At 57.1% G+C, this 57,671-nt stretch carries 54 protein-coding genes (1 of these 54 running past the window's edge); 16 read left to right on the top strand and 38 right to left on the bottom strand.

Annotated features, from left to right (window positions below; translation table 11 throughout):
- Positions 1-1,278, top strand: partial view of a TrkH family potassium uptake protein gene (locus COA55_RS09100; protein WP_063520359.1) — the 3' portion only. 174 nt of this gene lie to the left of the window's left edge; 1,278 of the gene's 1,452 nt are visible here — the last part of the coding sequence; the start codon falls outside the window, past its left edge; the stop codon is at positions 1,276-1,278.
- Between the two features lie 192 nt (positions 1,279-1,470).
- On the opposite strand, the gene COA55_RS09095 is transcribed toward COA55_RS09100, so the two are convergent.
- Positions 1,471-2,619 carry an alkane 1-monooxygenase gene (locus tag COA55_RS09095; RefSeq protein ID WP_290501675.1) on the bottom strand — a complete coding sequence of 383 codons (1,149 nt, stop codon included), beginning with the start codon at positions 2,617-2,619 and terminating at the stop codon, positions 1,471-1,473.
- Positions 2,620-2,780: 161 nt separating this feature from the next.
- On the opposite strand from COA55_RS09095, the gene COA55_RS09090 reads away from it, so the two are divergent.
- The 3 genes from COA55_RS09090 (at position 2,781) to COA55_RS09080 (ending at position 6,262) form a co-directional block, all read left to right on the top strand.
- Positions 2,781-3,449 carry a GntR family transcriptional regulator gene (locus COA55_RS09090; RefSeq protein WP_290501673.1) on the top strand — a complete coding sequence of 223 codons (669 nt, stop codon included), beginning with the start codon at positions 2,781-2,783 and terminating at the stop codon, positions 3,447-3,449.
- A 259-nt stretch (positions 3,450-3,708) separates the two neighbouring features.
- Positions 3,709-5,682, top strand: coding sequence for a marine proteobacterial sortase target protein (locus COA55_RS09085; RefSeq protein ID WP_290501671.1), 1,974 nt, complete (start codon positions 3,709-3,711; stop codon positions 5,680-5,682).
- A complete protein-coding gene (locus COA55_RS09080) occupies positions 5,669-6,262 on the top strand; it encodes a class GN sortase (RefSeq protein WP_290501669.1) in 594 nt (197 codons plus the stop codon). The genes COA55_RS09085 and COA55_RS09080 overlap by 14 nt, the downstream gene beginning before the upstream one ends.
- 73 nt (positions 6,263-6,335) lie before the next feature.
- Here COA55_RS09080 and COA55_RS09075 read toward each other — a convergent pair whose 3' ends face one another.
- From COA55_RS09075 to COA55_RS09000, 16 genes are all read right to left on the bottom strand, one after another.
- Positions 6,336-6,665: a YnfA family protein gene (locus COA55_RS09075; RefSeq protein ID WP_290501690.1), complete on the bottom strand. Its 330-nt coding sequence runs from the start codon at positions 6,663-6,665 to the stop codon at positions 6,336-6,338.
- A gap of 48 nt (positions 6,666-6,713) precedes the next feature.
- Positions 6,714-7,136 carry a hypothetical protein gene (locus COA55_RS09070; RefSeq protein ID WP_290501667.1) on the bottom strand — a complete coding sequence of 141 codons (423 nt, stop codon included), beginning with the start codon at positions 7,134-7,136 and terminating at the stop codon, positions 6,714-6,716.
- A 54-nt stretch (positions 7,137-7,190) separates the two neighbouring features.
- Positions 7,191-7,610 (bottom strand): SRPBCC family protein, encoded by a 420-nt coding sequence (locus tag COA55_RS09065; RefSeq protein WP_290501665.1) that lies wholly within the window; start codon positions 7,608-7,610, stop codon positions 7,191-7,193.
- 218 nt (positions 7,611-7,828) lie between these two features.
- Positions 7,829-8,158 carry a hypothetical protein gene (locus COA55_RS09060; protein WP_273632755.1) on the bottom strand — a complete coding sequence of 110 codons (330 nt, stop codon included), beginning with the start codon at positions 8,156-8,158 and terminating at the stop codon, positions 7,829-7,831.
- Between the two features lie 28 nt (positions 8,159-8,186).
- Positions 8,187-8,609 carry a DUF4259 domain-containing protein gene (locus tag COA55_RS09055; RefSeq protein ID WP_273632753.1) on the bottom strand — a complete coding sequence of 141 codons (423 nt, stop codon included), beginning with the start codon at positions 8,607-8,609 and terminating at the stop codon, positions 8,187-8,189.
- A 77-nt stretch (positions 8,610-8,686) separates the two neighbouring features.
- Positions 8,687-9,169, bottom strand: a complete 483-nt coding sequence (locus COA55_RS09050; RefSeq protein WP_290501661.1) for a hypothetical protein — start codon at positions 9,167-9,169, stop codon at positions 8,687-8,689.
- Positions 9,170-9,289: 120 nt separating this feature from the next.
- Positions 9,290-9,751 carry a hypothetical protein gene (locus COA55_RS09045; protein WP_290501659.1) on the bottom strand — a complete coding sequence of 154 codons (462 nt, stop codon included), beginning with the start codon at positions 9,749-9,751 and terminating at the stop codon, positions 9,290-9,292.
- Between the two features lie 63 nt (positions 9,752-9,814).
- Positions 9,815-10,099, bottom strand: a complete 285-nt coding sequence (locus COA55_RS09040) for a hypothetical protein (protein WP_290501658.1) — start codon at positions 10,097-10,099, stop codon at positions 9,815-9,817.
- Between the two features lie 175 nt (positions 10,100-10,274).
- Positions 10,275-11,972 (bottom strand): hypothetical protein, encoded by a 1,698-nt coding sequence (locus COA55_RS09035; RefSeq protein ID WP_290501656.1) that lies wholly within the window; start codon positions 11,970-11,972, stop codon positions 10,275-10,277.
- A complete protein-coding gene (locus COA55_RS09030) occupies positions 11,969-13,693 on the bottom strand; it encodes a hypothetical protein (RefSeq protein ID WP_290501654.1) in 1,725 nt (574 codons plus the stop codon). The genes COA55_RS09035 and COA55_RS09030 overlap by 4 nt, the downstream gene beginning before the upstream one ends.
- A gap of 113 nt (positions 13,694-13,806) precedes the next feature.
- Entirely contained in the window at positions 13,807-14,946 is a 1,140-nt protein-coding gene (locus COA55_RS09025; RefSeq protein ID WP_290501652.1) for a YaaC family protein, read from the bottom strand.
- A gap of 403 nt (positions 14,947-15,349) precedes the next feature.
- Positions 15,350-16,489, bottom strand: coding sequence for an acyl-CoA dehydrogenase family protein (locus COA55_RS09020; RefSeq protein WP_007150363.1), 1,140 nt, complete (start codon positions 16,487-16,489; stop codon positions 15,350-15,352).
- A gap of 256 nt (positions 16,490-16,745) precedes the next feature.
- Positions 16,746-17,195: an OsmC family protein gene (locus tag COA55_RS09015; protein ID WP_290501650.1), complete on the bottom strand. Its 450-nt coding sequence runs from the start codon at positions 17,193-17,195 to the stop codon at positions 16,746-16,748.
- Between the two features lie 84 nt (positions 17,196-17,279).
- A complete protein-coding gene (locus COA55_RS09010) occupies positions 17,280-18,134 on the bottom strand; it encodes an alpha/beta fold hydrolase (RefSeq protein WP_007148664.1) in 855 nt (284 codons plus the stop codon).
- Positions 18,135-18,249: 115 nt separating this feature from the next.
- On the bottom strand, positions 18,250-19,425 hold the full coding sequence (locus COA55_RS09005) for an alpha/beta fold hydrolase (RefSeq protein WP_290501649.1): 1,176 nt from the start codon (positions 19,423-19,425) through the stop codon (positions 18,250-18,252).
- Positions 19,422-20,078: a VOC family protein gene (locus COA55_RS09000; protein ID WP_290501647.1), complete on the bottom strand. Its 657-nt coding sequence runs from the start codon at positions 20,076-20,078 to the stop codon at positions 19,422-19,424. Before COA55_RS09000 ends, COA55_RS09005 begins: the two co-directional genes overlap by 4 nt.
- Positions 20,079-20,301: 223 nt before the next feature.
- Here COA55_RS09000 and COA55_RS08995 point away from each other — a divergent pair, with 223 nt between their 5' ends.
- The gene (locus tag COA55_RS08995) at positions 20,302-21,237 is read left to right on the top strand and encodes a hydroxymethylglutaryl-CoA lyase (RefSeq protein WP_290501645.1); all 936 of its coding nucleotides are present in this window, start codon (positions 20,302-20,304) and stop codon (positions 21,235-21,237) included.
- A gap of 428 nt (positions 21,238-21,665) precedes the next feature.
- Here the strand turns inward: COA55_RS08995 and COA55_RS08990 are convergent, their stop codons facing one another.
- Both COA55_RS08990 and COA55_RS08985 read right to left on the bottom strand, forming a co-directional pair.
- Entirely contained in the window at positions 21,666-24,200 is a 2,535-nt protein-coding gene (locus tag COA55_RS08990) for a hypothetical protein (protein WP_290501644.1), read from the bottom strand.
- Between the two features lie 113 nt (positions 24,201-24,313).
- Positions 24,314-24,958: a response regulator transcription factor gene (locus tag COA55_RS08985; RefSeq protein WP_082872546.1), complete on the bottom strand. Its 645-nt coding sequence runs from the start codon at positions 24,956-24,958 to the stop codon at positions 24,314-24,316.
- A 176-nt stretch (positions 24,959-25,134) separates the two neighbouring features.
- On the opposite strand from COA55_RS08985, the gene COA55_RS08980 reads away from it, so the two are divergent.
- The gene (locus tag COA55_RS08980) at positions 25,135-27,228 is read left to right on the top strand and encodes an ATP-binding protein (protein WP_290501641.1); all 2,094 of its coding nucleotides are present in this window, start codon (positions 25,135-25,137) and stop codon (positions 27,226-27,228) included.
- A gap of 57 nt (positions 27,229-27,285) precedes the next feature.
- Here COA55_RS08980 and COA55_RS08975 read toward each other — a convergent pair whose 3' ends face one another.
- The 6 genes from COA55_RS08975 to COA55_RS08950 form a co-directional block, all read right to left on the bottom strand.
- Complete coding sequence (locus tag COA55_RS08975; RefSeq protein WP_290501639.1) at positions 27,286-28,422, bottom strand: hypothetical protein; 1,137 nt, start codon at positions 28,420-28,422, stop codon at positions 27,286-27,288.
- 374 nt (positions 28,423-28,796) lie between these two features.
- Positions 28,797-29,234 carry a PaaI family thioesterase gene (locus tag COA55_RS08970; protein WP_290501637.1) on the bottom strand — a complete coding sequence of 146 codons (438 nt, stop codon included), beginning with the start codon at positions 29,232-29,234 and terminating at the stop codon, positions 28,797-28,799.
- 136 nt (positions 29,235-29,370) lie between these two features.
- Complete coding sequence (locus COA55_RS08965; protein ID WP_290501635.1) at positions 29,371-30,834, bottom strand: diguanylate cyclase; 1,464 nt, start codon at positions 30,832-30,834, stop codon at positions 29,371-29,373.
- A gap of 182 nt (positions 30,835-31,016) precedes the next feature.
- Positions 31,017-31,565 carry a YggT family protein gene (locus COA55_RS08960; protein WP_063537726.1) on the bottom strand — a complete coding sequence of 183 codons (549 nt, stop codon included), beginning with the start codon at positions 31,563-31,565 and terminating at the stop codon, positions 31,017-31,019.
- Positions 31,566-31,747: 182 nt separating this feature from the next.
- Positions 31,748-32,557, bottom strand: a complete 810-nt coding sequence (proC, locus tag COA55_RS08955; RefSeq protein ID WP_290501632.1) for a pyrroline-5-carboxylate reductase — start codon at positions 32,555-32,557, stop codon at positions 31,748-31,750.
- A gap of 19 nt (positions 32,558-32,576) precedes the next feature.
- Positions 32,577-33,266 (bottom strand): YggS family pyridoxal phosphate-dependent enzyme, encoded by a 690-nt coding sequence (locus COA55_RS08950; protein ID WP_290501630.1) that lies wholly within the window; start codon positions 33,264-33,266, stop codon positions 32,577-32,579.
- A gap of 137 nt (positions 33,267-33,403) precedes the next feature.
- On the opposite strand from COA55_RS08950, the gene COA55_RS08945 reads away from it, so the two are divergent.
- The 3 genes from COA55_RS08945 to COA55_RS08935 all read left to right on the top strand — a co-directional run bounded on the left by COA55_RS08945 (position 33,404) and on the right by COA55_RS08935 (position 36,246).
- On the top strand, positions 33,404-34,438 hold the full coding sequence (locus COA55_RS08945) for a type IV pilus twitching motility protein PilT (RefSeq protein WP_063518985.1): 1,035 nt from the start codon (positions 33,404-33,406) through the stop codon (positions 34,436-34,438).
- A gap of 66 nt (positions 34,439-34,504) precedes the next feature.
- Complete coding sequence (locus COA55_RS08940; RefSeq protein ID WP_063518986.1) at positions 34,505-35,626, top strand: PilT/PilU family type 4a pilus ATPase; 1,122 nt, start codon at positions 34,505-34,507, stop codon at positions 35,624-35,626.
- 194 nt (positions 35,627-35,820) lie between these two features.
- Positions 35,821-36,246, top strand: coding sequence for a TM2 domain-containing protein (locus COA55_RS08935; protein ID WP_290501628.1), 426 nt, complete (start codon positions 35,821-35,823; stop codon positions 36,244-36,246).
- Between the two features lie 276 nt (positions 36,247-36,522).
- Here the strand turns inward: COA55_RS08935 and COA55_RS08930 are convergent, their stop codons facing one another.
- A complete protein-coding gene (locus COA55_RS08930; protein ID WP_290501626.1) occupies positions 36,523-36,729 on the bottom strand; it encodes a SlyX family protein in 207 nt (68 codons plus the stop codon).
- Positions 36,730-37,049: 320 nt separating this feature from the next.
- On the opposite strand from COA55_RS08930, the gene COA55_RS08925 reads away from it, so the two are divergent.
- The 3 genes from COA55_RS08925 to COA55_RS08915 all read left to right on the top strand — a co-directional run bounded on the left by COA55_RS08925 (position 37,050) and on the right by COA55_RS08915 (position 39,618).
- The gene (locus tag COA55_RS08925) at positions 37,050-37,601 is read left to right on the top strand and encodes a TMEM165/GDT1 family protein (RefSeq protein ID WP_363970133.1); all 552 of its coding nucleotides are present in this window, start codon (positions 37,050-37,052) and stop codon (positions 37,599-37,601) included.
- A gap of 153 nt (positions 37,602-37,754) precedes the next feature.
- Positions 37,755-38,306 carry a YaeQ family protein gene (locus COA55_RS08920; protein ID WP_290501622.1) on the top strand — a complete coding sequence of 184 codons (552 nt, stop codon included), beginning with the start codon at positions 37,755-37,757 and terminating at the stop codon, positions 38,304-38,306.
- A 127-nt stretch (positions 38,307-38,433) separates the two neighbouring features.
- Complete coding sequence (locus COA55_RS08915; protein WP_290501621.1) at positions 38,434-39,618, top strand: hypothetical protein; 1,185 nt, start codon at positions 38,434-38,436, stop codon at positions 39,616-39,618.
- Between the two features lie 60 nt (positions 39,619-39,678).
- Here the strand turns inward: COA55_RS08915 and arsH are convergent, their stop codons facing one another.
- From arsH to COA55_RS08870, 9 genes are all read right to left on the bottom strand, one after another.
- Positions 39,679-40,389 (bottom strand): arsenical resistance protein ArsH, encoded by a 711-nt coding sequence (gene arsH, locus COA55_RS08910; RefSeq protein ID WP_290501620.1) that lies wholly within the window; start codon positions 40,387-40,389, stop codon positions 39,679-39,681.
- 171 nt (positions 40,390-40,560) lie between these two features.
- Positions 40,561-41,580, bottom strand: a complete 1,020-nt coding sequence (arsB, locus tag COA55_RS08905; protein ID WP_290501618.1) for an ACR3 family arsenite efflux transporter — start codon at positions 41,578-41,580, stop codon at positions 40,561-40,563.
- On the bottom strand, positions 41,580-42,077 hold the full coding sequence (locus COA55_RS08900) for an arsenate reductase ArsC (protein ID WP_290501617.1): 498 nt from the start codon (positions 42,075-42,077) through the stop codon (positions 41,580-41,582). Before COA55_RS08900 ends, arsB begins: the two co-directional genes overlap by 1 nt.
- 13 nt (positions 42,078-42,090) lie before the next feature.
- A complete protein-coding gene (locus COA55_RS08895; protein ID WP_290501615.1) occupies positions 42,091-42,408 on the bottom strand; it encodes a metalloregulator ArsR/SmtB family transcription factor in 318 nt (105 codons plus the stop codon).
- Positions 42,409-42,614: 206 nt separating this feature from the next.
- Entirely contained in the window at positions 42,615-43,328 is a 714-nt protein-coding gene (gene phoU, locus COA55_RS08890; protein ID WP_063519543.1) for a phosphate signaling complex protein PhoU, read from the bottom strand.
- A gap of 24 nt (positions 43,329-43,352) precedes the next feature.
- Positions 43,353-44,246 carry a phosphate ABC transporter ATP-binding protein PstB gene (pstB, locus tag COA55_RS08885; protein WP_290492739.1) on the bottom strand — a complete coding sequence of 298 codons (894 nt, stop codon included), beginning with the start codon at positions 44,244-44,246 and terminating at the stop codon, positions 43,353-43,355.
- Between the two features lie 25 nt (positions 44,247-44,271).
- Positions 44,272-45,540, bottom strand: a complete 1,269-nt coding sequence (pstA, locus tag COA55_RS08880; protein WP_290501612.1) for a phosphate ABC transporter permease PstA — start codon at positions 45,538-45,540, stop codon at positions 44,272-44,274.
- A gap of 16 nt (positions 45,541-45,556) precedes the next feature.
- Complete coding sequence (gene pstC, locus COA55_RS08875; protein ID WP_063519540.1) at positions 45,557-46,945, bottom strand: phosphate ABC transporter permease subunit PstC; 1,389 nt, start codon at positions 46,943-46,945, stop codon at positions 45,557-45,559.
- A 139-nt stretch (positions 46,946-47,084) separates the two neighbouring features.
- On the bottom strand, positions 47,085-48,131 hold the full coding sequence (locus COA55_RS08870; RefSeq protein ID WP_290501611.1) for a substrate-binding domain-containing protein: 1,047 nt from the start codon (positions 48,129-48,131) through the stop codon (positions 47,085-47,087).
- A gap of 272 nt (positions 48,132-48,403) precedes the next feature.
- Here COA55_RS08870 and COA55_RS08865 point away from each other — a divergent pair, with 272 nt between their 5' ends.
- Genes COA55_RS08865 through COA55_RS08855 form a run of 3 tightly spaced genes read left to right on the top strand, consistent with a single transcriptional unit; the run spans position 48,404 to position 50,734 of the window.
- Positions 48,404-48,964: a TRAP transporter small permease subunit gene (locus COA55_RS08865; RefSeq protein ID WP_290501610.1), complete on the top strand. Its 561-nt coding sequence runs from the start codon at positions 48,404-48,406 to the stop codon at positions 48,962-48,964.
- Positions 48,964-50,334: a TRAP transporter large permease subunit gene (locus COA55_RS08860; protein ID WP_290501688.1), complete on the top strand. Its 1,371-nt coding sequence runs from the start codon at positions 48,964-48,966 to the stop codon at positions 50,332-50,334. The genes COA55_RS08865 and COA55_RS08860 overlap by 1 nt, the downstream gene beginning before the upstream one ends.
- Before the next feature lie 4 nt (positions 50,335-50,338).
- The gene (locus COA55_RS08855; RefSeq protein ID WP_063519537.1) at positions 50,339-50,734 is read left to right on the top strand and encodes an acyl-CoA thioesterase; all 396 of its coding nucleotides are present in this window, start codon (positions 50,339-50,341) and stop codon (positions 50,732-50,734) included.
- A 200-nt stretch (positions 50,735-50,934) separates the two neighbouring features.
- Here the strand turns inward: COA55_RS08855 and COA55_RS08850 are convergent, their stop codons facing one another.
- Together COA55_RS08850 and uvrD are read right to left on the bottom strand one after the other, a co-directional pair.
- On the bottom strand, positions 50,935-52,083 hold the full coding sequence (locus COA55_RS08850) for a TRAP transporter substrate-binding protein (RefSeq protein ID WP_290501608.1): 1,149 nt from the start codon (positions 52,081-52,083) through the stop codon (positions 50,935-50,937).
- Positions 52,084-52,238: 155 nt separating this feature from the next.
- On the bottom strand, positions 52,239-54,401 hold the full coding sequence (gene uvrD, locus COA55_RS08845; RefSeq protein WP_290501686.1) for a DNA helicase II: 2,163 nt from the start codon (positions 54,399-54,401) through the stop codon (positions 52,239-52,241).
- Between the two features lie 174 nt (positions 54,402-54,575).
- Here uvrD and COA55_RS08840 point away from each other — a divergent pair, with 174 nt between their 5' ends.
- Positions 54,576-57,461, top strand: a complete 2,886-nt coding sequence (locus tag COA55_RS08840) for a GGDEF domain-containing phosphodiesterase (RefSeq protein WP_290501607.1) — start codon at positions 54,576-54,578, stop codon at positions 57,459-57,461.
- Between the two features lie 10 nt (positions 57,462-57,471).
- Here the strand turns inward: COA55_RS08840 and COA55_RS08835 are convergent.
- On the bottom strand, positions 57,472-57,671 hold a 200-nt coding region (locus COA55_RS08835; protein WP_290501606.1), incomplete at its 5' end, for a hypothetical protein.

Below are 57,671 nucleotides of genomic sequence, written 5' to 3'. Positions count from 1 at the left end.
CGCAACAAAACCGAACTGCAAACCCGTGACGGCTTTCTGGTAGTCACCCTGTTCTGGTCCGTGCTCGGCGTTATCGGCGCGCTGCCACTGATCATCAGTGACGACGTCCCCGTGGGCTTCACCGATGCGGTGTTCGAATCCGTCTCCGGGCTTACCACCACCGGCGCTACCATTTTATCCGGCATCGATTTTCTGCCCAAATCGGTGCTCTTCTACCGCCAGCAACTGCAGTGGCTGGGCGGCATGGGTGTAGTGGTACTGGCCGTGGCTATCCTGCCCATGCTCGGCATCGGTGGCATGCAGCTCTACAAGGCGGAAATTCCCGGCCCCATGAAAGACGCCAAGCTCACCCCACGCATTGCGGAAACCGCCAAGGCCCTGTGGTTTATCTACCTGTTCATTACCATTGCTTGCGCCTTACTCTACTGGGCATTTGGCATGACCATGTTCGATGCCATCTGCCACAGCTTCAGCACCGTATCCACCGGCGGCTTTTCCACCCATGACGCTTCCATGGCTTACTGGGACAACCCCCTGATCGACTGGACCGCCACCGCCTTTATCTTGATCGGCGGGCTCAACTTTGCCCTGCACTTTGCCATGTGGCGTGGCCGCTCACTGTTTGCCTACCTGCGGGATCCGGAATTTCGTTTCTTCATCGGTCTTTTCCTGATCTATACCGCCATCATCACCGCCGGCTTGCTGTTCTTTCATTATGACTTTACCTTCGATGACGCCCTTCGCCACTCTGCGTTTCAGGTTGCCTCATTCAGCACCGGCACCGGGCTGACCAGCACCAATGCCGCCGCCTTCCCGGGGTTTATTCCGTTTCTGCTGGTCTTTACCAGCTTTATCGGCGGCTGCGCCGGCTCCACCGGCGGCGGCATGAAAGCCGTGCGCGCCGCACTGGTTTTCCACCACAGCATTCGCGAACTGCGCCGCTTGATTTACCCCAACGGTGTATTCGCCCTGCGTTTTGGCCGCCAGTCCATTCCTGACCGGGTACTACAAGCCGTGTGGGGGTTCGTCGGTGTTTACATCACCATTTCGGTGATCTTTACCCTGCTTTTCACCATGACCGGCATGGACCTGGCCACCGCCGTCAGCGCCGTTGCGGCCAGCCTTAACAATCTGGGGGTTGGGATCGGCCAGGTGGGCGGCGGCTTCGCCAACATCACCGACAGCGCCAAGTGGATGATGACTATCCTGATGGTCGCAGGCCGCCTGGAAATCTTTACCTTGCTGGTACTGTTCACGCCGATGTTCTGGAAACAGTGAAGTAAAGGAGTAGCGCGAGGAGGGGAGAATCTGTCATGCCTTACCGCCCCGTGCTTCGCACGGTTCGCACCCTGAACGGTGCTCCTACAGCGACTTCGTTGAAAGCGTGCTAGCGACCATAAAAAAGCCCCGGCAATGCCGGGGCTTTCTTGTTCTAGCTGTTAACTTTTAATTATTAACTGTTAACTGCTTTTACGCGATATTGTTCACTCGCTTGCTGTCACGGAACAGCTGGTCCAGTTCGCCTTCGTAGTAGGCTTCCACCCGCGGGTTCATCACTTTTTTCCACAGCGGCGGGATCAGGGCCAGCACATACATGGTGGCGTAGCCTGCCGGTAGCTGGGGACTTTCCTCGTAGTGACGCAGCACCTGATAACGACGCTTGGCGTAGGCGTGGTGATCACTGTGACGCTGCAGCTGGAACAAGGCCAGATTGGTCAGCAGGTAGTTGGAGTTCCAGCTGTGCGCCGGGGTTACCCGCTCGAAGCGACCTTTTTCATTCACTCGACGGTGCAAGCCGTAGTGCTCGATATAGTTGATGATTTCCAGTGCCAGCGCCGCAAAGAAGCTCTGCCCCAGGAAGAACACCACACCCTGCCAGCCCCACAACAGCCCGAAGGTCACCGCGAACAAGGCAGAAATGCTGTACCACCAGATAAGCTCATTGTAGATGCTGATATTTTTCTTGCCCTTACGCTCCAGGTATTTCTTTTCCAGGCTCCAGGCATTGATGAAGTTATGCACGAACGCCTTGGGAAGGAAGTTGTACAGGCTCTGATTGTAACGGCTTGAAGAAGCGTCATCCGGAGTAGACACGTGCACATGGTGACCGCGTACGTGCTCCACCTTGAAACCCGCATAAGTCACGGTAGACAGCAGCAAACCACCCATCCAGTTTTCAACTTTCGGGTCTTTGTGGATCAGCTCATGGCCCAGGTTAATAGCGATGATGCCACCCACCGTGCCGATGGACACGATCCAACCAATCTTGCCCAACAACCCATAGTCATTGGTCATAAAGATATGGCCGGCGTAGAACAGCACCGCAATCCACACAAAGCCCATGGCAATCGCCGACACCCGGTAAAAGAGCTCTTCACTCATGGTGGGGACCTGCACATCTTCACTGGGGTTGGTCGGGTCTTTGCCCACCAGATAATCCAGTACCGGGATAATCCCGAAAATGAAGGCATACATGAACCAGGCCCAGTAATCCTGGGTGCCACTTTCCACGCCCACAAAGGCGGAAAAAGGCACCAGCGGCACCATGATCGCCCAGAAAGCCAGGTACCCGTATTTTTTCATTTTTAGCATTACATCGGCATTCATATTCTCGAACATGGCTTACACCTCGCTAGTTCAAGCCAAACAGTAACAGTCATCAATGTGAAGATCACATTATCCATGATTTCCTGAATTGTCAAACAACTCAATTAATGACATATTTATCCAGATCGCGGATAATGGCCGCACACCACACTCGCCTTATCAAGGACTCCAGCATGTCGCTACAAGCGGTCAGCCTCAGCGAGCAAATCGCCCGACACCTAGGTGAGCAAATCATTACCGGCGAGCTCGCCCCCGGCAGCCGCCTGCCGGAAAACGAACTGGCCAAACAGCTTGATGTAAGCACTAACTCACTCCGTGAGGCCTTCAGACTGCTGGAAAAGCAACACATGATTGAGCTTCAGCCGCGCAAGGGCGCGCGCGTCTGCGAGGTCACCGACGAGCAGGTACGCGACCTGTACGAGTTCCTGTTCTTGCTGTTGTCACGGCTGGCCGGCCAGGCCGCTGCCCGCTGGCAACCCGGCGATATTGAAGACCTGGTGGAGATGCTGCCCCAGCTGGAACAGCACTTTGTGAATGACGACCTGCGCGCCGCGCACCAGCTGGCGTTCCGCTTTGTGGAAATCGCCACCGTGCGTTTCGCCCACAACCGCTACCTGGCCACCGATATTCAGGACCTGATCCCCCTGCTCAAGCGCTATTCGTTTATCGCCCTGCAGGAAGACACCTCGGAATTCGACGTCTCGCTACAGATCTTCAAGCGCCTGCTGGTCAACGTCGTCGGCCGCAACGTGGCCGACGCAGAAGCGGACATCCGCGAATACGGCGACAACCAGTGCCAGATCGTCCTGCGCGCCATCGCCAAACGCCGCAACGCGGCGTAAAAGGCAGTTACGAGTTGAAAGTTCAAAGTTGAAAAGGGTAACAAAGCGGCATTTCAGACGGGCTTGCCAGAAACCACCCAGGTCAGACACTTCAACCTTCGGCATCACGGCGCGGGCGCCAACGATCGAATCCACCGCCTGACCCTATCCGCGCTTCAACTTTGAACTTTAAACTTTCAACTCTCTTCTCCCCCCACACAATCCCCATAAAGCGCCCTTATCCCCTTGCCATGCTGGCCCTCATCACAAGGAGGCCACCATGAAACTGACGCTTTTCTTCTCACTACTGCTACTGACGTTCACCGCCCAGGCAAACGGGCAACCCTGGCAGGACGAGGTTGCCACCGGCGCCTTGCTGCTGGTCGATGAACAGGGGCAGATTCAGCCCGCCACCCTGCTGGACACCGACGCCCATATCACCGTCAGCGGCCCGCTGGCAGAGGTCACACTGACCCAGCGTTTTCACAATCCCAGCCAGCAGTTTCGCGAAGGGCGCTACCTGTTTCCGCTGCCGGAAAACGCCGCCGTGGACGGCATGGTGCTGACCATCGGAGACAGGCGCATCGTCGGCCGCATCGACAGGAAGGCCGAAGCAGAAAAGACCTACCGACAGGCCCGCGCCAGTGGCAAGAAGGCCAGCCTGGTCAGCCAGCAACGCCCCAACCTGTTTACCACCGCCGTGGCCAACATCGCCCCCGGCGAAACGGTGCAAGTGGAGCTGCATTACCAACAGACCCTGAATGTGGATGGCCACCGCTTCCAACTGCGCCTGCCCCTCACCCTGACGCCGCGCTTCACTCCGCCCACGGAGGCACCCCACACACTGGATTCCCTGCTACGCAACACCGTAGCGGCCCCCGGCGGTACCGCCGATGCCGGCACCGCGTCCGTCCATATCGATCTGGACGCCGGTGCGCGGCTGGCCACGCTGGGCAGCCCCAGCCACGCCATCCACTACCAGCGGCACGGGCGGCGCTACACCATCACCCCAAAAGCCGGCGCCATCGCCATGGATCGGGATCTGCTGCTCAACTGGGAACTGGAAGACACCGGCGAACCACTGGTTACCCGCTTTCACGAAGAAATCGACGGCGAGCACTATGCCCTGCTGATGGTGGTTCCGCCGGAAACCGGCCAAGTGACAGCGCTGCCGCGGGAAACCCTGTTCATCATCGACAGCTCTGGCTCCATGGGCGGCGCGCCCATGCGCCAGGCCAAGGCCAGCCTGCACTTGGCCCTGCAGCGCCTGAAGCCCGGCGACCGTTTCAACATCACCGACTTCGACAGCCAGCACACCCTGCTGTTTGAAACGCCGGTCACGGTCAGCGATAACAGCCGCCAACAGGCGCAAGATTTCGTGGATGGCCTGCAAGCCAGCGGCGGCACTCACATGCTGCCCGCCCTCAGCGCCACCCTGAGTCAGCCCGTCAGCGACGGCTACCTGCGCCAGGTGATCTTTATTACCGATGGCGCCGTGGGTAACGAGAACGGCATCTTCCGTGCCTTGCAGCAACAGCTCGGTGAAGCCCGCCTGTTTACCGTGGGTATCGGCTCCGCCCCCAACAGCCATTTCATGACCCGCGCCGCCCAGTTCGGGCGCGGCAGCTTTACCTACATCAACGACCAAAACCAGGTGCAACAAGGCATGGACACCCTGTTTCGCCGCCTGGAATCGCCGCTGATGCGCAACCTGCAGGTGCAACTCCCGGACGGCATCGTCGCCGAGCGTTGGCCGCAAAAGCTGCCAGACCTGTATGCCGGTGAGCCCCTGTTGGTAGCCATGAAGCTGTCCGCGCCGCCGGAGCACATTACCGTCAGCGGCTACAGCACCCAACACTGGCAACAACCGGTCACCCTGCCCACCAACAACAACCATCCGGGCACCGCCAGCCTGTGGGCCCGGCGCAAAATCGCTGACCTGATGGACCGCATCACCCTGGGTGCTGCGGAAACGGATATCGCCCCGCTGATCACCGACGTGGCCCTGCGCCATCAACTGGTCAGCCGCTACACCAGCTTTATCGCCGTGGAAGAAACCGTCTCCCGGCCCGCCCATGAACCCCTGCTGCACGACACCATTCGCAACCAGACACCGCACGGTACGCAACACTCTGCGGCCTGGCCGGGCACGGCTACACCGGCACCGCTGTTGTGGCGGCTGGCTGGCGTGCTGCTGATGGTCTGCCTGCTGCTCTGGCTTCGTCAGCGGAGTCTGAACCATGGCGCGGCTTGAACGCGGGGTGCTGACACTCAGTCTGGCGGGGCTTCTGGGGTTGGCAGGCTGGGCCAGCTGGCTGGACGGCAAAGCCTGGCTGGCCCAGCACCTGATCGCCCACGCCTGGCAAACCACCCTGGAACAGGGCGAGCCCCAGCGACCCTGGCCCTGGGCGGACACCTGGCCGGTGGCACAGCTCACCACCCCCGCCGGGAAAACCCTCTATGTACTGGAAAGCACCAGCGGCGAAGCCCTGGCTTTCGGCCCCGGCCGACTGGCCGGCGGCATCGGCAGCGACCAGGCCCTCACCCTGGCCGGCCACCGCGACACCCACTTCGCCTTTCTGGAAACCCTGAACCCTGGCCAGCCCCTCGCCGTGCAATTGGCCGACGGTTCACAGCAGCATTTTCAGATCAGCAGGCAGCAAGTCATCAATAGCCAACAGCACCCCCTACACATCCCCCGGGACAACCAACAGCTGATAATGATCACCTGTTACCCCTTCGGCGCCCTCACTCCCGGTGGCCCACTGCGCTACGTGGTCACCGCCACATCGGCACCCACCAGCAACACGGTAAATAACCAGGCGGAACAATAAACAGGCCGGGAAAAGGCAGAAAGGAAAAAGGAGAAAGGAACAGGCCGAATGGCCAGCAAGGAGAAGGTATCGGTCAGGCGCGAGGCGCAAACATGATGATGGCCATCCCTAACAGGGCCACACCGGAACCCAGCAAATCCCAGGCCGTCGGACGGATACCATCCACCACCCACAACCAGAAAATCGCCATAAAAATATAAACGCCCCCGTAAGCGGCGTACACCCGGCCCGCTGCAGTGGGGTGCAAGGAAAGCAACCAGGCAAACAACGCCAGGCTTAGCGCCGCTGGCACCAGCAACCAGACCGACTTGCCTTCACGCAACCACAGGTACGGCAAGTAACAGCCCACGATCTCGGCGAGCGCCGTAATCACAAACAACGCAAACGTCTTTATTTCCGGCACAGCCCAGCCCTGTCTCTGATCATCCATTCACCCGGGGCATAGGCCACGTCATGACGCATTCCGGCAAACAGCCAGCGTCGCCTGCGCAAGGTAATCACAGAACGCAGCCACATCCGGATTACTAAACTGGCTGGAAATGAACTCACCCGGAATCAGCCCTTCATCCCAGCGCGTCGTCACCAACAGAGGATTTCCCCCATCATCGCCCGGGAAAATCTCCACCACTGCATGGGTCTGGTGAATATAGATATCACGGAGATCTTTGCGGCAGCGAAAATCCTCCGTATCAGAAGCCGACCTGCACTGGTAGCCCGCGTCAGTGAAAAACGCATTAGCGCTGGAGAACAACGCCGCGCGGTCGAGAGGGGCGGACGACACCGGACTCAAGGTTCTGGTGACATCACCGGCCACATTGGTACAGCCGGAAACGACCAATGTGGCCAGCAGCAATAGTCCATTCGATATTTTCATTTGCATTGAAGCCTTATCTCAGCCAAGAAAAGGGGCGCAAAGCGCCCCTTCGCTCTATTGTACGTTGCACTTACTTTCAACGTGCTTCTTGAAATTCCTCAAAATGCCTAACCAGCCTTGCCTTTGCTTCTCGGCGGAGTTTTCGTCCTCAGCGACAAACGTTTCAACAACCTTAATGCCGTTTTTGACTTCCATGAAGCAAACCTCAACCTCACGATCATCCCCAAGCCTGTAACGAATCAATTTGAATGGCGCTATTTCAGTAAACTCCCCTTCAAAATCGAAGCCAGCGGAACCATCATTGGCTTCCATCCGATAATTAAATTTACCGCCAACCTGAAAATCCAGCTCTGCGCGAGGGCAACACCACTCATCAACAGCAAAATTCCATTGAACAATATCTTCTGGCGCTACCCAGACATCCCAAACCGCGCCCAAGGGCGCCTTCACTTCCATTTCTATAACAATCTTCATACTGACTCCTAGCCGAGGTTATTCATTCATCAAAAGAGGCCGGGGGTTATGCCTCAATAGATTGTCGAATAGGAAGAAAGGAAATAGACAACACTGTGTGTATTATTTTCGATGGGGAGGAAGTAATAACGCCGCGGAAACGCGCTTTTCGCGTGATCCGCCTGGGCTAAGCCGCCGGGACGGAGCGCTGCGGAGTACTGGTCGGCTTGAGCCCCTTGTTACATGACAATGTCCGGGTCATACCAGACATCCTCATGATCTCCTGCCACCAAGAACCTAAAACCCGGCGGTAGTGCCAGATAGCGCTCTATTTCTGGCAGATATTCTCGGATGTGAGAAACATGGAGTGGCTTGAAGAAATCGGATTCTTCAGACATGCCTTCACCACACCAGATATACCATCCACAGGTGCCATTTTCAGGTTTGTGCCTGAGACCGTTAATTGGGAGTTTGCCAATGGTCTCCCGCGCGATCCCAAGCTTTTCTTCACCACCGCAGGGCAAAGGTTCTGCGCTGAATCTCTTACAAACTTCTGTTTGACTCGGCATAGACTTCCCTATCTCGTGTCACGCCTTGTTATGCATTTTCGAGCCTTGAAATAAGCTTGTTTTGTACCGCGCGCCACGTGCCATTCTCTCCGCCTTCCTCCCAGAGCTCCTGCAGTTCAGAGCCAGCGAGGATTTTCTTGACCGCCGCTAGCGCCTTCATGGCGTGAGTTGCGTCTATTTGAGGCCTCTTTCCAAACAGAACGCCCTGCTTCTTTTCGAGCCAAACCCCAAGCTCTTTGGGGATGAAGGATGTGTCACCTGACACCGATGCAGCGATAACTTCCGCAGCGGCAAGAGCCTCAGCACAATCGGGAGACTCCAAATACGCCTCTTCACTCAGCACTCGATTTATCGGGTTCATTAGCACATCCAAACCTTTGGACTTCTCGAGCTCAAAAACCCAATCACCAGCATCGTCATTCCCGAAATTATCTTCACTCCACGCACCCACTAAATCTCTCCTTTGTGTGCACAACACCTTGCGCAGCCGCAGCGCGAACATTGAGGGTCAGGTCTTGTTAGATTTCTTCAATTTGAAAAATGGAAGGCAGGAGCCTCCTTGCTGTGACAATCACCGTAGTATTGAATATCGACGCCACCACCATTTGGGAGTTGTGTCATTACAACGGCAAGGCCCGATTTCTTATCGGTGCGCTCCGATAGTGGATCATTAAATACCCAAACCTCATAAAACGTAGGAACCTCGTGCTTCACTATACGCGTTTCAGCCAATGCAGAAGATTGAAGATCACAATTCCTCATTATGGCACCAAATATGTCCTGCCTTACCTGAGGGGCCCGCTCAGATATGCTTTGCCCGGGAACCCCTGCCCACTCAACATTCGCTATTGATCCCCCGCTGTCAGATGGCGTCGACACATATCGCAAGGGTGAAAATTGATTTTCTAAAGCCTGGTTGGCCGATCGCAGAGCTGCGTCACTAGCTGGATTTCCAGCGCAGCCGGAAAAAATCATGGAAGAAAGTATTATTGTTAATAAATATCTGTTCATAAAATAACTCATCTTTAGTTTGAACGTAGGACTATCGGAGCTAGACCTTGCCTTTTTCCATTGAAGCATGGGGGAAAATCCTGATCCCGAAACCTTGACGCGCAGAGGTGATTCGCGGGCTTACTTGGCATTGATTAATTTCACCGTAGGGGGCCATTCAGAAACAATATCTATCACTTGGTTTAAGCAATAAAATCCGTAGTGAACAAAGGGACCAGGATACTCTTCAGTGGCGACTGTGCCTTGGCTAATATAGTTTAAAAACGCTGACTTAGAATAAATTCGTGCAGACCCGCCTTCGAACGTTTCCTCTATACCTCCAGCATAGCTTTCATCCGTTACTGCATAGGCTATGTATTTATCGAATACAATTTCATAGCTAGCACCGCTGTCGGTTACTTCTATGGAATTGCTCTCGTCCAACATCTCACGTAGCGCATCATTGGGCTCTTCTTCTGGTGACATGTCCGAATAGGAATCAGATACTCTAGCCTCAGCTATTACTATCCTTAAGCAATCTTTATGGGTTTCTTGTATCTCAACCATATCGAGATACTTATGCTGGTTCATGACACTAAACATAGATGAGACATCTCACTCCTGCCATAACGGGGTAGCTTGCAGAACACATGGCTGTCGCCTCTACTAATGACCCAAATACGGCAATACAACAAACGGAAGAAAAACACCAAACACCATGGCCAATCCCGTTTTCTTTATGATTCCCTTCGGCCAATCGACAATCAAAAAAACAACCCACAGCCAGGCAACTGAAGCAGATAAAATTCCTTCTGCTTTATAAATTCCAGAGACATACATGCCGTAGAAGACAATCAAAGGCGTCAATTTCAGCATACGTAGAAGCTGACGCTCTTCTTCGGCACTCTCTTTTTTGATGGACTCCAAGTGAGTTTGTCTTCGATTTTCCAAGCAGACTCTCCGGTTTTTAACACTCGAACGCCTTGCTCACCGGTAAATTAGGATCTCAACGAGTAATTTATCCGAGTTCAGCAACTTGTTATGCATTTTTATTTAACCTATGCAGCCAGAAATCTTCTGATGTTACCAAGCATTAAAACAGGTCAATTAAAATTGTGAATTTTTCCTACGCACGCAGAAACCAAAAACTTGGAGGGATAGGTAATCGGTAGTGCCTACAAGCAGTCAAGAACATGGGAATCAGGCCAGCCTTAACTGCGCTAATTTCAGTTATCGCCGTGCAAGCCTCTATGGATTTGTTTAATGTATCCACCAATGCTTCATGCCCATTATGAGGCGATAAATCGGTCACACATATCCCATGATATGTCTCACCACACCAAATAAGATCATCGGAATCTTCATCTGGAAACCATGCCTGATGAGTGCAGTTCGGTATCTTTTTCATTAGCCGTCCTGTGAACTCCGCCGTATCTTTCTCATTGGCCATGTACTGCATCCAAAAATAGACATAGGGATATAAAATACTCCCCACACATGCTTCATCAAGGTACGATTGTTCTGGACTTTCTGGATGTGCTAATAGGTCAGCATAGTCGCTCAAACATGTCGGATACTGGGAATTGGTAATAAGAGCGAAAGTTGTTCTATGGGAAATGGATTTCAGCCAAGGCAGGAAGCGAGACTCAGACTGCGTTAGCTGAGAAAGATACATGACTAACGCAATTTCAATCATGTGATCATCTCGAATCGGCGAACTGAGTGTGGGATTAGAATTGATAACGGAAACCATCGTATCCAGTGAGCGATTTGTGCTTTCTTCCAAGGACTTCAAGAAATGCGGATCGGCATCTGGTAACCCCCTTGAAAAAAGATCGGTCCAAATTCCACGTATTGCCAATCTTCCTAAGAGTTCAAACATCGCAAGATTAACATCAACAGGCTCCCGTGATCGTACAGCTACAGAGAGGGCGTGCGGCGTATCACCGTATGCATATGCTGTTTTTTCAAAGTACATCTCCGATGCCATGAGATACAGTTTCAGGAACTGATCCAAAATAAACATTAAAGAATTGTCATGTTTAGTTGGCCTTTTCTTTTGCTCTCGCTTTCGAATTGTATTCCAGCAAAACAGCATGCCAATCTCGGAAACCTTGTAAGCGCTCTCTAAATTTTTAGCCTCAATCGCCCAAGCTATCACTGCGTGCAAACAGATAAAGGATTGGCGCAATTTAAGAAGCTGATCTTTCTTGGATTCATGCTCTTCTCGTAGTAGGTTTCCGAGAAAGGCGCGCGTGTACTCGTAACAAGCATTAGGCTCATTGACCATTGCCACAGCCTTTTGGAAGTTCCTCCGTGGCTCCTCTTCCAAAAGTTCACGGGCTAAGAGACATCGCATCATGAGATCAGCCAGTCGATCTCCATTCCACTCTTCGTAGCTTATTTTCTCCGTCGTGTACTGATCAGTGTATCCCGCCCAATTCATAAGAGCAGTTTCCTCTAGCTCTCCTCCGCAGCACAGACAGATTTTAATCGGAAGGTCTGCGTACTCTCGCGCTATGTTGCTCCTCAGATAAACATCTCTAATCTCATCCAGTTCTGGACGTACAGCCTGAATCCCCGTCGACCAATCGCTACGCGAAATGTTTCCCGCTTTGATGCAGAATAGATATAGATATCTATGCTTATCCGCGCCTTTGACCTTTCCAACCGCTGCTATATCTACCCCATTCTGCCTCGTCCCTATCATTGGTGTATTCAGCACGCGCAGCCCAATCTCAGATAGCAGGTTTGGCAAAACAGATTTATCTAAATCGCCACGCTCCTTAAGCGACGCAAGGTACTCTTTCAAAATTATCTTCATAGCGAAACCTTTTGCTCAATTCTAAAAACCGTGAGCATTTCGTTAAAACCCACAGGGTCAATTACAGAGAGCCTGGGGAGTTCGGCACTATAAGAAAACTCTGATAATGGCATTATGCTGGGGATCTTCTTTCCTCCTTCTCCATGAATTACGGAAAAGGTTTTCTTTCCGTAAAGAAGCGTTTGGTGAGAAACCATCTGGGAGAATATTGAATTTCTATGCGCTTGTTTTTGGATGCCCTTATTGCGCTCACGTTCCTTCATCGCTGCGGCACGGCGTTGCGCAATCGTGGGAAGAAATTCGACCAATTGTTCTGTTTTTTCAAGACCTGCAAGGTAAGCGTCATGATGCTTTATAAGGTGCCCAATGCAGTCGGAGAGGCGCCGTGATGGATTTTTAGCCTGTTCCTCAAGGAAATCACGAAGATCACCGCTGTAGCTAAGCAATAATGGATCATACAACAGCTTCTCTGCCTCTTCTCGCGCCTCCTTTTTCCCATTTTTGACGATACTCAATAAAATAGACGCGGCAGTAACCTCATGACACCATAGAAAACCAACGCACTTTCGTGCCATGAAGATCTGATCGACCAATTCATTCGGTAAAATAGCCCTAGAAATATCAACAATCGTGTTTTTCTTTCCGCCTTCTCCAGCCATGCTTGCGAGAAATTTACATAGTTCAAACTGACCACTAGTAAGCCAACTCGAAAATAGCTGAGCCGAATTGCCTGGATCTCCCCAAATCCATTGACAAAAATTGTAAAGGTTACTCGGCTCAATTGAGGCCTCCAACCTCGGGATTTGCGCGGCGAGGACATCTATCACTTTATCGAGATCGAAATTTTCTTCATTGGAATGTAAGGCATGATCTAACCAATGAAGGATTGCTTGGGGATTTGAAACCTCTCCAGCTAAAGCCCCCAAAATCTGATCAATACTCTCTGCCGCCAAGCCTTTTGGGTGATAAAACAGAGCAGCTGACATCTGAACTATCTCATCACCTTCATTTGCATTGATAACCGCTTCAAGGAACTTTTTTTGCCGGTATGGTTCCGACGGACCAAGCTTTTCCCATATTTTGAAAGCGGTTTGGATAGCGGAAGACCTGACGTCTTTACCGTAATCCATCTCGACGGCTCGGCAACACTCATCCATGACGCGCTTAGCAACTGCTTCATTGTCTATATCAAGCCTCCCAAGAGCGCGCAGCCCCACCGCGACAACGCCTTTGTCTGGGTGTTTTAGCAACTCGAACGCAAGCTTTGTGCTCCCAAGTCCTTGGATCGCAAATACACAATGTGAAAGGCACAGTGTATCGAGAGATTTAGCCTCCTCGAAGATCAGTTGAGCCTTTTCAGGATTAGCTTTACACCATTTAACCAGAGACATATTTGGCATGCCTGCTGCACCGTCTGATCCAGCCTTACTGACAAGAGTGTGGACTAACCTCAGTACGTCTCGATATGAACAATTTAGTTCGGGGATCGCTTGGTCCAAAGAATGTATAACCGACCAAAAATCGTTGTGAGCAAGGAGCTCAATGGCGGCTAGATTATCATCTGAAACCAGTGAGATTTTCCCTGAATTATGAAGTTGACATAGCAAGGAGCCATATTCCTGCCTACGAATACGACTCTCATGCGAAAGAAGAAAAGGGATCAACTCACCACGACGATCAGCGTCTTCCAGCAGCTTGTGAATAGGCGGTAGGCTTTTCACTATATATTCCCTTAGACGTCTATGATTCGTGGGGCCTTATTGCATAACGCCCGGCTCACGCGCCGGTTTGGAGCCGCGAAGCGGCGGAAAGTCGGTCGCTGTGCAGCCGATTGTTATACGATGGGTGCATGGGCCACCTCCCGTCCGGCGAACTCACTCGCAATTAGAAAAAGAAATTGCTGTGGCACATTAGATATTAGCTCTTCTATATGAGCACCGTCTGGACGATTAAGTAGATCGTCAAAAAAATAGGGGCGATAACGAGTAACAGAGCCCAAATAATATACAAATGCATAGATCGACAAAATTTGTGGCAATCTGTGCGCTTGCTCAATGTCCGGTGATAAATAGACGTAATTCTTTCGGTAGGGGGGCATCCTCAGAACAGCGGACCAAATTTCATTTTTGATTGGGCTAATCAGATCTTCAAGCCTGTCACTTGGGCGACCGGTGTACTCAAGGGGTTGCGACTGCTCAAATTTAAGGAGGAGACGGTCATCTTTCACTTCGCTAGATTTAACGTTGTGAAAAGCACCAGCTAAACCTCCTTCCTCCAAAAGTCGCTTCCTGCTGATCCCAAAGCGAGTCAAATCATCTGCGTAAAAATTGAGCACCAGCCAAATCTGATTCTCACCAGCATCCTGCATGAAGTCAATTCTCTCAATTTCGACAAACCGCTCTTGGCACGAATGAGCGGACGCCCATAGGCGATGGCCTTGTAGAATTTGAGGATGAATATTTTTTAAATCGAAAACTTTCTCTCTATTTGGAAGCCCAGCACCCATAAAAGCTGTTTTGAAATCATCGAAAATATTTACCTGATTTCCTCTAGACCGAAACGCCTTCAAGAATGAGTCATCAAACTCTTGTCCATTCGGATGAACACCTTCCTGTATACCGTGCTGCGCTTTTCCGTATTCAAACCTTACCTCTTTGAAAAGCACAAATGCCTTCACTAGATTCAGTAATGCGTAATAGACAAGAAGAGGCTTTGATGAAACTTCATGTGCAGACTGATAAGCCCGATAAAAGTCTTCCGCCTGCTCGACAAACGAGTTGGCTTGATGTTTGGCATTGTCGTCCTCTATCTCTGTTAAGGCACCCCGAATAACAGACCATGGGTTGGTAGCAAATACTCTTGTCTGGAGACCAAAACGTCTTTCACCTTTGACTACTGGGTGACGAGTGTACGAGATGGGCCTTTGTTTTACTTGAAGTATATGTCCGTCTCGCTGGGGTCTAACGTTAGACATTCAGTCCTCTTTCCTTCGTATAACAGCGTATTCAGTCGAACGGTTCGACATATCTTTTTTCGACATAATTCTTAGCGAGGCAACAGCCACTGAGCCAAATAATTCAATGGCCACAATGATCTGGAGCACCGTCGAGAATTGATATCATCTGACAAAAGTCGAAGTAGCGGGTTATTTCCTGCGCTTCCTTGACCCTCTCCCCTAGTGAAACCCACTTTATATCAACCGTTTAGCTTTTTATGTAAGCCATATCCTACAAATAAGCCGGGTTTTCTGTTGAGCATGGACTAGTCAGAATTGACTGCACTAAGGTTCGCACCTCAAGTGGTGCTCCTACAGAAAGAGGAGGCATAAAAAAACGCGGCCGATGGCCGCGTTTTTTTATTCGGAAAAATGAAGCAACTTACCGCCCGATAATCTCCCGGGAGATGATTTCCTTCATGATTTCGCTGGTGCCGCCGTAGATGCGCTGGATGCGTGCATCCACGTAGTCGCGGGAGATGGGGTATTCCTGCATGTAGCCGTAACCGCCGAACAGTTGCAGACATTTATCCGCGACCACACCCTGCAGCTCGGTGGTAGTGAGCTTGGCGATGGAGGCGTTGGTGGCGGTGAGCTCGCTGCGATCGTACTGGTCGATGCACTGCTCACCGTAGGCGCGGTTGACGACGACCTGGGCGTGCAGGTCCGCCAGCACGAAGCGGGTGTTTTGCAGGCTGGAGATCGGCTTGCCAAACGCCATGCGCTCTTTGGTGTATTCGATGGTGCGCTCGATCATGCCTTCGCAGGCGGCGATGGCGCCCAGGGCCAGGATCAGGCGTTCGCGGGGCAGTTCGTTCATCAGGTTGGCGAAGCCTTTGCCTTCACCGCCGAGAATCTGGTCGGCGCCCACTTTCACGTTTTCGAAGAACAGCTCGGAGGTATCCGCCGCGTGGTGGCCCATTTTTTCCAGGTTGCGGCCACGGGCAAAGCCGTCCAGTGCGCAATCCACGGTGAACAGGGTCATGCCTTTGGAGCCGGCATTCGGGTCGGTCTTGGTGGCGAGCACGATCACGTCGCAGTGCTGGCCGTTGGTGATGAAGGTTTTCTGGCCGCTGATGCTGTAGCCATCGCCATCCTTGTCGGCCCGGGTTTTCATACCCTGCAGGTCGGAGCCGGCACCGGGTTCGGTCATGCCGATGGCGCCTACGGCTTCACCGGTCACCATTTTCGGCAACCAGGCTTGCTTCTGCTCTTCGTTGCCCAGGTGCAGGATGTAGGGAGCAACGATGTCGGAGTGCACGGAGATGTTGGACGCCAGCGCACCGAAGCCGGCGCGGGACGCTTCTTCCACGATCACTGCGGACAGGCGGAAGTTGGCGCCGAAGCCGCCGTATTCTTCCGGGACGTCAACACACAGCAGGCCATTTTCGCCCATCTTGTTCCACAGCTCGCGGGGGAACATTTCGGCTTTTTCCCACTGGTCATAGTGAGGAGCGACTTCGTTTTCGAGGAATTTTTTGACGTTATCGCGAAACAGTTCGATTTCGTTCTGGTCAAGCATGTTGGCTAGTCCTGTTGGTCAACGGCGGCGGCCCACCCTGGGTGTGCCGATTAACGATGGCCAACATTCTAGCGTTAAGGCGTGACGGCCACATCAATGCCGGGTGACTGTCCGGTCCCGACGGGTGAGGCGAATCAACGCCTTTGGCGTGCGCCGGCAAATCTGGAGTTTGGGTGTTTACGATTGGCGTGCGGGGGTTCGCGCCCTGGAAGGGCGCTCCTACAGAATCCGTCGGGCTTGAGGGAAGCCCGATGGGCTAGGCTGGCTCTATACGCACATCCGCATTCAAAGAATTGGCCACGAAGCAGTTGCGATGGGCGCTGTCGTGGAGTTTTTCCAGGGCTGCGCCATCCGGCTCCTCGCCGTCGAAGACGACTCGGGGGCGCAGCACGATCCGGGTAATTGCCATGCGGCCTTCCGGGTTCTTTTCTACCGTGCCTACCGGCTGGTCAATATAGCTGAGGACGTTGAGGCCACGCTTGGCGGCGATGGACAGGAAGGTCAGCATATGACAGCTGGCCGTGGCGGCAATGACGGCTTCGTCCGGGTTCACCCGGTTGGCGCAGCCGTAAAACTCCGGGGAGCCGGAGGCCTGCACCACTTCGCCGCCGGCGAAGGTCCACTCGTGGTCCCGATTGAAGTGTTCATAATCGAATTCAGTGCCCCGCTGCAGGTGCCAGGCCACTGTTGCGCCGTATTCACTCATGGTCAAACTCCCTCTCTCGCGTGATCACTTTCACCATGATCCGGCAAGAGAGGAAAGGCAACCATGTTTCAGATCAATGTCTGATCAGCTGTCCTTCACCGGGGCCAGAAGGCAACGCTCCACCTGATCCATCACCCGCGTGCTGTACAACAAGGCACAATGGCCCAGATACGGGACATGGATATTTTCTTCTGCGCCGTGCAACACCGCCGTGGATACCGGCAGCACAAAATTATCCATGTTGGAAAAGATGGAAAAGTACCGCGCGCCACCCGGGCAGGTTGTTTCAGTGGCCAGCTCCCGGATAAAAGGGCTCTGGTAGCGCAGCTGGGCGGCAGCACCCAATGGCGGAAACAGGCCGGCGACCCGCGAACCATAGTGCGGGCTGCCCAGGGTGATCACCCGATCCACCTTGCCGGCCAGGCCCAGGTTTTTCAGGGCGTACCGGGTCAGCGGGCCGCCCATGGAGTGGCAAACCAGGTGGGCTTTTTCCGCGCCCGTGGCCGCCAGGATACGCTCCACATGATCCACCACCTGCTGGGACAGCTTGCGGGCATTGATGTGTGGCGGGGTATAGCTCACGGAATAGACGTTGGACCAGCCCCGCCACTTCAGTCGCCACTGCATAAACAAAAAGTTGGCGCTGTTACCGCCATAGCCGTGGACCAGAATCACCGGTGGCTCACCGTGATGGCGGCTGCGCGCCGGCGAGGTATCGTGGATCAACCGCAACGGATAACTGAACACCAAAACCGTCAGCGCGGCGGCTTCCTTGGCCATGCCCAACATGGCGGGCACCAGCCGTAGTGGCTGCTCACCGGGCAGCTCGGCCTGTTGCGGAAAACTGCGGCGATCATAGTACCAGCACAGGTAGAACAGCAGGGTGATGGACACCGTGGCAAGCACCGCCAGTGCCAACAGAAAAATTATCAAACCCATCCCGTGATTACTCCGTTGTTGTTTTTACTGACGCTAGGCCAGTGCCGGGGAGGATGAAGCCGGGCTGGTATGACTGTCGGACAAGGCGTGAAGAGAATTCACAATTGCCCCCCCATCATTCCACACCTGCCTGGTGCAGCCCCTGCTCGTGCAGCCAGCGGGTGCAGTGCGCCACCGCTTCAGCCAGTTTGTCGTTCTGGCCAAAGTAATAGTGATTGGCACCGGCCACTTCTCTCAAGGTGGCTTGCCCTGATTGGAAGCCATCGAAGAGCCGTTGGGTATGGCTGGGAGTACAGGCATTGTCGGCAGTGTTGCCGATCACCAGGGCCGGCACCGTGATACGCGCGGCGCAGGCCGGGCCATTGGCGCGGGAATCATCAAAGCTCCACTGGCTCAACCAGCCGCGCAGAGTGTTGAAGCGCGCCAGCGCCACCGGGCCGTTGTTCACCGTTTGCGGGTCACCGAGATAACAGGTGCCGGGGGCACGGTCATTGCTGTCCTGTTGTGGGTCCAGCCAGCGCACATCGCACATGGTGCGGTGCACGATGAAGCCGTACTCCTCCGTGTGCAGACCCTGGCTGCGAAAATCGTCCAGCTTGCTCTTTACCCAGGCGGTAATGCGGCGGTTGCGGTCGATCTGCGCCTGACGGAAACGGGCCACGAACGCAGCACTGTAGGGCGGCTGGTTGGGGCAATCCGGGTGGTAGATATCCAGCTCCCGATCCCGATCGTCCGGGTTGGTTTCGTCCTTCACGGAGGGGTCCAGCCATTCGGTCATGGTGATGGCCCGGGATACATGGGCCGCCAGCAACATGATGCCGTCCGCCGGGATCAGCTTTTGCGCGGTGAGGTCATAAGGATCTCCCGCCGGGGTGTGGGTGATCTGCGGGTCTTCCGCTTCGGCCTGATACAGCAGGCTCAGGGAGCCACCACCGGACCAACCCGCCAGCACCACTTTTTCAAAACCCAGCCGTTCTTTGGCATCGCGCACGCAGGCGCCCAGATCCGCCACCACTTTTTCCATCAGCAACGCGCTGTCGGCCCCGCGGTAACGGCTGTTGCAATAGATGACGGAGAGCCCCGCTTTCGCCAGCGCCGAGACCATGGGCAGGTAAGCCCCGCCGCCCACCGGGTGCATAAAGATCACCACGGTCTTGCCCGGGCCGCTTTTCGGGGTAAGCAGGTGGGATTCCAGCGCCACCAGGTCCATGGGGCCGGCGTAGGTGTCCTTGAAGCTGGATTGCTCCGTAAAGGTCACCAGATACGGGGTACGATCGTAATGCTTGCTCATTGCGGGGCGTCCTTTTGTTCTGCTTTTTGTTTGCCCTTCTGCTGGTCCATGGCGCCCTTCACTTTCGAGAAGTCAGTCTTGCTCATGTCCAGGCCACGCATATCCAGGGCCGCGGCACCAAAATTGTCTTCCTTAAGCGCGCGGGTCTTTTCGGTCCATGCCTTCAGCACCCCGTGGGCGTTGGCAGCATCCTCTGCCACCACCGCCTCGTAGCAGGCATCCTTGATGGTGATCTCCAGTGGAATGCCGTTGGGGTCGAAGAAATAGATGGAGTGAATGAAGTCGTGGTCGATGGGCCCAAAGCAGGGGCGGCCGGCCTTGTTGATTCGGCGGCGCCAGTCCTTCAGCTCGTCCAGGGTGTCCACTTCAAAGGCCAGGTGCAGATCAAAGGCACTGCGCGGGCGGAACATTTTTTCATCGGCCCCCTCCGGGGCGTCGAAGAAGGCAATGAAATTGTCATCGCCCATCTTGAAGAACAGATGCATGTAGTCGATCTTGCGCCCGGTGCCCGGCTCTTCATCGAACACCATGGCCAGGGTGAGGGGCAGGCCCAGCACCTCTTCGTAAAACCAGCGGGTCTGCTCTGCATCGCGGCAGCGGTAGGCGCTGTGATGCACGTGCTTGAGCATGGCGCAGGGGGGCAGGCTGCTCATGGTTGGCTCCTGTTATTGCCTTTGGTTATTGGTGTTGGCGCTGTGGCAGCAATGAGGCTCTTTGCCCAAGATTGCCGCAGACGCCGCCGCCAAGGAAAACCGAAACCACCAAGAACCTGTCAGTTCTGGCCACCTGCAAAACCCACCGTCTGTCCGGCCAGGGTGCACAACGCCAGCGGCGATGGCACACTTGCGGGCCCCTTTCGGCACGACGGCAAGCACCATGGCAGATCAGGCAATCATCAACGAAGTGGGGCTGCGCGACGGCCTTCAGAATCAACCGGTAACCGTGGACACGGCCACCAAGGCAAAACTGGCCCAGTTACTGGTCGATGCGGGCATGCGCTACCTGGAACCAGTGAGCTTTGTGAGCCCCAAGGCGATACCGCAGATGGCCGATGCCGCCGCCCTGACGCCGCTGCTGCCGCAAGGTGACGCGCTGCACATCCCTCTGCACTACACGGCCCTGGTCCCCAATCTGAAGGGCTACCAGCTGGCGCGGCATGCGGGCTACCCCACGGTGGCGCTGGTGCTGTCCACCACCGATTCCTTCAACGAGCGCAACCTGCGCATGAGCCTGGAGCAAGCCGCGCAAAGCTGTGAAGCCATCATTGCGGCGGCCAAAGCGGACGGCATTGCCACCCGCACCTATATCTCCGGGGCCTTTGCCTGCCCCTACGACGGCCCGGTGCCAGTGACATTGCCCCAGCAACTCAGCGAGCGCATGTTTGCTGCAGGCTCCGACGAGGTAGCCATTGCCGACACCATTGGCGCCGGCAATCCGCAGCAGATGAAGGACATCATGGCGCCGCTGATCCGCGAATTCGGGGCGGAGAAATTCTACGTGCACCTGCACGACACCCGCGGGCTGGCCGCCGCCATGGCCTGGGCCGCTGCGGATCTGGGGGTGCGCCGTTTCGATGCCTCGGTGGGCGGTCTGGGCGGCTGCCCGTTTGCCCCCGGCGCCACCGGCAACATGGCCACTGAAGATATGGTCTACCTGCTGGAAAGTGCCGGCCTGAAGACCGGTATTGATGTGGAAAAACTACGCGCCGCCGTGGCGCTGGCACAGGAGGCCACCCAGCGCCCACTGGGCGGGCGCATCCTCAGCTGGATGGAATCCCAGGAAAAACAGGGCAAGACGCCCTGTCTGTGGTAATCAATCGCCCAGCAAAAGGTTCATCGTGGATGAGCGGGAATCGTCTACAGAAAAGCCCTCTTCCGTAGGAGCGTCGCTGGCGGCGCGATAACCCACGTCGTTTAAGACTGATTTACCGCTGGGGGTACAGGGTTCACAGAGGAAAACCACCTTCCTCTGTGAACCCTGTGCCCTCTGTAGTGAAAATGCTTTTATTCCTGGTCTGGGATCACGCCGCCACCGAGCGTAACGAAGAAACGCCCGCAGGACGGCCCGAAGAGCGAAGCGAATAACCGACGCTCTTACAGCACGGGAGGGGATTAAATTGAGCTTTTCCCGGAAACCCGCAATGAACCACAAAAAAGCCAACCCCCACCATCAAAGACGCCGGGCAACCTCATTGCCCGGCGTTTCATTGTATGGCGTCTTATTGCTTGTCTATCCCGTTATCAGGGTGTGTAGGGATAACGGAACTCGCCAGACAAGGAAATGGCGTCATCATTGTTGGGCAGGACCGGCCCCATATTCCTCGCCACCAGGGTTGCGATATAAGTCCCTTCTACCACGCCATCGCTTACGCTGGTCACATTGATGGTACAGGAGGCGCCTTCAGACAGGTTTTGTGTGCCTGACTGGGTGTAGGTCGCGCTGTAGGGAATGTCGGCCGGCGTTGACAGTGACATGGTCGGTTTCAGGCCACCCACATCCGTGTTGCAGGTAAAGCTGCCGACCTGCATGGGAATATTGGACCACACCATCCGCATCAGGTTATTGGGCGATTCCAGATCACTTAACACCTTGGAGAAGTAACCGTTACTGCCGTTGGAGGAATACTCCGAGGCCAGCTGAAAGCGCTCCCCCTGGGTGAAATGCGTGTTGCCATCATCAATGGTCATGGAAATCCCCTGGGTTTCCTCACCCAGGGCGCCTTCATCACCGCCGTTGTCAGCATGGAAGGTCTGCGTGGTGAAGTTACGGAACTTGCCATGCACGACCAGGGTTCGCTCGGCAGCGGGCAATTCAATATCGCCTGTCCCCAACCCTGAGCCAAAGGCGGCACCGCCCCCATTACTCGGCCCCATCAAGGTAGCCGTATACGTGCCCACATATTTACGGCCAGCATTCTGTTCGACGGTAACCGTACAACTGCCCCCGTTGGCACTCTGGAACTTGAACAGCGGGTCACTGACCGTCACCCACCCCATCTTCAGAGTCACTTCCGTGTCACCATCCTCGCAGCTGTATTCGCCTGCCGCGGGGTTGTTGTTGCTGCCGGCCTGGATCTCGAATTTCAGCGTGTGGTCAGGATGTGAGCCATCCAGCAATGGCCTGCCACCCAGAAAATGGCCAGAGCGCATTTCGCGAGTACCGCTATCAATGGTCATGTCCCAACGGATTTCATCTGCCAGCGCCGGCGCCTCACCCTCTGTGCCAGTGTGAATGAAAATACGGAACTGGCCACCGCTCAGGGTGATTTGTTCATCATCCTTGTCGTTGCTTAGCGTGGCGCTGATGATGCGGCCTTCCGTGGCGCCGTTGCTGAAGTGGTAATCCACGTACAACTCGCACTCTGTAGCCGTCCAGGTTTTCTGCACCACTGGGCTGGCAGCGTAGTCTACCGTCAGCAGGGAGACACCCGTACTCTGGCCACACAGCTGAGTACCCAGATTGCCGTGGGCCACGTTCACCTGAGCCCAGGCCAGATCATCGCCATTAAACGGCGTCGTATTAATGGTGTTGTAATCACTGTCATAGTTATGGGCACGAATCTGGCGCTTGGCCGTGGTGGCCATGAACGATTCGATAAACGGTTGCTCCAGGGCCCAGACCTTGCCATCGTGCACAACTGCGACACCATTGCGCATCTCCAGCAACTCCGCACCGGGCTCTGGTTCCGGGTCTGTGCTGTCTTCCTGAATCAGGGCACGCGTGGTTACACCAGCCCCGTCATCATGAATGATTTCCATGACCTCCAGGTCTGCGTTGAGATACACCCGTACGCGCTCGTCGCTATCAGACTGGCCATAATTCACCGCGACACGACGGTCGGTGGCCACATTGGTGCGGTCATAAATTTCAACAATGTCGGCAACGGTAAAACCGATGTCGGTGTCAAAATCGATATCACCCTGTGCCGAAATGATAACGGTGCCACGGGCATGGTTACGGGTGGCACTTCCACAACTCGCGCAGTAACCCGGGTCACCCTCGCCGTTACCGATCACCGTGTAAGTACCGGCGTAATTCGTGAGTACGTTGAGGTTCGCGGGTAATTCCGGGTCAACCGGTTCTTCGTCTTCCGGCGCGTCCGGGAACTGGTTCAGGTTGCCGTCTTTCACCAGATTCAGCAGTGCGTTGTAATCAGCGATAGAGGGGTCGTCATCAATGGCTTCCTGGATCGCATCCAGCACCTGGTCCCAGGCATCGCCAACCGCCAGCGCGGTGCTGAACGGGTCGCCGCCGGGCAGGGTAAAACCGGCATTGGTCATGGCCGTAAGCAGCTCGGTTTTCTTGCTGGCAATGGTGCTGGCATCGGGCCAGTTGGCCGGGGTCGCACTCCAGCTGCCGTCGGCAAGGCCGGTAGCGAGGGCCAGCACCATGTCGGTGATCGGGGTGATATTGATCGTTCCTGCCTGGCTGGCATAGCTGCGCAAGGTTACCGAGGGCGTGCCGCCGGTTACCGTCAACACACACGGCAAGGCAGTGCTGGTGATGTCGCCACTCCAGACCCCATCGGCATTGGTGGTAACGGTGGACGTGAAGCCACTGCCATCGGCACATTCTGCGGTAACGGTGCCGGTCTGGATGGCGGCACCGACGGCTGCAGTACCAGAAAGGCTTGACGCGGCAGGCGCAGACGGCCCGCCGCCTCCGCCATTACCGCTCGAACTATCGCGACTGCTGTCGCCGCCACAACCTGCCACGGCCAGGATGACCCCCAGCAGTCCGGCACGAAACACGAACTTCCCTATTGTTGGCTGCATACCCGATCCCCACGCTGCCTGATTAAAATGGATACTGGCAGCATAGGAGTGGTGGGGAAATTTCAGCACCCCCTAAACAGGGGGGAGGAAACCGGTAAGCACGGGGGGCTCGTTCAGGAGGGATTTACCAGCCCCATATGGATCGCTTTCAGGGTCGCTTCCGCACGGGTATTGACCTGCAGCTTGGCATAGACGTCTTTCATGTAACCGGCCGCCGTATAATGGGAAATACCCAGTTTCTGAGCTGCATGCTTCACGCTCAATCCCTTAGCGATCAAGGTCAGCATATCCTTTTCTCTCCCGGTCAGGGTCGCTTCCTTTTCGCCAAAGACGGGATGAAACTGCTCAAGTACGCACCGGGCAATGGAGGCTGACAACGGAGGGCGACCAGCAAGGATGCCGGACAACTGATTACTGAATTCGGCCTCGGTATCATCTTTCAACAAGTATCCATCCGCCCCGGACCGCAAGGAACCAAAAAGATGCTCGGCATCATCAAAGATGGTGGTGACCACACACATCGCCTGGCGATTGGCTTCCTTGAAGGGTCGAATCAGTCCAACACCATTCCCATCGGGCAAGCCCAGATCAATCAACGCCAGATCATAGGCGTGCGCATCGATTTTATCCCGGGCTTGCGCCAGCGTTCCCGCCTGGTCTATCTGTGTCGGCGACAGCAGGCTGGCCACCTGTCCGTGCAGCCACTGAGCCACATCAGGCAGATCTTCCACAATCAATACCTGCCTGATTGCATCCATGCTTGCACTCCAAATCCGCGAAAATAAAAATGTGAACCGAATCACGCAAATAATATATTCTTCAATCGTCCAAAAACAGATTGTTCTAATCACCGTAGTAGTAATCGGTGGCAACCCCATGGATCAACCCCCGAAAAACGGGGGTGAGGTAATGTCATTGCACATAGGGAACATGCATGCTTTCGCTGAAAACACGAATTATTACCGGGCTTTTTCTGGTGGCACTGTATGGCCTGATGGCTATCGCAACGGCACTCACCCTGCCCACTAGTGACATCACCTTCCAACAGAAGGCCGAGCAGCTTGTCGCGGATATTCCTGGCACGGGCGAGATTCTTCTCACGGCGTTCAGCAATGGCCGATCCTCACGTCCTGCCGCCCCCTTCCTGCTACTGGAAGAGCCTGATGTTCTGCCTCACTACACCGAGCTCAATGTGTTTTTCGAAACTCACCGCGAGCTATCCCAATGGCTTTCCGATGGCCAGCTGATGCTGGTGGATGATGCGGGCAACACTTATCCCGTACAGTTACAGCAACGGCACCTGACCCAACTCCCCGGCCTTTTCTGGTTACAGCTGGTCTGCGGATTGGCTGGCATGGTGATTTGCATTCTTGTCTGGGTACCAGCAAAACACGAGGTGGCCATTACCTCATTTGCGGTAACAGGCCTGAGTTATGTGCTTTTTTCCTCGGCTGCCGCCATTTACAGCACTCGCGATTTCTTCATCTCCGGCACGTTGTTCGCCTGGCTTTCAGGGCTTAACCATCTAGGCGCCTTGTTGTTTTCTGCCTCTCTCGCCGCCTTCTTGTGGAACTACCCGCGCCGGTTCCCTTCACGTTGGCTCACCACAGGGTTTTATCTGGCATTTTGCGTAGCCATTGTCATCGATCAAACTCAACAGGTGGCCAGCCCTGTTGACGGTTTCCATTCCTGGGTAATGGCAATCTTTCTGGCAGGACTGCTGGGGTCAATCTGGCAGTGGCGGCAGACAAGACAGCAACCGGGTGACCGCTCCGCATTACGTTGGGTCGTCATTTCCATTGTTGCGGGTACCGCTTTTTTTGCCGGCGGCATGATCCTTCCTGCGATGCTTCAGATCGCGCAACCAGCGTCACAGGGGCTGCTTTTCACGACCTTCCTGCTGATGTATCTGGGCATGGCACTGGGCGTGGTAAGGCATCGGCTTTTCGCACTCGAACCGTGGTGGTTTTCGTTATGGTCCTGGTTGCTGGGCGGCCTCTTTATCATGCTCACGGATCTGTTGCTGGCCATGATGCTCAGCCTGTCCGGGCCGGTCACGCTGACCCTGTCCGTAGCCTTTATTGGCTGGCTTTACTTTCCTCTACGCCAGTATCTGTGGAGAAGAATGTTTCTCCGCCAGCGCCAGGAGCTGGATGAATGGCTGGCCCAGGCGCTGCCCGCCATGCTAGCCCAACAGGAAACCCAAACCGAATCCGGCATGGAGCAAGCACTGAGAGCGGTATTCCAACCCCTTTCCATAGAAGCGCTTGCTACAGTCAATGCACACATCAGCATCCCTGACAAAGGGCAAACCCTGATCGTTCCAGCTCCCCTGGAGCAACGCACCTGGAAGCTGCAGCACGCCCAACAGGGTGGCCGCATCTTCAATCGACAGGACATCCATATTGCCGGCCTTGTATTGTCTCTGCATCAGCTGGTCACCCAAGCCAGGATTGCCCATGCCAAAGGAGCCAAAGAGGAACGACTGCGGATACGCCGGGATATGCATGATGATCTGGGCGCAAAGCTGTTGCAGTTGTTGCATCGCTCCTCCGACACTACCAAGCCGCTGGTGCGCGAAGCTATTCATGACTTGCGTGATCTTCTTAAAGACATGGAGGGCGAATCACTCTCCCTGGAAGCGGCCATACTTCAATGGCATGAAGAAACCCAGCAGCGCTGTGAAGACCACGGTGCCCAACTGGTATGGCAGGCCCGACCCAACGCCACTGTCCTTGGTGCCAGCGAGTTCAGTGAGCTGACACGCATTCTGCGCGAAGCAGTGACAAATGCACTCAAGCATGCCTCAACCACCGTTCTGTCTGTCACCGTGGATAGCCCAGGCTCTACCCTGACGCTGGTGGTTGAGAATGACGGACTGCTCGCTGAGCCCCCCGAGGGGACCGTCCGGGGCCTGGATATCATGGATGGCCGGGCACGCAAGCTGGGCGGGTGGTGCCAATACAGCAAGTCCGATGATCGCTGGCAAGTGACGCTGGAGGTTCCGCTTTCCAGCACCATGGCATAATACGACCGTCGCAAAATAACGGGCCGTAATGCGGCCCGTTATTTCTTCCCCCCAAGATCAGCGAGAGGCTGCCGCTTTCACGGCAACCATGCCGACCAGCCCTTGCGACAAACTCTGTGTTTCTGCGTCATAGGAAGCAGGAATCAGATTAACCTGGTAGCGGGTAATATCCCTGGCCGTTGAATTGGAGGTGCCGCTCATCGCGCTCAACAGACCCAACCCCTTGCTGATACCGGAGGTGACTTTGTCGCTTGTGGTGGTGACATCTTCAATGCTGCTATAGAACGGGTTAGGCGTCGCCAACGCATTGCTGGTGCTGAATACCGGCATATGGTTTGTCTTGATCATGCACTCTTCCTTGCCAAAACGGCTCCAGCATTTTTGTTGTGCAACCGGCTGGAAACGAACATCCCCCCGCGCCGTCAGCTGAACGGTGGCATCCACCTTGGCGGAATCCTTGCTGGCCAAGCCGGCAAAACTTTTGTGCCCATCTGACTCGAGTTTGGCGAAATCAATCAGAATGTTGATGTTTACACCGGTCAGCCCAAGATCCTTGATCAAGCGCCCTTCATGTTGCTGGGCCGAACTGCCCGCTGCGGCCTTGAAGGCTTGTCCAAAGCCGCTTGCCGTACCGATATAGCGAGGGTCAGAAATGGTTTCTCCCTCGCGGCCCATGACCAGATAACGGGTGCCGCCTGCCCCCTTGTATTCGAAGGGGCTTTCCCGGCCTTCAGCATGCATTGCCTGGTAGTGAGAATTCGCCTTCAGGATTTGGTGGGGAACTACCTGAAATCCGGCATCACCCAGTTGCTGCTCTGCGTTATCACAGGCTTGATTGGCAAGACGCTGCATTTCTGTCTCATCGACGCCCTTGGCAGCGTAGGTCACCGTCACCTTCACATCCGAGCGACGGGTTGTACCAGTGGCACGCATGGCATCCGAACGGAAACCTCCACTGGTAGAAGCAGACGCCGCACTATTGACACCAAACATCACGTTGCATGATAGCACCCCGATTTTTTCGACGCCCTTCATGTACTTTTCATTCTCCGCCGCGATAAAGGTGCCTGCCTGGCTCGCGGCAGAGCCATTGGCATCATACGCCGGCGCCTCGCTACCGGTTGTGGCACAACCCGATACCAGCGCGGCTAGCGCCATTGCCGGAACCACCTTGCTCCCTGATGTCTTTTTCATTGTTTTTCCCTATGGATTTTGATCTTTTCTGTTGCCCAAACAAAGATGCAAAACACGAGCATGGGCAATCCAGCCAGCTGGCGTGCATCCGTTCCTGACAACGGCATTAAGCGTTCTCGCTTGGAAAAGCTGGCCAAAAAAGAGCCTGGCGTTTCGGGAGGGTAACTATGGCGGGCAACTTCCGCAGAGAGCAGAACTGGCATCCTTGCCGGCCAGGTGCACGACCAACACATCCCTTGCCATGACCAACTTCCCAGTTATGAGAAATCAGTCACATCCTACGGTGCTGTGGGAGGGGCGTGACCCCCCTGAACAGGGGGGCACAGAAGAACAACCGTTTTTAATCGCGGCAGGGCCAATGCCCCGCCTCACGCTTATCGCGGCGCGATAATCATGCAAGTACAGGTGGCGTGGGCGTAGAGTTTGCCTTCGTCATCGACGATGCGCCCTTCCGAGATCACCAGGCTGCGCCCCCGGTTAATCACTTTCCCTTCCGCCCGGTAGGCCTTGTCGAAGGTCAGCGGCCGGCACATCTTGATGTTCAGGTCCGTGGTGCCGTAGCTCTCGCCGGCAGCCAGCACCGTATGGGTGGCACAGCCAGTGACGGAATCGAGCACGGTGGCAGCGAACCCGCCGTGCACTCCGCCCAGCGGGTTGGTGTGACGTTTGTCCGGGGTCGCGATAAAGACCACACGGCCTTCTTCCACGGTATCCGGGTCCATGGGGATGGTTTCAGCAATAGGAGCACGGGGAATCTTGCCGGCAGCGAAAGCCTGCATGATTTCCAGGCCGGTCATGGTAGCAGGGTTCATGGTCATTCTCAGGGTAATGGCGTTGCCGGCATTATAGGTTCCTATTTGGAACTTACAACTTTAATGCAATGCCCCTTATAGCCGAGCCCCCTGAGCGCCCCGGGAAACACGCTCAACAATCCAGATTTACTGCGATTCAGAGCAAAGCCGTGCGCACGCGGTTGCGGCCAGCCTCCTTGGCCGCATACAAAGCCTGATCCGCCACACTCAATAGCGCCTCCGGGTCTGCGCCGGCGGTGGCGTTTCCGCAGGGCATGAATGTGGCCACGCCAACACTCAGGCTCACCTCCTTGTTCAGGGTGGTAATGCCCGCCACCGCACGGCGGCAGCGCTCCGCCACACCCTCTGCCGCCTGCACATTAGCGGTGGGTAACAAGGCGACGAACTCTTCACCCCCATAACGCGCCAGCACATCGGTATCCCGGATCATCGGACGCAGCGCCGCCGCCACGGCCTGTAGCGCTACATCTCCTTCCATGTGGCCGTAGGTATCGTTGTAGTGCTTGAAGTAATCCACATCCATGAACACCACGGAAATCGGCTCACGGCTGCGTTCACAACGGCGGAATTCCTGGCGCAGGCTTTCCAGCAGCACCAGCCGGTTATGCAGCCCGGTAAGCGGGTCGGTGCGTGCCATGTCCGCCAGTTCCTGGTTGAGCTGCTGCAGTTCGTCCTGCTTCTGTCGCAACGCCCGTTCGGCGGTGACCTGGGCGGACACATCCTCAATCTGGGAGAGAAAATACCGGGGCGTGCCATCCGCGTTACGCACAATGGACACTGCCAGCAAGACCCAGACAATATGCCCATCCTGGTGAAAATACCGTTTCTTCATCCAGTAACTGTTGCGCTTTCCTGCCAACAGCGCCTGCACCTGGTGCAGGTCCTTTTCCAGGTCATCCGGGTGGGTAATGGTCTGAAAGTCACTGTCCAGCAAGGTCTGTTCGTCATAGCCCAGAATGTTGCACAGTGCCGGGTTCACCCGCATCCAGCCCCCTTGCGGGGAGACGATGGCCATGCCAATGGCCGCGTGCCGGAACGCGCCCTCGAACAGGGCCATGTTCTCTTCCATCTTGTTAACGGCCAATTGCCGCTGCTGATTCAGGTAGTCCTGCTCCAGCGCCTGACCGAGGGATTTGCCCATCAACTCCAGAAACTCCATTTCTTCGATGCTGAAGGGCTCGTTCCGGGGTGCCGGATCGCTGAAATTGAGGGTGCCAAAAATCTCGCCCTGCACATAAAGCGGCACGGCCATGTAGGATTCCAGCTGCATGCCCACATACACCGGATGCGAGCGCATCTCTGCCAGTTCGCCCACATGGTGCAACGCCACCGACCCCTGTTTGCTGACCACGGTGGAACAGTAGGTATCACCCAGCGGGAAATGATCCCCGGTACTGATACCCCCGTCGCCGGGCTGCACCGCGAGCACTTCGTAGTCACCGTCTTCAATGCGGCTGACAATGCCAATGGAGAGGCCCAGCAGACGGCACCCCACGTCCAGGTACGCGGCATACAGTTGCGCAAAATCACCGCCAGGCAGCAGTGACAGCTGGTGTAACTCTCTCAGGCCGATCAGACTGAAATCTGCACGGTCTTCCATCTCTCTTCCCCGCGATAGATCCACAACGCATCAATGCGCCGCTGTTATTGCTACGTTGTAACCAAAGGCGCAGCGCAAGTAAAAACGCTTGCACTGATTTGCACTATGGCAGCCTGACGCTTTTCATGCCGCTGAAACAGAAAAAGGCGCCGTGTGGCGCCTTTTTCCTGTCTGCCGCTGCGTTAATGCAGCCTGAAGAGGATCTGTAATAGCTGAATGCCCAGCAGCACAATCAGCGGGCTCAGATCGAACCCGCCCATGGGCGGCAGCATCTTGCGAACCGGCGCCATGATCGGCTCGGTGACCTGCACAATCACCCGGACCACCGGGTTATACGGATCCGGCGCTACCCAGCTGAGAATCACCCGAATCAGCACCGCCCAGAACACATAGTTGAGGATCAGGCTGGCCAGCTCCTGCAGGCTGTAGATCACCAGTTGCCCGCCAATACCCGACGGAAAGCCGCCCACCTGGATGCCGAGGATCAGCACCGCCTTGAGCATGATCAGCACCACCACCAGCACCAGGGACGCCACATCCAGCCCACCGTAACCAGGAATGATCCGGCGTAGAGGCTTGAGCAGCGGATTGGTGGCCTTGAGCACAAACTGGGAGATCGGATTATAAAAATCCGCCCGGGCCAGTTGCAGCACGAAGCGGGTCAGTACGATGAAAATGTAAGCGCTGAAGGCAAAATCCAGCAAAAAAACCAGGGCACCCTGCGGGTTCATGGATCACTCCGTTGCGATGTCTTGACCGGCGTTTAGCCAGAAGCTGGGACAGAGTTTGGGGCAAAGGGGGCAAATTTCAAAGGGTGGACAAAAAACAGTAACGAGAAGCGAGTGACGAGTTGCGAAAATCAAGACCACCTTCGGGGTTCACTTCTCGCAACTCGAAACTCGTTACTCGCCTTTTACCCCGCCAGCTCTTCGGACCGCTCCCGGGCAGCGGCGACGGCCGCCTGCACCTGTTCGCGGAAACCCGCTTCTTCGAACACATTCAGCGCGGCAGCGGTGGTGCCACCGGGGCTGGTGACCTGCTGGCGCAGTACATCCGGGCCCACTTCGCTGGTAATGGCCAGCTGAGCGGCGCCCCAGGCGGTTTGCAGCACCATCTGCCGGGCGGTCCCCGCATCCAGCCCCTGGGCCTTGGCCGCTTCGATCAACGATTCCATCAGCAGGAAGAAGTAGGCCGGGCCGGAACCGGACACCGCGGTGACCGCATCCAGTTCTTTCTCTTCGTCGAACCAGAAAGCAATGCCCACGGAGCCCAGGATCTCCCTGGCCATGGCTTTTTGTGCATCGCTCACGTCATCGGCGGCATACAGGCCAGTGGCCCCTGCCTGGACCAGTGAAGGCGTATTGGGCATGCAACGCACAATCGGGGTGCTACCCAACCAGTTGCGCAGGTTGCCTACGGTGACGCCGGCCGCGATGGAGATCACCAGCGGCTGACGCTCAGCAATCAGGTCGCGCAGATCGGTGCACACCTGCTCCATCATCTGCGGCTTTACCGCCAGCACCAGCACGTCGACGCGACTGGCCACGTCGCGGTTTTCCGTGCTCACGTGCACCCGGTGCAGCTGGGCGACTTCGTCCAGGCGCTCTTTGGAGGGATCGCTCATCCAGATACGGGCCGGGCGAATTCCTTTCGCCACCATGCCACCGGCCAGGCTGGTTGCCATGTTGCCGGCGCCGATAAATCCGATTAGTTGTTGTGCCATAACTGCGCAGTCCTTGTTGTCAGGCCTTGGGCGGGCGCGGGCCGAACAGGGCGGTGCCCAGCCGGATCAGGGTGGCCCCTTCTTCAATGGCCACCGCATAGTCCGCGCTCATACCCATGGAGAGCGTATCGAGGGCGGGCATTGTATTGCGCAATTGTGACAGTGTCATGGCGAGCTGTCGGAAGGCGGCACGATTACCGTCATCATTGTCCGCCCGGGGAATCGCCATCAGCCCCCGCAAACGCAGGTTGGGCAGTGATTCCACCGCAGCGGCCAGCTCGGCCACGCCCGCCAGCGGCACCCCGCTCTTGCTGGCCTCATCATCCACATTCACCTGTATACACACATTCAGCGGTGGCAGATCCGGCCCGCGCTGTTCGCTCAGGCGACGAGCCACCTTGAGGCGATCCACTGAATGGACCCAATCAAAGTGGGCGGCAATATCACGGGTCTTGTTGGACTGAATCGGCCCGATGAAGTGCCACACCAGCCCCCGCCCCTGCAGCGCAACAATCTTGTCCAATGCCTCCTGCAGGTAGTTTTCCCCGAAATGGCGCTGCCCCTGGTCTGCCAGTTGGGCCAGTTCGTCTGCGGTGCGGGTCTTGCTGACCGCCAGAAGCTGCACACTGTGCGGATCGCGGCCTGAGCGCGCGCATAATGCATTTATTTGCTTATCAATGTGCAGCAGTGGTGATTTGACGTCAGTCATTATTGAACGGCTCAAGAGGTCGGGTTACTTTAGGCATGCGACGAATTTCTGAGTAAGCCGAGATCCGGCTGCCTACATAATAACAAAAGGGTGCTTATGGGCGTCCTTTCCAATACCTGACAACGCAAGTATAAATCATGGATATTACCGAGCTGCTCGCTTTCAGCGCCAAAAACGGCGCCTCTGACCTTCACTTGTCCGCCGGCCTGCCCCCGATGATCCGGGTGGATGGCGACGTGCGCCGCATCAACCTGCCGGCCATGGAGCACAAGGAAGTCCATTCATTGATCTATGACATCATGAATGACAAGCAGCGCAAGGATTTCGAGGAATTCTACGAAACCGATTTCTCCTTCGAGGTGCCCGGCGTGGCCCGTTTCCGGGTGAACGCCTTTAACCACAACCGTGGTGCCGGTGCGGTATTCCGGACCATTCCCTCGAAAGTGCTAACCATGGAAGACCTGGGCATGGGCAAGGTGTTCCAGAAGATCTCCGAAATGCCCCGGGGCATCGTACTGGTCACCGGGCCCACCGGTTCCGGTAAGTCCACCACCCTGGCGGCGATGATCGATTACATCAACGATTCCCGCTACGAGCACATCCTCACCATCGAAGATCCCATCGAATTCGTGCACGAATCGAAAAAGTGCCTGGTCAACCAGCGGGAAGTGCACCGCGACACTCTGGGTTTCTCCGAAGCGCTGCGCTCGGCCCTGCGGGAAGATCCGGACATCATCCTGGTGGGTGAGCTGCGGGATCTGGAAACCATCCGCCTGGCGTTGACGGCGGCAGAAACCGGCCACCTGGTGTTCGGCACCCTGCACACCACCTCTGCGGCCAAGACCATTGACCGGGTCATCGACGTATTCCCCGCGGAAGAAAAATCCATGATTCGCTCGATGCTGTCGGAATCCTTGCAGGCGGTGGTATCGCAAACGCTGCTGAAGAAAAACGGCGGCGGCCGGGTGGCAGCCCACGAAATCATGATGGGCACTCCGGCCATCCGGAACCTGATCCGTGAAGACAAGGTGGCGCAGATGTACTCTGCCATCCAGACCGGCGGCGCCCTGGGCATGCAGACTCTCGATCAGTGCCTGCAAGGGCTGGTGCAGAAAGGCCTGATCGCCCGTGACGTGGCCCGCGAAAAAGCCAAGAGCCCGGACTCAATCTAACCCCGAACGCACGGCACCGGTGCCCACTGAGGGCGCCGGCGGAATCAGCACAGGCAGGCCATAAGCATGGAATTCGAAGAGCTTCTCAAATTAATGGTACAGAAAGGCGGGTCAGACCTGTTTATCACCGCCGGCGTCCCCCCGAGCATGAAGGTGAACGGCAAGATCCTGCCGGTGACCAAGAGCGCGCTGACCCCGGACATGACCCGGGACATCGTGTTCGGCGTCATGACCGAACAACAGCGCAAGGAATTCGTCGCCAACCACGAGTGCAACTTTGCCATCTCCGCCCGTGGCGTGGGCCGTTTCCGGGTCTCCGCGTTCTACCAGCGCAACCTGGTGGGCATGGTGCTGCGTCGCATTGAAACCAAGATTCCCAACGTGGACGATCTGCGCCTGCCGCCGGTGATCAAGGAACTGGCCATGACCAAGCGTGGCCTGGTGATTTTCGTGGGCGCCACCGGTACCGGTAAGTCCACCTCGCTGGCGTCCATGATTGGCCACCGCAACAAGAACTCCAAGGGGCATATCATCACCATCGAAGACCCCATCGAATTTATCCACCAGCACCAGGGCTGCATCGTCACCCAGCGTGAAGTGGGCATTGATACCGAGTCCTTCGACGTGGCGCTGAAGAACACCCTGCGCCAGGCGCCGGACGTGATTCTGATCGGTGAGATCCGCACCCCGGAAACCATGGACAAGGCCATCGCTTTCGCGGAAACCGGGCACCTGTGTCTGGCTACCCTGCACGCCAACAACGCCAACCAGGCGCTGGACCGGATCATTCACTTCTTCCCGGCAGACCGCCACGGCCAGCTGTGGATGGACTTGTCCCTGAACCTGAAAGGCATCGTCGCCCAGCAATTGATCCCCACCCCGGACGGCAAGGGCCGCCGCGCGGCCATCGAAGTGCTGCTGGGCACGCCGTTGGTCCAGGACCATATCCGCAAGGGCGAAGTGCACCAGCTCAAGGCGCTGATGAGCAAATCCCGCGAGCAGGGCATGCAGACCTTCGACCAGGCCCTCTACGACCTGTATTCCGCCGGTGAAATCACCTACGAAGACGCCATGCTCCACGCGGACTCCCCCAACGACCTGCGCCTGATGATCAAACTGGGCAACGAAACCGACGCCTCCAGCCTGGACGTGGCCACACGGGGGCTGAGCATCGAGGATACGGAGTAGGAGACGCTGCAGGCGGCACGCTTCACGCAACAACCCGGATGAAGCCACCTGCGCCCTGAAAAAAAGAGGCCGCGCCCATCCACCGGGCGCGGCTTACTCATTTCAGAGAACCGCCCGCGTTGCCGCTTTGCGCTTACCACTGAATCCCGCGATAACAAGGACGCTTTTTACTTTACCAACGGAGGGGGAAACCCATGCAACAAGAAAAGGAAACACACCTAACACCCATCGGCTACCTGCTATGGTTTTTTGGCGGCCTGTTTGGTTATCACCGGTTTTACTATGGTCGTCAGCTCACCGGCTTGCTGTGGATGTTTACCCTGGGCGTCTTTTTCATCGGCTGGGTCGTGGACGCATTCTTGATCCCCAGCATGAATCAGGATGCCAATAATCAGTTCAAAAGCGGCGACACCGACTACAGCGTAGCCTGGGTATTGATGCTGTTTCTGGGCGTATTTGGCGCACACCGTTTCTACATGGGCAAGATGGGCACGGGCATTCTCTACCTGCTGACCTTCGGCCTACTGGGTTTCGGCGTACTCTACGACCTGTTCACGCTTAATGGCCAGGTTTCCGAGCGCAATGGCGAAGCGGCCCGGGGCGAGCCCGTGCCAGCTTGAAAAAGGGCAGGCCACAAGCTGCAAAGCAAACTGGCCTCTTTGTGGAACGAAACAGGCCGCGCCCATCCTTTGGGCGCGGCCTGTTTCATTCTAGCTTCTAGCTTCTAGCTTCTAGCTTCTAGCTTCTAGCTTCTAGCTTCTAGCTTCTAGCTTCTAGCTTCTAGCTTCTAGCTTCTAGCTTCTAGCTTTCAGGAGGATGGCTCACTTCCGGGATCATGCAAGCCTGAACGAATAGCGACGGTTTTTCTTCGCTGGAAGCTCGTTGCTCGCAGCTGATCAATAATGCGGCGGCGGGGCGTCTTCGACCTGGGTGGCCTCGAACGCCTCTGACAGATCCATCAGCCTATCCGCCATCTTCCGGCAGGTTTTTTCCAGCGCATCGATTTGGCGCTGCTGGTCACTGACCACCTTGTTCAGTGACTCCACCAGATCCTCCTGGTAGGCCAGCTTGGTTTCGATATCAAGAAAACGCTCGTCACTCATTGGGTCTGCTCTACGGTATAGCTTTTGTGGGAAGCGATGCTCGCATCGCGAACGGACTGCACCATTGTACTGGCCCTTTACCCATAATTCCGCTATGGTTTTCCCCGTCTTGGGGGAGTAGTCGCTCGATCGCTTTTACGCAAAGCCCCTTGGCGGTCATCAACATAGTTGCGCCTCATGCGCATGGTGGCTGCGTCCGCATCCGGGGAGTCTTGACTCCCCCAGGATTGACGAGACCTGAGACATCGCAGGCATTCCGCAGGGGCGGGATTGGCCGGTGATGTCTCTTGTCGTGCAATCCCGCCCCACTGGAACTGTTCATGGAAGCCCTGCTCAGCTCGTTTCTGTTGGTTGCCCTTGGTGAAATTGGCGACAAGACCCAGCTGCTGTCCCTCGCGCTGATTCTCAAATTCCGCAAACCCTGGCCTATCCTCGCCGGCGTAGTCATCGCCACCCTGCTTAACCACGGCGCCTCCGTCTGGTTTGGCGACTGGCTGGCCGATGCCATCCCGATGGAATGGCTGCGCTGGATTCTCGGCATCAGCTTTATCGGCCTGGGCCTGTGGATGTTGATTCCAGACGGCGATGAAGACGTGGATGACAACCCGCGCTTCGGCCCCTTTCTTACCGCGCTGGTGCTGTTCTTTATTGCCGAGATTGGCGACAAGACCCAGCTGGCCACTATCGCCCTGGCCGTTCAGTTCAAGGACCAGTTCTGGCCGGTACTGAGTGGCTCCACCCTGGGCATGGTGGCCGCCAACCTGCCGGTGATCTGGCTGGCGCACCAGTTCGGCAGCAAGCGCTTTGAAACCTGGGCCCACCGCATCAGCGCGGCGCTGTTTGTCGGTTTCGGGGTCTGGGCGTTGGTGTAGGAACAACTGACGCCTGACGCCTGACGCCTGACGCCTGACGCCTGACGCCTGACGCCAAAAAGCGTATGCTCACGCGCTATCCCTGCAACCTTGGTCGCGCTGCAAGGCGTCAACGTCTGGCGTCCGGCATCTGGCCTCTAGCGGAACTCATTCATGGCCCTCACCGCCACCATCTACAAAGCCGAGCTCACCGTCTCCGATATGGACCGGGATTATTACGCAACCCATAACCTGACGGTGGCGTTGCACCCTTCAGAAACCGAATCGCGAATGATGTTGCGGCTGCTGGCCTTTGCCCTGAATGCCCATGAAGATCTGACGTTCTCGCGGGGCCTGTCCAACCCTGAAGAACCGGACCTGTGGCAACGGCACCCCAACGACACCCTGGCACACTGGATCGAACTGGGCATGCCCGACGAGAAGCGGCTGCGCAAAGCCTGCGGGCTGGCCGAGCACGTGACCATTTACTGTTACGGTCCACGCGCTCCACAAGTGTGGTGGGACAGCATGAAGAACAAGGTGCGCCGCTTCGATAACCTGACCATTGTCCATGTGGACGCGGACAGCGAAGCAGCACTGGCCACCTGTGCCCAGCGGGCCATGCAGTTGCAGGCCATGATCCAGGACGGGCAGGTCTGGTTGGGCACCACCGACAATAACGTGGAGGTTGCCCTGGAAACCTGGTACCCAAACAACGCCCACTGATGGGGACTCTTTGTTTCCACCGCGTAGCCCGGGCTGTGCACCCGGAGACCCTTGTCTGCATCGCCGAAACGGAGTTCGCCATGCCCGCCTCACCGTCACAGCCAACAAAACGTAAAGAGCCGGAATAATGAAGAAAATCATCCTGGTAATTGGCGTATTGTCGCTGGCAGGGTTTACCACCTGGTGGCTGCAGGATGCGCCGCTTGATGACGCCGCCCGGCAGTGGCTGAACACCACACCCACTGATGACAACCCCGCTTACGCTTATCTGTTGGGCTTTGGCGCACCCGCCGATCAATCACCTGAGCGGCAGGGAAACGCACTGGTGCAGCGCCAGAAAATCCAACCGGATCTGTCGCTTCCCAATGATTATCGGGAACTGAATGCATCGCCCTTGCTATGTCAAAAGATGGACTCGGCCTGCCTGCTTGAGCAGCAGGACAAGCGCATGCAGGCCGAGGCTCTGGTAAACCAGTATCAGTTCCTGATTGATCGCTACCGAACCCTTATCGGGTTTGCGTATTTCTCGGACAATACACCACCGTACCTGGAGGCTAGCTTTCCCGAGTACAGTCTGCTGCTCACCGCTTCGCGTCTGCAGTCTCTGGCCTGGGCAATCAGCGAAACCCCGGGGGAAGACATCGGCAAAGAAATCCAGCAGCTTCGCCACTGGCTGGCACAGGACCATAGCCTGATCAGCAAGATGATCGCCAACGCCATGCTGGCCGAAAAACTGCAACTGGTGGCGCTTCTGGTTCAACAGGGAAAAATGTCGGCGCCGAATCTTGCGTCATTGAGCCCGGCAGAAAGAAGTTTTCATTCGCCATTGAAGAAAGAATTCTCGCTGATGGCGCATTTCTTTCTCCATGAGCAATACCGTGAGGGACAACAAAGCGCGAGCTGGTTTGAGGAAATACAATTCAAAGCGGGCCTGAAAAAAAATATCAGCGTGAATCGCATGCTGCCGCTTTATCAGCACTATGCAGACCTGTCGGAGCAGCCGGTTGACGTTATTGAAGCTGATACGTTCCAGCCCGAACCAACCTCAAAGAGCGAGGCAATTCGCAACCCCATCGGCAATATTCTGCTGGAAACCGCATCCCCAAATTTCAAGGAATATCTGCTTCGACTGGTGCATCTGGAAGCGCGCATGGCGTTACTGAAAACGCTGGGTGATACCGATACACCCCAGCGGGCAGACAACCCCTGGACACCGGGCAAGGACGACACGCTGACCCGCCAAGACCAACGGCTATGCTTTCGCCACGCACCGGACAATGATCGTTATAATTCCTGCCTGCCTTTGCTGTGAATAAAAGTAAGCTGCCGCTTGAGCATGAAGCCTGTTGTGTGAAGCGTGCAGCGCCTCCTTTTACATACTCCGTTGATTCACCCGCGCCATAAGCTGCTCGGCAGACTCCTTGCGCTCTGAATAACGATCGGTGAGGTAGTCACTGCGGTCACGGGTCAGGTAGGTAAACTTCACCAGCTCTTCCATCACATCAACAATGCGATCATAAAAACCTGACGGCTTCATACGATCATTCTCATCGAATTCCAGGAAGGCTTTCGGCACAGAGGATTGATTGGGAATAGTGACCATGCGCATCCAACGTCCCAACACGCGTAACTGGCTAACCGTGTTGAACGACTGGGAGCCACCGCTGATTTGCATTACTGCCAGGGTTTTTCCCTGGGTCGGGCGAACCGCGCCAAGTGATAAAGGAATCCAGTCGATCTGGGCTTTCATGATGCCGGTCATGGCGCCGTGACGCTCCGGCGAGCACCACACCATGCCTTCACTCCAGGTCACCAGATCACGCAGCTCCTGCACCTTGGGGTGTGCCACGTCTTCGCTGTCCGGTAACGGCAAACCATCGGCATGGAAAATTTTTGTTTCTGCCCCCATGGCCTCCAGTAAGCGCGCCGCTTCCTGCACCACAAGACGACTGAAGGAGCGCTGGCGCAGGGAGCCGTACAACAACAGGATGCGCGGCTTGTGCGTGGACGGCTGATCCCGGAATACGCTGTCGGCAGTGGGGATCTGGAAACAATCGTTATCGAGATTGGGCATATCTTTCATAACAGCATCTCTATTTTGTCTGTAGGAGCGTGCTTGCACGCGAATGGCCAGTAACGAGTAACGAGTAACGAAAATCAAAACCCAGGTACTCGGTACTCGCTCACCTTGCCGGTTCGGCTGCAAGCAGCCTCCTACAGAAAACACTATGCAGGGAGCCGACCCCCGGAGGGATCAGACAGGGTCTTTTTCGAACCAGTGCGAGGTACGGTTCACAATCGCCACCAGCGACAACATCACTGGCACCTCCACCAGCACCCCGACCACCGTCGCCAGGGCGGCACCGGAATGCAGACCAAACACACTGATCGCAACAGCCACCGCCAGCTCGAAGAAATTGCTGGTCCCGATCAGGCAGGCAGGGCCGGCTACGTTATGTTTCAACCGCAGGCGTTTTGCCGCCCAGTAGGCGATGACAAAAATGCCGTAGGTCTGAATCAACAGCGGAATAGCAATCAGCACGATGGCCATGGGCTTGGCGAGAATGGTCTCGGCCTGGAAGCCAAACAACAGCACCACCGTGGCCAGCAGCCCCATGACACTAACCGGTTTAAGACGCCCGACAAAATGCGCCACCCGCTCATCAGTGCCCAGCCATTGGCGAGTAAGGAACCCGGCAATCAGCGGCAACAGTACATACAGCACCACGGACAACAGCAAAGTATCCCAGGGCACGGTAATGTCGCTGACACCCAGCAACAAACCGGCGATGGGAGCAAAGGCAAACACCATGATGATGTCATTTACCGACACCTGCACCAGGGTGTAGTTGGCATCCCCTTTGGTCAGCTGACTCCACACAAACACCATCGCGGTACACGGTGCCACGCCCAGCAGGATCATGCCGGCGATATACTCTGTGGCGGTTTGTGGATCGACCCAGCCGGCGAAAAAGACCTTGAAGAACAACCAGCCCAGCGCCGCCATGGTGAACGGTTTGATCAACCAGTTGATCACCAGAGTGAGCAACAACCCCCGTGGGTTCTGGCCCACTTTCTTGATAGCGGTGAAATCAATTTGGATCATCATCGGGTAGACCATCACCCAGATGAACACGGCCACCGCCAGATTCACATGGGCATACTCGAACCCGGCCACCGCTTCGAAAGCACCCGGCATGGCCACACCCAGAGTCACCCCGGCAACAATCGCCAACGCCACCCAGACACTGAGATATCGTTCAAAAAACGGCATTACGAATCACCCAGATCCCGGTGAATTTTTTGAGCCGTTGCAATCAACCCCAGCGGATTGATGGACGCCAGATCCAGTGCCGCCAGTGCTTCAATACGAGCATGCAACTCGTTAAAGGTAGTCTCAAAAGCGGCCCGAATCGTTTCTTCGCTGCCAGTCACGTGGGCAGGATCTTCCAGGCCCCAGTGAACTTTCGGCGTATCACCCAGCCACACCGGGCAGGACTCACCCGCAGCGGCATCACAGACCGTAATCACCAGGTCAATTCTTTCCCCTTCCAGATCATCCATGGATTTGGAGCTGGGATTGTTCACCGACACACCATGACGGGACAGCACGGCCAGGGCGCTTTCATTGACCTTGCCGGCGGGCATGCTACCGGCACTCAAACCGTGCAACTTGCCTTGACCCAGGTGATCGGCCAACGCTTCACCAATGATGGAGCGACAGGAATTACCGGTGCACAGGAACAGGACATTCAGGGGCGTATTCATCATCGTCTCTCTAAGTTCAGCCGCAGCAGGCGGTATTGGTAAGGGAAATGTTCAACGACGCCCGGGCTGGCGCCACCAGTGCCTGAATCGCAGCCGTGGCCCAGTCCGGCAAGGCCGGATTCAACTGATAATGCATCCAGGTACCCTGCCGCCGGGCCACCACCAACTCGCATTGACGCAGCTGAGCCAGGTGGCGAGACACAGTGGACTGCGGCGCCTGCATGGCCTCCACCAGATCGCACACGCACACCTCCCCCTGACCGTGCAGCAGGCAGATCAGGCTGAGGCGAATATCGTCGCCGAGGCATTTGCAGAGCTGGGTGGGTGTAAGCATGTGCGAACCTTATATCCGTATATTCGGAAATACGGATATTAGCGACATGATACGCGACACGCAACATGCTTCATTCAACATCGCGGGGCGATTTCATGACGATGGCGGAAAGAAAAAGGCCGCGCCCGAAGATCAGGCACGGCCTTGTAAAAGATCGCAGGAGCGGGTTTTCCTTGTAGCTCGCCGCTTGAAGCTCGTAGCGGCCTTTATTCCTTCAGCTTCTTTTCGATCTCATCGATGCTGATATGGCGCACATCCTTGCCTTCCACCAGATAGATCACCTGTTCGCCGATATTGCGGGCATGGTCGCCGATGCGCTCCAGGGCACGCAGGGACCAGATGATGTTGAGTACCCGGGAAATGGCCCGCGGATCTTCCATCATGAAGGTGACCAGCGAGCGCATGGCGCTGCGGTATTCCAGGTCCACTTCTTTGTCTTCGGCGGCCACGGCCAACGCTTTCTGGGCATCGAAGCGGGCAAAGGCATCCAGGGAATCGCGCAGCATGTTGCGCACATGGTTACCGATATGGCGCACTTCCACATAACCGCGGGGCGACTCGCCTTCTTCCGCCAACTGCAGCCCCATGCGGGCAATTTTGGCTGACTCATCACCAATGCGTTCAAGGTCGGACACCGCCTTGGACACGGCAATAATCAAACGCAAATCCGACGCCGCCGGCTGGCGCAGCGCCAACACCTTGGTGCATTGCTCGTCGATCAGAATTTCCAGATTATCGACCCGGTCTTCGGTTTCGATCACTTTTTCTGCCAGCGCCGAGTCTGCCTGCAGCAATGCCTGAAGCGCATCCACTACCTGCTTTTCCACCAGACCACCCATTTCCATCAGGTGGTTACGGATGGATTCCAGCGCTTCGTTAAACTGGGTCGAGCTGTGCTCGCCAAAATGCATACGGTCCATTCTCTTGCTCTCCTTACCCGCGCGTTAACCGAAGCGGCCAGTGATATAAGCTTCCGTCAGATCGTGTTCGGGCTTGGTGAACACAGTCTCGGTATCATTCATTTCCACCAGACGACCCAGGTGGAAATAGGCGGTACGGTGCGATACCCGCGCGGCCTGCTGCATGGAGTGAGTCACGATGGCGATGGTATAAGACTCGCTCAGCTCGCTGATCAGCTCTTCGATCTTGGCGGTGGCAATGGGATCCAGTGCGGAACAAGGCTCATCCATCAGCACCACTTCCGGGCTCACGGCAATGGTTCGGGCAATACACAGACGCTGCTGCTGACCGCCGGACAGGCCCGTGCCTGGTGCGTGCAGACGGTCTTTCACTTCTTCCCACAGCCCGGCCTTGCGCAGGCTGGTTTCCACGATTTCGTCCAGGTCATATTTCTTGTTGGCCAGGCCGTGAATACGCGGGCCATAGGCCACGTTGTCATAAATGGATTTCGGGAAGGGGTTGGGCTTCTGGAACACCATGCCCACCCGGGCGCGCAGCTCCACCACATCCAGCTTGGGGTCATACAGATCCTGGCTTTCCAGATGCAGGCTGCCCTTCACCTTACAAATATCGATAGTGTCGTTCATGCGATTGAGACAACGCAGGAACGTGGATTTACCACAACCGGACGGGCCGATCAGTGACACCACCTCATTCTTGCCGATATCCAGGCTGACGCCATGGATCGCCTGGTTATCGTCATAGAACACCTCCACATCGCGCAGGCGCATTTTCGGGTCATCCACAAAGGGCGTGCCCACGGTCTGGTCTGGATAGGGGGTGTCTTGTGTCATCGCTGCTTGCTCATTTATGGCCTTGTCTCTGGCCGCATCATTGGTGCCCAGAGCCGGTTTGTCCAGTTGCTGTGCGGTTTCCATAAGTCGGTTCCTCGTTATCCGTCCGTTACCAGCGCCGCTCAAGGCGCTTGCGCAGAATCACCGCCAGCGTGTTCATGGTGATCAGGAAAGCCAGTAGCACCATGATGGCGGCGGACGCCAGGGATTCGAAAGATTGTTCCGGGCTGTCTGCCCACAGGTAAATCTGCACCGGCAGCACGGTTGCCGCATCCAGCGGGCCGGCGGGCAGGTCCACAATAAAGGCCACCATGCCGATCATCAGCAGCGGCGCCGTTTCCCCCAGCGCCTGGGCCATGCCGATGATGGCGCCGGTGAGCATGCCGGGCAGGGCCAACGGCAGCACATGGTGCAACACCACCTGCATTTTCGAGGCACCCAACCCCATGGCCGCCTGGCGAATACTCGGCGGTACCGCCTTGATGGCAGCACGGCTGGAAATGATGATGGTCGGCAACGTCATCAGCGTCAGCACGATACCGCCTACCAGGGGCACCGAGCGCGGCAACCCAAACAAGCCGATAATCACCGCCAGCCCCAACAGACCGAAGATGATCGACGGCACCGCCGCCAGGTTGTTGATGTTCACCTCAATGAAATCGGTGAAGCGGTTCTTGGGAGCAAACTCTTCCAGATAGACCGCCGCGGCCACACCGATGGGAAAACTCAGCACCAGCGTCACGATCATGGTGAACAGGGAACCCAGGATCGCACCCAGAATACCGGCTTGCTCCGGCTCACGGGAATCGCCGTAGCTGAACAGGGACTGGTTGAAAACCATGCGGGTTTCCCCGGAGGCTTCCAGCTCCGCCACCCAGGCCTGTTGCTTTTCGTTCAGGCGGCTGTCTTCACGCTGCTTTTCATTCGCCTTGAGAAACAGATCCACATCGTCATCGGCCAGCAACCAGAGAGTGCGGGTCTCACCCAGAAGGGAAGGATCCTCGCGCAGCATGTCACGCAGGGCATAACCGGCACCGGTGCTCACCAACTGATTGAGGGCACGGGTGTCCAGGCGGGACTCCACGCCGGGAAAGCGGTCTGCCAGGGCGTCACGAATCACCCCCTGGTAATTACCATAGTTGAGCTGCTCTTCATCACGGGGGTCACTGACATCCATCACTTCGGCATCAAAGGTCACCGGCAGCTGGATTTCATACTCCACGAAAGCACTGTGACCCTTGCCGATAATATCGGTGAACAGCAGCACCAACGCCATCAAACCAATGCCAATCGCACCAAGACCAAAGGCCTTGAAGCGTTTCTCTGCCCGGTAGCGTCGGGCCAGGGTCTTGCGAACTTTTTCTGTGGTTTGGCTCATCATTTTTCTCCCGACGCTAGTCGTACTGCTCGCGGTATTTCTTCACGATATGCAGCGCGAAGATATTCATGACCAGGGTAGTAATGAACAACATCAGGCCCAGGGCAAAGGCCGCCAGGGTCTTGGCGCTGTCGAATTCCTGGTCGCCGGTCAGCAGAGTCACAATCTGTACGGTGATGGTGGTGACCGCTTCCAGCGGGTTGGCGGTCAAATTGGCGGCCAGGCCGGCGGCCATCACCACAATCATGGTTTCACCAATGGCACGGGAGGCCGCCAGCAAAATGCCCCCCATGATCCCCGGCAGCGCCGCCGGGAAAATCACTTTCTTGATGGTTTCACTCTTGGTGGCGCCCAGCCCCAATGAACCGTCACGCATGGCCTGGGGCACCGCCGTAATCACGTCATCTGCCAGGGATGACACAAACGGAATAATCATGATGCCCATTACCAGGCCCGCCGCCAGAGCCGACTCCGAGGCCACATCCAGGCCAACGGATTCACCCATACCGCGAATAAAAGGCGCCACCGTCAGGGCGGCAAAGAAGCCGTAGACCACCGTGGGCACCCCGGCCAGCACTTCCAGTGCCGGCTTGGCCACCGTGCGCACCCGCTTGCTTGCGTACTCTGCCAGGTAGATAGCTGACATCAGGCCCACCGGCACTGCCACCAACAGGGCAATGGCCGAGATCAGCATGGTGCCCATGAACAACGGCACCGCACCAAAAGCGCCTCCGGATGCCACCTGGTCAGCGCGCAGGGCAGTCTGCGGGCTCCACTGCAACCCGAACAGGAAGTCCGTCACCGGCACCTTGCCGAAGAAGCGGATGGATTCGAACAGCACCGACATGACGATGCCCACGGTGGTGAGAATGGCCACCGTGGCGCAGAGCATGAACAGCGTCTGCAGCACACGCTCTACCTGCTGGCGGGCACGCAGTTGCGGTGACACTTTCAGCCAGGCCCAGGCACCGCCGAACATGCACAACACAATGACTACCACCGTCAGCGCCATGGCGCTGGTCTGGCGTAATGACTGCAGATGTTCCGCCGCTGCCGCGATGGGCGGCTCCACGAAATTGACAGGCAGCGCACCACTGGCAACGTTCTGGATTTTGCTGAGCGTGAGGTTATAACTGGACGCATCCGTCGGCTGCAGTTCCGCCGGCAAACTGGCCAGCACCTGCTGACGAATGATGCTGTCATCAAATGCCAGCCACAGCCCCAGCACCACCAATGCTGGCAGTGCACACCACATGGCCGAACGCATGGCGAAATAGAACGGCAACGAGTGCAGGTGGCGAATGCCGCCCAGCGGGCGGGCCAGCGCAAAGGAGCGGCGAAGCCCCAGGTAGTAAGCGCCGGCCACCATCACTACCAACAGCAACAGCAGGTTTCCGGTTTGCATGTATCACTCCGATCGGATTTGCTCAAACAAGATCACCGCAGCAATCTTGGTGGAACAAACACGCCTTGTCAGGGGCGAAAAAGCCCGGTGGCAAATACCACCGGGCCAAAAGCATCCATGCTTTTTATTATTTCCTTTCTTACAGCTCGTTGCCCGTCATGGACTTCAGGCCGCGGGCCTGCTTGGCCATGGACTTGCGCAGGTCATCACCCAGCGGGATTAGGCCCTTCTCAGCCAGGTAGCCCTGATCACCCCAGGCTTTCTCGCTGGTGAACTCCTTCACGTAACCTTCGATACCCGGTACCACACCCACGTGAGCTTTCTTCACGTAGAAGTACAGGGAGCGGGACACCGGGTAGTCGCCGGAACCGATCGCTTCGAAAGTGGGCTCAACACCGCCAACGTTGGCAGCTTGTACCACACCGCGGTTCTGATCCAGGAAGGAGTAACCGAACACACCGAAGGCATCCGGGTTCTTTTCCAGCTTCTGCACGATCAGGTTATCGTTTTCGCCCGCTTCCACGTAGGCGCCGTCTTCACGGACGCTGCGGCAGATGGCCTTGTACTTGGACTTGTCTTCACCCTTGATGGCTTTCAGCCAGGGGAACGTCTTACAGCCGCCTTCGATGGCCAGCTCGTTGAACGCATCACGGGTACCGGAAGTCGGCGGCGGACCCAACACCTCGATTTTCACGTTGGGCAGGGCCGGGTTCACTTCTTTCCAGGTCTTGTAGGGGTTGGCTACCAGCTCTTCGCTGCCATCCGGGTTCGGTACATCCTTGGCCAGGGCCAGGAAGACGTCACGCAGGGACAGGTCGATGTGCTTACCCTTCACGGAATTGGCAATCACGATACCGTCATAACCGACCTTCACTTCGGTGATGTCTTTCACACCGTTGCTCTGGCACAGCTCGAACTCGGACTTCTTCATGCGACGCGATGCGTTGGTGATGTCCGGGTGCTGGGTGCCCACGCCCTGACAGAACAGCTTCATGCCGCCGCCAGAACCGGTAGATTCGATTTTCGGGGTGGCGTTGCCGGTACGGCCAAAACGCTCAGCCACAACGGTGGCGAACGGGTAGACCGTGGAAGAACCCACGATAGAGATAGTGTCACGCGCCATGGCGGTGGTCGGTACGCTAGCCATAGCCAGCGCTGCCGCGGCACCTGCCAGTGTTGTTTTCATCTTGAAGTTCACAGTAAAAGCCTCCTAGTTACATGGCACCGGCGCTGGTAAGGAAAGATCCACCCCGGTTTATTCTTAACAACAAGTCTTGCAAGCCAGTTCATGTTTCAGCACAGCGCATGCTAGAGAGGGTTTGTTACAGCCACATTACAGCGAGATCGCATTCAGGCTACACGCATCATGCACCACGCCCAACCGGGCATGTATGCTGAATGCGTGCTGCCTGTGGCGTTTTCCGTATAATGCCCATTTTCACCGATCTCCCGACAATAATGACAAAACAGCGCCTACAGCACTGCCAACAAGGGCTTACCGCCTTCACCATCGCCGTCGGCCGTGGCAGCGCCTGGCTGTCCCTGCTGCTGGTACTTGGCATGGTGCTGGTGGTGGTGCTGCGCTACGGCTTCGATATCGGCAACATCGCCCTGCAAGAGTCCCTGACCTACCTGCACGGCGGCCTGTTCATGCTGGCCATCGCCTACACCCTGGCCGAAGACGAGCATGTCCGGGTGGATGTGCTCTATCAGCGTTTCAGCCCGCGCGGCCGGGCCTGGGTAAACCTGCTGGGCACCCTGATGCTGCTATTACCCGTGTGTGCCGCCATGTTCTGGTTGTCACTGGACTATGTGGCCAGCAGCTGGCGCGAGCAGGAAGGTTCCGCCAATGGCGGCCTGCCCTTTGTCTATCTGCTCAAGACCCTGCTGCTGGTGCTGCCCGCGCTGCTGACCGTTCAGGCCATCGCCGAACTGTTACGCCACGGCCTGACGCTACTGGGCGCCAGCCCACCCGCCAGGATCAGCGAACACGATCAACATCCGGAGGAGGGCCTGTGATGGAATGGCTCCCGCTGCTGATGTTCGTGGCTGTCTGCCTGGTGTTGCTCACCGGCTACCCGGTGGCCTTTGCTCTGGGCGGCACCGCGCTGCTGTTTGCGGCCGGCGGCATCCTCACCGGCACCTTTTCCCCCTCGGACCTGACCTTTGTGCCCAACCGGCTGTTCGGCATTATCGAGAACAGCACGCTGATGGCGGTACCGCTATTCGTGTTCATGGGGGTAATGCTGGAAAAATCCCGGGTGGCGGAGAAGCTGCTGTCCAGCATGGGCCAGCTGTTCGGCCCGTTACCCGGCGGCATGGGGCTGGCGATCATCCTGGTGGGCGCCCTGCTGGCCGCCAGCACCGGCATTGTGGGCGCCACCGTAGTCACCATGGGCCTGCTCTCGCTACCCACCATGCTCCGTCAGGGCTACCAACCGCAGCTGTCCACCGGGCTGATCTGTGCCACCGGCACGCTTGGGCAGATTATTCCGCCGTCGATTGCGCTGGTGTTGCTGGGCGATGTGCTGGCCAACGCCTATCAGGACGCCCAGCTCAAGCAGGGCTTGTGGTCACTGGACACCGTGTCGGTGGGGGACTTGTTTGTCGGGGCGCTGATTCCCGGGCTGATTCTGGTAGGGCTGTACCTGCTTTATGTGGTGGTGATCAGCCTGTGGAAACCGCAATGGGCACCCGCCTTCGCCGCCACTGACGGCGAACCCCGAGGCTGGCGCTCCCTGCTGGGCGGCCTGGTTCCACCGCTGCTGCTGATCGCGGCGGTGCTCGGCTCTATTCTCACCGGCAAGGCCACCCCCACGGAGGCCGCCGGGGTCGGCGCCTTTGGCGCCCTGCTGCTGGCGGCCGCCAACCGGCACCTGAACCGGGCCATAGTTGGCGAGGTGGTCCGCGCCACCAGCCGGGTCACCGCCATGGTGTTCATGATCCTGATCGGCGCCAGCCTGTTTTCGCTGGTATTCCGTGGCTTTGGTGGCGAAGAGGCGGTGCATAACCTGTTCGCTGCCATGCCCGGCGGCGTGGTCGGTGCCACCGTCATGGTGATGCTGCTGATTTTCCTGCTCGGCTTTATTCTCGATTTTATCGAGATCACCTTTGTGGTGGTGCCCATTGTAGCCCCGGTATTGCTGGGCATGGGGCTGGACCCGATCTGGCTTGGCGTAATGATTGCATTGAACTTGCAAACCTCGTTTCTGACCCCACCCTTCGGGTTCGCGCTGTTTTATCTGCGCGGGGTGGCGCCGCCGGAGGTAAAAACCACGCACATTTATCAGGGCGTGATACCCTTTATCGCCATACAATTAATCATGCTGGGCATTCTGGCGTTGTTCCCGGAACTCGCCACCTGGCTGCCGCATACGCTCTACGGATAACAACATGACAGACCATACTGACGACGCACCCCAGCCGATTGGGACCCTTGCCATCCAAACCATCGCCATGCCGCAGAGCGCCAACTGGAATGGCGATATTTTCGGCGGCTGGCTGGTCTCACAGATGGATCTGGCCGGTGCCGTCACCGCCCGCAAAAAAGCCCGGGGCCGCGTGGCCACCGTGGCCATCGACTCCATGGCCTTCCTGCGCCCGGTGCCCGTGGGCGCCGTGGTGAGCTGCTACACCCGGCTGCAGGACATCGGCCGCAGCTCCATGCAGATTCTGGTGGAAGTGTGGGTACGCGAAGACACCGGCACCCTGTCGAAAGTGACCGAAGGGCACTTCACCTTCGTGGCCATTGATGACACCGGACGGACCCGGGCGGTGCCCAGGGACTGACTGCACACCTCAAACTGCAAGGCGCAGGCTACGAAGCTACTGTAGGAGCACCACTCGAGGTGCGAACCGCGTGCAAACGCGGAAATCGCCCACAGGGCGATCAGGGATTGCAGCGCTCGACAGATCGATCCAGGAACGGCGACAGAAACATGAGCCTCGTCGCGTTCGCACCTCGAGTGGTGCTCCTACAGCGGCTCTGATCAAGCTTTCTTGGCAAGCTCACTACGCACATTCATATACGACTGCTCTGCCACGGCCATGGTCTGCATGGACTCGTCGCGGAAACGGCGGTAGGAGTTGTACACCTTGCGGGCATCCTTGTTGCCCGCCACCAGCGCTTCGATGACCTCATCGCTGGCGTCTTTCAGGGCCTTGAGCACGTCGTCAGGCAGACGGCGCAGCTTCACACCGTGCTTGTTCACCAGCTCATCGAGAGCCGCATTGTTGCGGGCGGTGTATTCGTCGAGCATGTCCTGGTTTTCAGACTGGGCGGCGTAACGGATGATCGCCTGCAGGTCCGCAGGCAGCCCTTCCCACACCTTCTTGTTGATGGTCAGTTCCAGCGTCGGGCCGGGCTCCTGCCAGCCCGGGTAGTAGTAATACTCCGCTACCCGCTGCAGGCCGAAGGTCAGGTCGTTATAGGGGCCAACCCAATCCGCCGCATCAATGGCACCGGTTTGCAGCGAGGTAAAAACCTCGGCACCGGGCAGCTGTACCGGCGTGGCGCCGACCTTGCCCAGCACCTCCCCGGCCAGCCCGGGCATGCGCATTTTCAACCCTTTCAGGTCCTCAATGCTGTTGATTTCCTTGTTGAACCAGCCCGCCATCTGCGTACCGGTGTTGCCACAGGCGAACGGTTTCAGGTTGAACTGGGCATACAGGTCATCCCACAGTTCCTGGCCGCCACCATGGTGCAACCAGCCGTTCATTTCCTGGGCGGTTAGGCCGAAGGGCACCGCGGTAAAAAACGGCGTGGCCGGGTGTTTGCCTTTCCAGTAATAGGCGGCACCATGGCCCATTTCCGCACTGCCCTGGCGCACCGCATCGAATACCTCAAAGGCCGGCACCAATTCTTTCGCGCCATAGACCTTGATCTTGATCCGCCCGGCGGACATTTCTTCCACACGCTTGGCAAAACGGTTCGCCCCTGCGCCCAGGCCCGGATAGTTCTTGGGCCAGGTAGTGACCATTTTCCATTCGTAGGTCTGCTGGCTTGGCGCTTTCTTCTCGGGCTCCGGCGGTGCCGCCACCGTCTTGTCTGTGGGCGGGCAATCTTTCTGTTCACAGCCGGCCAGTGCCAGGCCACCCAGCCCCAGACCCAGGGCAGAAACAAATTTACGGCGGTCCAAGAGTCATCCTCCATCATTGGGCAGCAATGAACGGCCACCCCATTGTTCTTGTCGACGGGTCTTACGTCTGACGTCGGAAGTCAGACGCAACAACACATCCCGTACCCAATTGTTATCTCCGCGTCAGACGTCCGTCGTCCGACGTCAGACCTGCGTCAAATCACTTCCAGCCGGGCGTACTGGCTGACCAGCCACTTGGTGCCGGCGCCGTCGAAATTGATTTGCAGGCGCGCGTTCGGGCCCTGCCCTTCAAAGTGCAAGATAGTGCCTTCCCCGAATTTCGGGTGCAGCACCCGCGCCCCCAGGCTGATGCCGTTGGATTCGGTTTCCCGAATCGGCTTGGCCGCCCCGCCCATGGGCCGGCTGAAGCCAGCGCGGGCGCGGATTTCTTCCAGCGTTTCGGCAGGGATTTCGCGCAGGAAACGGCTGGCAGGATTGTAGTTTTCGTTGCCGTACAGACGGCGGCTTTCCGCGTGGGTCAGGTACAGCTCGCGCATGGCCCGGGTCAGACCCACGTAACAAAGACGGCGCTCTTCGGCCAGCCGGCCCGGTTCCTCGCTGGACATCTTGTGCGGGAACAGCCCCTCTTCCATACCGGTGATAAAGACCACCGGAAATTCCAGCCCCTTGGCCGAATGCAGCGTCATCATCTGCACTGCATCCTCGTGGGCGTCGGCCTGCCCCTCGCCGGACTCCAGTGCCGCGTGATCCAGAAACGCAGTCAGGCTGTCCAGTTCCGACTCTTCGTCTTCGTCACCGAATTCACGGGTGGCGGAAAGCAGTTCGCGCAGGTTTTCCAGCCGCTGCTGGCCCTTTTCGCCTTTTTCCTTGCCGTGGAATTCCAGCAGGCCACTGGCCTCGATCACATGTTCGGTGGTTTGCGCCAGGTTCAAACCCTCACATTGCTTTTCCAGCTGGGCGATCAAGTTCAGGAACACAGCAAGGGCATTAGTGGCACGGGCAGTAAGCAATTGCTCACCTACTACCGCCTGAGCCGCTTCCCACAGGGATACGCTTCGCTGGCGGGCCACCTCCCGCAGGGTTTCCAGGGTCTTGTTGCCGATGCCACGGGTAGGCGTATTCACCACCCGTTCGAAGGCCGCATCCGCATGACGATGGCTGAGCAGGCGCAGGTAGGCCAGCGCGTTCTTGATTTCCACCCGCTCGAAGAAGCGTTGCCCACCATAGATACGGTAGGGAATCCCCGCCTGCAGAAATGCCTCTTCCAGCACCCGTGACTGGGCGTTGGAGCGATACAGCACCGCCATTTCCCGCCGCGCGGTGCCTTCCTGAAACAGCTTGTCCATGCGCCCGGCAATAAAGCGCGCCTCGTCCACTTCATTGAAACCGGAATAGAGCCGAATCGGATCGCCATCGCCACCCTCGGTCCACAGCTCCTTGCCCAGGCGGTCGCTGTTATTGCCGATCACCGCATTGGCGGCTTTCAGGATGGTACCGGTGGAGCGATAGTTCTGCTCCAGGCGAATGGTGCGGGTGTCCGGGAAGTCGCGGCTGAATTTGTGGATATTCTCGATCTTGGCGCCGCGCCAGCCATAGATGGACTGGTCATCGTCACCGACAATGGTGACCGCGTTATTTTCGTCCGCCAGCAACCGCAGCCAGGCGTACTGAATACTGTTGGTATCCTGGAATTCGTCCACCAGAATGTGCCGGAAGCGGCGCTGATAGTGGCCGCGCAGGTTCTCGTTGTCGCGGAACAGCTCCAGCACCCGCAGCAGCATTTCATTGAAGTCCACCAGCCCGCCACGCTCACAGGCCTCTTCGTAGGCGAAGTAGATCTTCTGCATGGTCAACGCGAACAGATCGCCGCCCACATCCATATGCCGGGCACGCAGGCCCTCATCTTTCTGGCCATTGATAAACCAGGTGGCCTGCCGGGCCGGCCAACGCTGTTCATCCAGCCCCAGCTCCTTGCTCACCCGCTTGATCAGGCGAATCTGGTCGTCCGCATCGATGATCTGGAAGCCCTGGGGGAGCCCGGCCTCCTGCCAGTGGGCCCGCAGCAACCGGTGGGCAATGCCGTGGAAGGTGCCCACCCACATGCCGTCGGCGGACATATCCAGCAGCTGCTCGATACGCCCACGCATCTCCGCGGCGGCCTTGTTGGTAAAGGTCACCGCCAGAATGCCAAACGGCGAGGCCTGCTCAGTGGCAATCTGCCAGGCGATCCGGTGCACCAGCACCCGGGTTTTTCCCGAGCCGGCCCCGGCCAGCACCAGCAAATGTCGGTCATCGGCAGCCACCGCATCGCGCTGGGCCGGGTTCAAGCCATCAATAAGGGAAGTCACATCGTCCATGGCGCGAAAGTTTAGCAGAATGTCCCTGCCGGTGATGCCCGCCAGGGCGGGCAATTTTGCCTGACGGCCCCCTTCTCTATTATTCATCCACGAAAGTCGGTTTCCCTCGCCCCCTACCTGTGGGTAAACTGGAAAACAAAAACACTCGGCCCCGAGCCAGAGGAAGAAAACACGGTGTCTTCGCAGTCTCCATCATCCCAGCCGGTACCACCGTTCAACGGTGTACTTAATGAACAGTGCCAATTGCTGCTAAGCGGCATCGCCGCCCTGTTGCTGCTGGAAAGTGCCGCCGCCATTACCCTGGTGTGGACTTACTGGTTTACCCCGATCGCCCACTCGTCCCTGCTGATCTGGCTGGGTGTCATTGCGGCGGTACAGATTGTCCGCCTGCTGGTCCTGCCCTATTGTCACCGCCGTCTTGATGCCCAGGAAACCATGCCGTTCTGCCGCCGCATGCTCTCCGGGCTGGCCCTGTCCACGCCGTTGCTGATCGGCCTGGCCGGCTACCTGTTCAACCCGCTGGAAAGCCTGTTTACCCCACAGATGCTGGGCGCCCAGCTGGTTTGTGCCTGCCTGGGCCTGGGCCTCAGCGTGATGGCGCTGGCCGCCTACAGCAGCCATTTCCCCACCGTGTTCCTGTATCTGTTGATGCTGCTGGGCCCGACCGTGGCCCGCCTGGCGGAAACCCAGGAGAATCACCCGCTCTCACTGTTTACACTGATATCCCTGCTGGGGCTCTTTTTTCTGGTCGCCGCCCGCCGCATCAACCGCACCGGCCACCAGGCGATGATGCTGCAGGCCAGCAACCGCTCCCTGATTGATTACCTGAACCGGGCCCGCAGCGACGCCGAAGCCCTGAACGAAAAGCTGGCGCAGGAAATCTATGAGCGCAAGGAGGCCCGCCAGCGGCTGCAGGAAACCAACGATCGGCTGGAAAGCATGGTGCAGGAACGCACCCAGGCCCTGGGCGAGACCAACACCGCCCTGGCCGCCACCAGTGAACGGCTGGAACTGGCGCTGGAAGCCAGCAACATCGGCCTGTGGGACTGGATGCTGGATACCGGGCGCAACTACCACACCAACTTCGACCGGCTGCTGGGTTACGACAGCGCCTACTTCAAGAACTTCTTCGGCGACCTGGAAACCCTGGTCCACCCGGACGACCTGACCCGCATCCGCCGTGCCATGGTGTCTCACTTCAAGGGCGAGGACAGCCGCTACCACGCGGTGTACCGGCTGCGCCACGCCGACGGCAGCTGGCGCTGGATTGAGGATGAAGGCCGGGTAGTCTCCCGCAGCCGCGACGGCCGCGCCACCCGCATGATCGGCACCCGCCGGGACATCACCGATGACCGCCAGAGCCAGGAACAGCAACGCCTGGCCGCCACCGTGTTCGAAAATGCCCCGGAAGGCATCTTCATCCTCGATCAGGCGTTCCGCTTCCTCGCCGTGAATGCTCGCTTCGAGCAGATCACCGGCTATTCCGAATCCCTGGTCATCGGCCGCCGCATTCTCGAGGATGAACAGACTCACCCCAACCGGGACGTCTACCTGGGCATTACCGCTGCCCTGCAGGAAAACGGCTTCTGGGAAGGGGAAATCAGCGAACGCCGTCGCAATGGTGAAATGTTCCCGGAATGGCTACAGATGAGCGCCGTGCGCGACGAACAGAAACGGGTGATTCGCTATGTGGGCATGATGTCTGACCTGACCTCCCGCAAGGAAACCGAGCAACAGCTGCAATTCCTGTCCAACTACGACCGCCTCACCGGCCTGGCCAACCGCACCCAGTTCCGTGAGCATCTGCACAAATCGCTGACCCTGGCCCGCCTGAACCGGGAAAAAGTGGCCCTGCTGATGATCGACCTGGACCGCTTCAAGCCCATCAATGAATCCCTGGGCCATGAAATCGGTGACCGCCTGCTCAAGGCTGCCGCCGAGCGTATTGCCCAACATGCTGGCGGCGAAGAATCCCTGGCCCGGGTGGGCGGCGATGAATTTACCCTGCTGCTGGAAAATCACGGCGGCGAAGGCAGCATCAGCCAGCAGTGCCAGAAACTGATCAACGCCATGAAAAAGCCGTTCCTGATTGACGGCCACGAACTGCTGCTGGGCGCCAGCATCGGCATCAGCCTGTTCCCGGATACCGCCAAAGAAGCCCAGAGCATGATCAACCAGTCCGACATGGCGGTGTACCAGGCCAAGCGCAGCGGCGGCAATAACTTCCAGTTCTATCGCAGCAACATGCGGGTAGCGTCGGTGGAACAGCTGGCCCTGGAAACCAGCCTGCGCAAGGCCATCTTCAAGAATGAATTCGTGGTGCACTACCAGCCGAAGATGGAGCTGGCCAGCAACCGCATCACCTCGGTGGAAGCCCTGGTGCGCTGGCAGCACCCCACCATGGGCCTGCTGCCGCCGGCGGACTTCATTCCCCTGGCCGAAGAAACCGGGCTGATTTCCGCCATCGGTGAACTGGTGCTGGAGCGCTCCTGCCGCCAGGCCCACAAGTGGTACAAACAGGGGCTGGGCAACATCTGTGTATCGGTAAACCTGTCAGCCCACCAGTTCCGCAAAGGCAACGTGGCAGAAATCGTGGACCGGGTACTGTCCACCACCGAACTGCCCCCGCACCTGCTGGAACTGGAACTCACCGAAAGCCTGATCATGGAAGACATGGAGCAGAACATCGAACTGCTTCAGCAACTGCGCACCCGGGGCATTGAACTGGCGCTGGACGATTTCGGCACCGGCTATTCGTCGCTGAGCTACCTGAAGCGCTTCCCGGTGGACACCCTGAAGATCGATCGCTCCTTCATCATGGATCTGGACAAGAGCCCGGACGATGCCGCCATTACCCGCGCCATCATCGACATGGCCCACAGCCTGAAGATGAACGTGATCGCCGAAGGGGTGGAAACCGAAGACCACCTGAGCATTCTGCGCGACATGCATTGCGACAGCATCCAGGGCTACCTGATCAGCCGCCCGGTGCCGGAAAACGAGTTACTGGAACTGCTACACACCCAGGCCTATAGACAGCAGTTGAAAGTTGACAATTGATAGTTGACAGCTACGCGGAACAGGGCTGTTTTTTCTGAAATAAAAGAGGCCGCGCCCAAACTTTGGGCGCGGCCTCTACGGTTTCAAAACATGACGTGCTGCGGCGTGTCGCTGGAATGCCCCGGAAAAAGTAGACACCTTCATTTGGAGAGAAGGTGTCATGAAATACAAAGCCAAGCGCTACTTCAGCGATGATTTCAAACGCGAGGC

Source organism: Alcanivorax sp., from assembly GCF_002733835.1.
GTDB lineage: Bacteria > Pseudomonadota > Gammaproteobacteria > Pseudomonadales > Alcanivoracaceae > Alcanivorax.
The sequence above is the reverse complement of the archived record's forward strand: the minus strand, read 5'-3'. Positions and strand labels throughout refer to the sequence as shown.

Coding starts and splice junctions, on each gene's coding strand:
- COA55_RS09095 (WP_290501675.1), bottom strand. CDS start 2,619: ATGTTCGAGAATATGAATGCCGATGTAATGCTAAAAATGAAAAAATAC.
- COA55_RS09090 (WP_290501673.1), top strand. CDS start 2,781: ATGTCGCTACAAGCGGTCAGCCTCAGCGAGCAAATCGCCCGACACCTA.
- COA55_RS09085 (WP_290501671.1), top strand. CDS start 3,709: ATGAAACTGACGCTTTTCTTCTCACTACTGCTACTGACGTTCACCGCC.
- COA55_RS09080 (WP_290501669.1), top strand. CDS start 5,669: ATGGCGCGGCTTGAACGCGGGGTGCTGACACTCAGTCTGGCGGGGCTT.
- COA55_RS09070 (WP_290501667.1), bottom strand. CDS start 7,136: ATGAAAATATCGAATGGACTATTGCTGCTGGCCACATTGGTCGTTTCC.
- COA55_RS09065 (WP_290501665.1), bottom strand. CDS start 7,610: ATGAAGATTGTTATAGAAATGGAAGTGAAGGCGCCCTTGGGCGCGGTT.
- COA55_RS09060 (WP_273632755.1), bottom strand. CDS start 8,158: ATGCCGAGTCAAACAGAAGTTTGTAAGAGATTCAGCGCAGAACCTTTG.
- COA55_RS09050 (WP_290501661.1), bottom strand. CDS start 9,169: ATGAACAGATATTTATTAACAATAATACTTTCTTCCATGATTTTTTCC.
- COA55_RS09045 (WP_290501659.1), bottom strand. CDS start 9,751: ATGTTTAGTGTCATGAACCAGCATAAGTATCTCGATATGGTTGAGATA.
- COA55_RS09035 (WP_290501656.1), bottom strand. CDS start 11,972: ATGAAGATAATTTTGAAAGAGTACCTTGCGTCGCTTAAGGAGCGTGGC.
- COA55_RS09025 (WP_290501652.1), bottom strand. CDS start 14,946: ATGTCTAACGTTAGACCCCAGCGAGACGGACATATACTTCAAGTAAAA.
- COA55_RS09020 (WP_007150363.1), bottom strand. CDS start 16,489: ATGCTTGACCAGAACGAAATCGAACTGTTTCGCGATAACGTCAAAAAA.
- COA55_RS09015 (WP_290501650.1), bottom strand. CDS start 17,195: ATGAGTGAATACGGCGCAACAGTGGCCTGGCACCTGCAGCGGGGCACT.
- COA55_RS09010 (WP_007148664.1), bottom strand. CDS start 18,134: ATGGGTTTGATAATTTTTCTGTTGGCACTGGCGGTGCTTGCCACGGTG.
- COA55_RS09005 (WP_290501649.1), bottom strand. CDS start 19,425: ATGAGCAAGCATTACGATCGTACCCCGTATCTGGTGACCTTTACGGAG.
- COA55_RS09000 (WP_290501647.1), bottom strand. CDS start 20,078: ATGAGCAGCCTGCCCCCCTGCGCCATGCTCAAGCACGTGCATCACAGC.
- COA55_RS08995 (WP_290501645.1), top strand. CDS start 20,302: ATGGCAGATCAGGCAATCATCAACGAAGTGGGGCTGCGCGACGGCCTT.
- COA55_RS08990 (WP_290501644.1), bottom strand. CDS start 24,200: ATGCAGCCAACAATAGGGAAGTTCGTGTTTCGTGCCGGACTGCTGGGG.
- COA55_RS08985 (WP_082872546.1), bottom strand. CDS start 24,958: ATGGATGCAATCAGGCAGGTATTGATTGTGGAAGATCTGCCTGATGTG.
- COA55_RS08980 (WP_290501641.1), top strand. CDS start 25,135: ATGCTTTCGCTGAAAACACGAATTATTACCGGGCTTTTTCTGGTGGCA.
- COA55_RS08975 (WP_290501639.1), bottom strand. CDS start 28,422: ATGAAAAAGACATCAGGGAGCAAGGTGGTTCCGGCAATGGCGCTAGCC.
- COA55_RS08970 (WP_290501637.1), bottom strand. CDS start 29,234: ATGAACCCTGCTACCATGACCGGCCTGGAAATCATGCAGGCTTTCGCT.
- COA55_RS08965 (WP_290501635.1), bottom strand. CDS start 30,834: ATGGAAGACCGTGCAGATTTCAGTCTGATCGGCCTGAGAGAGTTACAC.
- COA55_RS08960 (WP_063537726.1), bottom strand. CDS start 31,565: ATGAACCCGCAGGGTGCCCTGGTTTTTTTGCTGGATTTTGCCTTCAGC.
- proC (WP_290501632.1), bottom strand. CDS start 32,557: ATGGCACAACAACTAATCGGATTTATCGGCGCCGGCAACATGGCAACC.
- COA55_RS08950 (WP_290501630.1), bottom strand. CDS start 33,266: ATGACTGACGTCAAATCACCACTGCTGCACATTGATAAGCAAATAAAT.
- COA55_RS08945 (WP_063518985.1), top strand. CDS start 33,404: ATGGATATTACCGAGCTGCTCGCTTTCAGCGCCAAAAACGGCGCCTCT.
- COA55_RS08940 (WP_063518986.1), top strand. CDS start 34,505: ATGGAATTCGAAGAGCTTCTCAAATTAATGGTACAGAAAGGCGGGTCA.
- COA55_RS08935 (WP_290501628.1), top strand. CDS start 35,821: ATGCAACAAGAAAAGGAAACACACCTAACACCCATCGGCTACCTGCTA.
- COA55_RS08930 (WP_290501626.1), bottom strand. CDS start 36,729: ATGAGTGACGAGCGTTTTCTTGATATCGAAACCAAGCTGGCCTACCAG.
- COA55_RS08925 (WP_363970133.1), top strand. CDS start 37,050: ATGGAAGCCCTGCTCAGCTCGTTTCTGTTGGTTGCCCTTGGTGAAATT.
- COA55_RS08920 (WP_290501622.1), top strand. CDS start 37,755: ATGGCCCTCACCGCCACCATCTACAAAGCCGAGCTCACCGTCTCCGAT.
- COA55_RS08915 (WP_290501621.1), top strand. CDS start 38,434: ATGAAGAAAATCATCCTGGTAATTGGCGTATTGTCGCTGGCAGGGTTT.
- arsH (WP_290501620.1), bottom strand. CDS start 40,389: ATGAAAGATATGCCCAATCTCGATAACGATTGTTTCCAGATCCCCACT.
- arsB (WP_290501618.1), bottom strand. CDS start 41,580: ATGCCGTTTTTTGAACGATATCTCAGTGTCTGGGTGGCGTTGGCGATT.
- COA55_RS08900 (WP_290501617.1), bottom strand. CDS start 42,077: ATGATGAATACGCCCCTGAATGTCCTGTTCCTGTGCACCGGTAATTCC.
- COA55_RS08895 (WP_290501615.1), bottom strand. CDS start 42,408: ATGCTTACACCCACCCAGCTCTGCAAATGCCTCGGCGACGATATTCGC.
- phoU (WP_063519543.1), bottom strand. CDS start 43,328: ATGGACCGTATGCATTTTGGCGAGCACAGCTCGACCCAGTTTAACGAA.
- pstB (WP_290492739.1), bottom strand. CDS start 44,246: ATGGAAACCGCACAGCAACTGGACAAACCGGCTCTGGGCACCAATGAT.
- pstA (WP_290501612.1), bottom strand. CDS start 45,540: ATGAGCCAAACCACAGAAAAAGTTCGCAAGACCCTGGCCCGACGCTAC.
- pstC (WP_063519540.1), bottom strand. CDS start 46,945: ATGCAAACCGGAAACCTGCTGTTGCTGTTGGTAGTGATGGTGGCCGGC.
- COA55_RS08870 (WP_290501611.1), bottom strand. CDS start 48,131: ATGAAAACAACACTGGCAGGTGCCGCGGCAGCGCTGGCTATGGCTAGC.
- COA55_RS08865 (WP_290501610.1), top strand. CDS start 48,404: ATGACAAAACAGCGCCTACAGCACTGCCAACAAGGGCTTACCGCCTTC.
- COA55_RS08860 (WP_290501688.1), top strand. CDS start 48,964: ATGGAATGGCTCCCGCTGCTGATGTTCGTGGCTGTCTGCCTGGTGTTG.
- COA55_RS08855 (WP_063519537.1), top strand. CDS start 50,339: ATGACAGACCATACTGACGACGCACCCCAGCCGATTGGGACCCTTGCC.
- uvrD (WP_290501686.1), bottom strand. CDS start 54,401: ATGGACGATGTGACTTCCCTTATTGATGGCTTGAACCCGGCCCAGCGC.